Genomic DNA, 50,414 nt, shown 5'->3' with positions numbered 1-50,414 from the left:
GATGCAGCGGTTCTTGCCATTGCCCGCGAGCGGCTGAAAGATACTGCCGCCCGCAAGGTTATCATCCGCGGAAACTTTCGGGACATGACGCGGTTGTTGAAGGATTATCCGGACACACGATTCGACGGAATCCTGATGGATCTGGGTTTTTCTTCAGAGCAACTCACGGGCACAGGCAGGGGGTTTTCATTCAGCTATGACCAACCACTGGACATGCGACTGGACGATGATCTCAAGGTCACTGCCAGGAATATCGTGAACTCGTTTCCAGAGGAAGATATTGCTGACATCTTGTGGAAATATGGCGAGGAGGGAAGGTCACGTCAGGTCGCTCGCGCGATCGTGCGCCGTCGGCAACGAGCACCGATCGAGACGACGAGTGAATTGGCGGAGACAGTAGCCGCTGTCTTCCCTTCCAGGCACGCCCGCATACATCCTGCTACCAAGTCTTTTCAAGCTCTGCGCATATATGTCAACGATGAGCTCAATGCTCTCGAGAATGGTCTCAAGTCCGCAGCATCGCTCTTGAATCTGAACGGAAGACTCCTGGTCATCAGTTACCATTCGCTCGAAGATAGAATTGTGAAGAGAAGCTACCTGGCTCTCTGCGAGAATCCGGTCTCGGGGGAGCCAGGATTTCGCCTGGTCAACAAGAAAGTCATTCGGCCTATGGACTCAGAAGTCGCAACGAACAGACGTTCTCGCAGTGCCAAGCTGCGCGTACTGGAAAGGGTATAGCCATGAGTATTGCAGTCAGAGGCAACTATACAACGGTCCGTCGCCCTGCAGCGACAGTTTGCGTCTCGGCCGTGGCGAGAAAAGCAGCACGTCGGTATGTTGTTCTGGGCGTGACGATCGTCGGTCTGCTGTGCGCCTATGGCTATGTGTACAGCACGACTCTGTTCTTGGAGCGTCAGGTGGAGTTGAACAGGACGGCCATTCAGGCACAGCTTCAGCAGCAGGAATCGCTGCTCGAGCGCGACACAAAGCTCATGTCACCCGATCGGGTGCGGGCTGCCGCAGGCGCTATGGGTATGGCAGCCAACAACACGGCGGTGATCGGCACACTGGACAGTCTTCATTAGCGGGAATACCTGCGTCAAGACCATACGGAATTGATGAAGAGAGGCGTCGTGTCTTTCAATGATATGTTCAGACGACGTCTTGTTGTCGTCTTTACGGTATTCCTGGTTGCAGTGCTAGGAATTGAGTCACGGTTCGTCTATCTGCAAGTAGTGGCCCGCACTACGCTTGTGAATAAGGCTAACCAGCAGCTTGAGACCGAGTCTATTCCTATCAAGGCAAAGCGAGGAATGATCCAGGATTCGACAGGGCGCGTGCTGGCGCAGGATGTGGCGACGTGGTCCCTGGGCCTGTACATGAAGGAAGTCAAAGACCCTCAGCTGACCGCGGCCCGCATCGCCCCTGTCATCAAGGCATCCGTGTCACAGCTGGAGAAGCAGATACGCAGCACGTCATCAAGCTTCATCTACCTAAAGAAGCAGGTTGGCGTCGAGGAATATGACGCACTGCGCCAACTCGATGTACCAGGAATCGTGCTGGACAAGGGCTATCGCCGGGTCTATCCGCTGGGAGCTCTCATGTCTTCCGTGGTCGGTATTACCGGCTCGGACAACCAGGGTCTGTCGGGAATCGAGTTCCAATACGACAAGGAACTCGGAGGTACGGACGGGCGACATACCTACAAGGTCTCTGGCTCGAATCCCGGTGAGCCCGCCGTCACAGAGGATGTTCTCGAAGCTGTACCAGGCAAGAACATCGTGCTGACGATCGACTCGAACATCCAGTATTTCGCACAGCAGGCTCTCATGGAGACCCTCAAGACATATGATGGTAAGCGGGCTACGTGCACGATCCTGGATCCAAAGACTGATGCAGTCCTTGCGATGGTCGATGTGCCAAGCGTAGATCCCGAACACTGGCAGGACGCTCCGATGAGCTCTCTCTCGGAGAAGGCAATCAGTGCTAATTACGAGCCTGGTTCTGTGTTCAAGGCAGCGACATCGGTTGCCGGTCTCGAGACGGGTACGATTACGCTGCAGAGTACGTTCTACAGCGGCGGTAGTCTCAAAGTCTTCGACACGGTCGTTCACGATCTCTATCCATATGGGACGATGAACCTCTACGCAATGTTGCAGCACTCCTCCAACGTGGCGTTTTGCCAGTTGAGCATGAAGATAGGAACTACACGCTTCTACGACTGTCTGAGCCGGTACGGTTTTGGCAAACCGACGGGCATCGATCTGCCTGGAGAGGAGTCCGGCATTCTGCTTCCAACGTCTCTCTGGTCAAAGACAACGCTTCCTACCATGGGATTTGGCCAGGGCGTAGCGGTGACGGCGATCCAGATGGCGAACTTCTATGCCACGATAGCCAACGGAGGCCTCATGCAGCGACCCTACGTGGTCGATCACATCGTCGACGCCTCAGGAACGAGCCAGCGCACAGACACGCCTGGAGTCGTCGGTCAGTTGTTCAAGCCGGAGACTGCCAAGGCTGTTCTCGAGGGCCTCCACGGAGTCGTGCAGAAAGATGTCGGCGTTTTCAGCGCCTACATTCCCGGCTACGAAGTTGCCGGAAAGACTGGCACTGCTCAGATAGCCGCTCCCGGAGGAGGCTATCTGACTGACGGATCGTACGTATTCAGCTTCGCAGGAATCCTCACGGCGAACGACCCCAGGGTGGTCGTGTTCCTCAGCGTCCATGAGACTCGAAAAGGAGCACGCACATCGTTTCTTGTGGCAGGGCCGACATTCAAGAAGATTGCGCTGCAGTTGATACAGTATCTGAGGTTGAAACCATGAAATTCGTCGTTGAAGAACGGGAGCTTGCTGAGCTCCTTCATACGCTGCCTCCTGGGTCTTGGGATTCCACGCGTTCCTCGCTTGGCCAGAGGGCAATGATCAACCTGATCACGCCTGATTCGCGTGAATGCGGGCCGGGGGCCATGTTCATCGCCATCTCTGGAACCAGATTGGACGGAGCGTCCTACATCACCAGCGCTCTTTGCGCCGGGGCGGCCTGCGTTGTCGCTGAAACTGAGCATCCTGAGGTTCAGGATGTGCCAGTTGTCATCGTCTCGAGCTGTCGTGAGTTCCTGAGTCTGGTATCGCAGGCCTTTTTCAACTTCCCTGCTCGTCGCATGAAGATGATCGGCATCACTGGAACGAGCGGCAAGACGAGCACAGCATACATGATTCGTCGTCTCTTGCAGGGACTTGATATCGCGAGCGTCATGATAGGGACCACAGGCTATGTCATGCCTGATGGCGAGTTCTTTCCTCCTGACGCTCTGCCCGCCACGACGCCGGAGGCCTTTGCGCTCAATTGGTATCTGGACCATGCAGTTCACCAGGGGGCACGGGTTGCCGTGCTCGAGGTTTCTTCGTTTGCGCTCGCTTTCGGCAGAGTTCACGGCATGCGCTTTGATTGTGGGGTTTTCACGAATTTCTCGCAGGATCACATGGGATATCATGGCACGATGGATGCATATCTGGCGGCCAAGCTGCGCCTGTTCACGTCACTTGATGAGAACTCTGTGGCCATTCTCAACGCTGACGATCCTTCGTTCGCTTCCTTCAGGGACGCAGCCGGGCGCTCGCAGGTCAGGACGTTCTCCCTGGAGCGAGCAGCTGATCTGCGTGGTGACCACGTCGTGTCCAAAATGGGAAGAACCACGTTTCAGGTCCTTGCGCGCAACGGAACCTCGTTTGACGTGGAGCTTTCCATCGGCCCGGCGTTCCAGGCATCCAACTGTCTGGCGGCAATCAGTTCGGTCGATGCCATTGAACCCACCTGCGACCTGGGCAAGGCTGTACAGTGTCTTGCTGCCACACTCTACGTCCCCGGGCGCTATGAGCGCATTGACTGTGGACAGCCGTTCGAGGTCGTCGTGGACTATGCCCATACGCCAGAGGAGTTCTCGGCACTGTTCAGCGCTGTGCGGCCCACCGTGCGGGGAGACCTGCTGGCCGTGTTTGGTTCTGTTGGCGCCGATGACCGCGAGAAGCGGCCGATCATGGCCCGCCTCGCAGAGGACGCCTGCCGCTGGTCTTTCGTGACCGTGGAGGACCCTCGTCATGAAGACGCGTCGGTTGCCGTTCACGACATCGAGGACGGGTTCACCACCGACCATTTCACAGTCATCGAAGACAGAAGGCAGGCAATTCGAAGTGCCATTGCTGTAGCCAGGCCCGGCGACATGGTTCTGGTTCTCGGTCGTGGGCATGAGACGGTCATGTACTATGAACACGAGGATGTCGTCTTCGATGACCGGGAAGAAGCGCGCCTCGCGTTGCGCGATCACGGCTATGTTTGTGACGCTGATGGTCCGCAGTCGCAGGAGGGACGCCGATGACCGCGAGGTCTGCCATGTTGATGGTTCTCGTTCTTGTCCTTGTGGACCTGGCTCTTTTCCCTCTCCTTATTGCGTGGCTGCGCAGGATACGGTTTATGCAATTGATACGGGACGAAGGGCCTGCTTCTCACAAATCCAAAGCAGGTACGCCCACGGCGGGCGGTCTGATGCTGGTTCTCAACATTGCCGGAGCCGTGGCAGCCTATTTCTTGGTGATGGGGCGAACGGGCTTGACACGGCTGGACGTCGCCGCAGTGGTCTTCGTAGGAGTCAGTTTCGTTTCCGGTTTTCTGGACGACTGGACTAAAGAGGTCAAACACAGAAATGACGGACTGCGTGGCTACCAGAAACTTCTGATCCAGACAGCAGCAGCCGGGCTCTTTTTCTATCTGGCGTACCCATCGATTGTTCCGACCCTTTATCTGGCGAGTGGTGTGGTTCTTCTTGGCGGCTGGGCCTTCTACGTTGTTGCCATGCTGTACGCGGTCGGCATGGTGAATGCATTCAATCTGACAGACGGCCTTGATGGCCTGCTCGCCAAGACGAGTCTTCCCGCATTTGTTGTGGCTGGAGTAGCCTCGCTTCTGCATCCATCAGGACTGGCCGGCATCCTCCCTTTGGCAGCTGCTGCATTTGCCATCTCATTTTTATGGTTCAACGGCACAAAAGCATCAGTGTTCATGGGAGATACGGGATCGCTTACGCTTGGCTCCATCTTCGTCGTGTGGGCGTTTGCCTCCGGGAACCAGTTGTCGTCGATCCTGCTGGGAGGACTGTTTCTGGGAGAGGCGGTAAGCGTGATGATCCAGGTGCTTGTCTTCAAAGCCTCTGGTCGCAGAACAAGGGTATTCCTTATGGCTCCGATACACCATCATTTCGAGAAGCTCGGGTGGACCGAGCCAAAGATCGTCGACCGGTTCTTTATCGTCAGTATCCTGTTTGTCATTGCCGGGGCATTGACGATGACGTGGAGATAGCCAGTGATCCCTTTCAATTCTGCATTCGTCGTCGGGGCATTGCCAAGTGGATTGTACGCAGCCCTGTACCTGCATGATCACGGAGTGGACGTTTTCGTGTCAGAATTCAAGCAGCGAAGCGCTGAAGAGGAGTTCGAGCATGCGGTCCGACTGCTGCAGCAGGTGGGAGTTCCCTTTGAATTTGGACAGAACACTGCGAGCATCATGGCTGCCTATGACGTGGTCATTGTCTCGCCCGGTGTCCCACCCGAGGCTCCGATTGTCCTGGTCGCTGCACAAATGGGCAAACTCATCGTCGGTGAGACAGAGATTGCCGCGTATGCCGGTCTGTCAGTGCTTGCAGTGACTGGTAGCAATGGCAAGAGTACGACCACGGCTCTTCTCGGAGAAATTGTTGCTGAGGCGTACCCCGATGCAGTGACAGGAGGCAACCTGGGCACTCCAGTGTCACAGCTCCTGGTGGAACACCCGTTGGCAGGACCGGCGGTTCTTGAGGTCAGCTGTTTCCAGCTCGAGACAATTCATACGTTCCATCCCAGAGTGGCCATTTTCTCGAACCTGGTTCCGAACCATCTTGACCGCTACGGTACCATGGAACGCTACTTCGCCACGAAGAAGCGTTTGTTCGAGAACATGACGGTGGATGACGCCGTTGTGCTCAACTGGGATGACCCCGCGCTGAGAGCGCTTGGCCCAATGCTGAGTCCTTCCACGTTCTATTTCGGATTGGGTGACGGCGTATTCTCCGGCGCGCATGTTGTCGATGGTGGCATCGTTTTCAAAGACACGACACGCACGGTGGAACTGTTCAGAGAGACAGACCTGCGGATCCGGGGGCGGCACAATGTAGCGAATGCCATGAGCGCAGCTCTGGCGGCCTTTCTGTACGGTATCTCGCCAGATGCCATTCGCAGGGCTGTGGAGAGCTTCAACGGGCTGCCCCACCGACTGGAGCACGTCGGAACAGCGGATGGCGTGATGTTCGTCAACGACTCCAAGGCAACAACTCCAGAATCGGTCATGACGGCCGCTGATGCCATGACTGGACCATATGTAGTCATTCTGGGCGGCAGTTCAAAGGGCGTCTCATTCGACAAAATGGCGTGGCACCTGACCGAAGACAGGAATCTGGTATCAGCAATCGTGATGGGCGCGACCGCCCCGGCTATTGAGGATTCGCTGCGCAAGGCCGGCATGGAGGAGATTGTCCGCGTCGAATCGCTTGAGGAAGCTGTCAGCAAGGGAATACACCTTCTTTCTGCTGGTGGTACGCTGCTTCTGTCTCCTGCTTGTGCTAGTTTCGACATGTTCAGGGACTTTGAGCAGCGTGGCAACCGGTTCAGGGAGATCGTGCAGGGTCGTCGGGGCGTTGTCACGCGGTGAGGCGTATACTGGTTCTGGTCGCCATACTGCTCTGCCTGGGGGTACTACAGAACTATAGCATCGCCGTCAGTCTCAGTGCTGCGCAAGGTCAATTGGTGGCTGTTACCCCGAGTGTTGTCAAGCAGACGATCATCGTCGGTGTTGGAGTCTTCGCCTACTGGTTCTGCTCGCGGTTCAAGTACATGCGCTGGGCAGACATTTCGGAATTCCTGACGTATGGCCTAGGAGCGTTGCTGGTCGCTGTTCTCATTCCCAGCATTGGCAGGAGCGTCAATGGTTCCAGCCGATGGATCGGAACCAATTTGATTGGCTTGCAGCCATCTCAGGCAGTCGTCCTGGTGGTGCCTCTTCTCGCCGCCAAGCTCTTCAGTGGCAAGTACCTCAACGAGTATGACCATCGATACTACCGCACGTTTCTGCTATTCGTGCTGGGGTTTACCGCTCTCGTCGCACTGGAACCCGACTTCGGGACGGCCTTCGTCATTGCTGGGTCCTCAATTGCTATCCTGCTGGCCGTCGGTGCTCCGCTAGGCTACTGGATCAGCCGAACGGCTGCCCTGGGCGCGCTGGCTCTGATTGCGGTGAACGTGAAAGCTTCCTGGAAAGTCAGGATGACCTCATTCATCAACCCGCTGGCGGCCGACAAGGCGAAAGGCGTCGCATATCAGCTGGTGAACTCCATGTTTGCTGTCGCGAGGGGTGGAGTGCTGGGGCGGGGTTTCATGCGGAGCGTCCAGAAATTCGTCCACTTCCCGGCCCAGGAAAATGACTTTGTTTTCGCCATATTCTCGGAAGAGTTCGGGCTTATCGGCGTGACCATCGTGCTGGGCATCTATCTGTGGATCGTCTTTGACCTGTTCAGGCTTGCCTCGAGGTCTTCTGAGCCGTTTGCCCGAGTGTATGTCATGGGGCTGGGCGTATTCCTCGCCGTGCAGGCGTTTGTCAACATTGGCGTTGTTGTTGGACTGCTTCCTACGACAGGAGTACCGCTGCCTTTCTTCAGTCAGGGAGGCAATCACATCGTCTTCGAGATGGCCGCGCTTGGCATCGCGGCAGCTATTTCCCGGAGTCCAGAGGCCGCCTGATGCACTACGTTGTCGCTGGAGGAGGGACAGGGGGGCATGTCTACCCCGCAGTCGCAATTGCGGAACGCTTGTTGGACAGGGGAACCGTCACCATGCTGGCACGATCCGGCAGCATGGAGGAACGCGTTTTCCTTGCTCAGGGGCTTGATGTGAGAACTGTCTGTTCTGCCCCGCTTCTGTATACGCCCAGATCGTTGTGGCGTCTTGCACGTGCAACTCGAAGTGGAGTAAGAGCTGCCCGCCGTGTCATGACGGACGCCCATGTGGATGCTTTCATTGGTACTGGCGGATACGTCTCGGTGCCAGGAATCGTGGCTGCGCAGATGAGCGGAGTTCCCATATACCTTCTGGAACAAAATACCGTCATGGGGAGGGCGAATCGACTGTTCTCCCGCCGTGCGCGGCACGTGTTCCTGGGGTTTCCTGTTGAAGGGGTCTCCGGTTCACGGTTCACCGTCACTGGAAACCCCCTGCGACGTAAGGTTTACACGGCACTGACGGAGTGCCAGCTCAGCAGACCTCTTCGCCGAGGACTGCTGTTTATCGGGGGTAGTGGTGGGGCCAGCTTCGTCAACGAACTGTTCCTGCGGACAATCCGGGAGCTGGACAGCAGAGGCCGCGAAGTTCTAGTCACCGTGGTAACTGGAACTGATGACTATGCGAGGATTCGTGATGCAGTGGACGGGCTGTCTCTACGGCATGTCAATCCTGTCGTCGTCTCCTATGAGGAGCATATGGAGCGACTCTATGAGCAGGCGCGCATAGCGGTGACGAGAGGCGGTGCACTTGCACTTACGGAGCTTGCTGTCGGAGGCATCTATGCTGTCGTCATCCCCTATCCCTTCGCCGTTGGCCGGCATCAGTCCAAGAACGCGGCATATCTCGAGAGCCTTGGTCTCGGTATACGCATTGAGCAGCAGTCACTGCTGTTCGACAGGTACCTGTCTATCGTAGAGAAGGCGCTGGATGATGAAGCAGGCCCGGCCCTTCCTGCTTCCAGTATCTTTGGAAGTGATGCGGGGGACGCCATAATGCGCACCATTGAAGAGGAGTGCTCACATGACTGAACTCCTGCAGCCTGGAAGGCCTTTTTTTCTTGTTGGCATCTGTGGCGCCGGAATGAGTTCGCTGGCTATGTTGCTGCACAGCATCGGAATGGATGTGCGGGGTTCAGACATCGCGAATGGCGGTCCCGAGGCTGAACGGTTGACTTCGCTGGGTATCCGGGTGATGTCCGAAGCCGAGGCAGTCGGGGCACTTCGTCATGACGAAGTTCTGGTACGGTCGTCGGCAATTCGCTCGGACAATGTGGTGCTCATGGCTGCAGCGGAAATCAGAGCGGGCGTTCTCCACCGAACAGACATCCTGTCTGCCGTCGCATCAGACTATTTCCTGATAGCCGTTGCTGGCACGCACGGCAAGACTACGACGTCTGGAATGATTGGATATGTGCTGGCAAGACAGGGCTTTGCTCCAACCATCTGCGTTGGAGGCAATATCGCCGGATTTGATGGAGCCTTCCCCTCTGAAGGGACACAGCGAAGGCAGATTCAGGGACGCCCGATCATGGTCCTGGAGACTGATGAATCGGACGGCTCATTCCTGAAGTTCCATCCAGACGTAGCTGTAGTAACGAACATCGATAACGACCACTTGGGGGCTTACGGAGACAAGTTCTCCAACCTTGTCGGCGCATTCGCCCGGTTTTCCCAGCAATGCGCTAAGCGAGGCGGTCTGATCGTTGGTTGTGGCGACGACGGGGAAGTGGCCAGGATCGTGCAGGCTCTGCCGCGGCACGTTCTGTACGGTCAGGAGGCGTCAAATCAGGTGCAGATGCGCTACCATGTCCGCAGCAACACGGCAACGGTTGCCAGAGAACGTATGGAGCAACCATTCGTCATGGAACGAGGAGACGAGAAGAGCTATCTCAACGCTGTTGCCGCTTGTCTGGCGTGCGAGGCAGTCGGGGTCTTCCTTGCAGACACACTTCATGTTCTGGAAGGTTTCCCCGGAATGGAGCGGCGGATGCAGCTCCTGGCAGACCATGACGAAACGGTCGTCCTCACAGACCATGCGGACCACCCCACGGAAATCAGAGCGACCTTGCAGGCTGTTTCGGTGCGGTATCCCGGAAGACTAGTTACCCTCGTGCTCCAGCCGCACCGTTTCTCCCGCGTGAGCATGTGTCTCGAGGAGTATGGACCGGCGCTGGCTGGAGTCTCGCGGATCGTGCTGCTCGACATCTTCCCGGCTGGAGAGACAGCGGAGCATCCAGAAGAGCTGAACGAGAGGCTTCGAGAAAGCGTGAAGACAGCAGTCGGTGGCTCACTAGCACCCCAGATGCCCGTAGACCAGATGCTCGACGTCTTGCGGGTATCGGCCACCCCGGGCGACGTGGTATTGTTTATGGGCCCCGGAGATGTGAATAAGCTTGGTCTGCGATTTTCTGGCTTGCTGACGAGCGGCAATGCGGTACAATGTCAAACTGCTAGGTCCCTCGAGGAACGCATAAAGCAGGAGAACGACTGATGGTGAATTCGGTCATAGACAAGTTCAGACGTCGCGTCGAGCAACGGGTCCTGACGAAGGAGCCGCTCTCGTCCTATACGTCGTTTCGTATCGGGGGTCCGGCCGAGTGCCTCTACACGCCATATGGTGAGGAGGACCTGGTTTGCGCACTGCGTGCTGCCAGAGCTCTCAAGGTGCCGACGACGGTTCTCGGCAACGGAACGAATGTTCTTGTGTCCGACCGTGGTGTCGAAGGCCTGGTCGTGAGGCTTACGGAGACCTCGCTTCAACCATTGATGGAGAAAGGACTGGTGCTTGCTCGTGCCCCGATGCCACTGTCCTCCCTGCTGGACTTCGCCATGCATCAGAATCTGTCTGGACTGGAGTATCTTGTCAGCATACCCGGTACTGTTGGAGGGGCTGTCTACATGAACGCAGGTTCGTTCTCTCAGGCCATAAGCACTCACCTGGCGTATGTAGAAGTTCTCGATCGTAACCTCGAGTATGTCGTGAAGAAGCATGAAGATGTCGATTTTGACTACCGTTACAGCGAGTTTCAGGAGAGCGGGGCCATCATTTTGGGCGCTGCATTTGATCTTGAGGCTGGCGACGGAGCGACGATCCGGTCGACAGCTGCACGTATCCGATCTGAGAAGCATGCCAAACAATCGTGGGAACACCCGAATGCGGGAAGTATCTTCACGAATCCTCCAACGACCTATGCCGGCAAGTTGATAGAGGAGGCGGGGTGCAAGGGTCTCCAGGTGGGGCAGGCGCAGGTGTCGGTCAAGCATGCGAATTTCATCGTCAATCTGGGAGGGGCGACTGCACTTGATGTCGTGCGCCTTATGGACATTGTCGTACAGAGAGTCTATGCACGCTTCAACGTGCGCCTTTCGCCCGAGATCAGACTGCTCGGTGACTTCTCCTAGGAGGTAGCGCGTGGGTATCAATGGTGAGTTCCTGCGTTTATGAAGCTACTGTGGCGCATGGGTCTGGTGGCTTTGGCGGTATTGATGGTCTACTGGTTCACCGTACCAGCCGCTCGTGTAAGCGTACATGCAGACTCCTGGGAAGCTCCTGTCGTGGACCAGGTCTGGCATAGTCGGCCTCAGGGTCTTCTGATGCTCCTCAACAGGGCTTCGGTTGTTGACAGGCTGGAGGGACTCCCCGTTTCTGACGTGACTATCAAGCGGGAGCGACCTTGGAATGCCACTGTCGGTGTGGACATAGCTGATCCTGACGTGGTGATCAGGCAAGGGAGCAAGCTAGCTGCTGTGTTCCTGCAGACGGGGACAGCCTACGCCGTGGCAGGGACATCGAAGTCTTGGAACGTGGTTGACGTAAGCGGGTTTCCATCTACATCCCCGGCTTTTTTGTCCACCTCGCTCGAGTATGCGCTGCTGTGCTGCCAGTTGATGCAACATCAGGACCAGCTAGCTATCATGGGCATATCACTGTCCTCGTCGATGGGACTTGCCGTACGGTTGAAAGACGGGAAGACGCTTATCCTTGGTGACAGCACGAACGGTGCTTCAAAGATCGAACGAGGAATTGCGGTCCTTGGTATGCCTGCATTCAAGGGGAAGAAAGTAACCATCGACCTGCGGTTTGACGGCCAGGCCGTCATCCCGGAGGCCCCATGATCACGCGCGGAAGAACCGGGGGCGTTTTCCTCGCTGCGCTGTTTGTCATGGTTGCCGGATTTGGATACCTTCTGGCTGTCCAGTTCGAGCCCACAGTGAACAACGCCTACGTCGTTCCTGCCCAGAATGTCGAGTTGGTCGAAATCATGAAGGGACTCGAAAAAGAGAATGGCAGTGCCGCTCAGCGGATTGTCGATCTTCGGACACAGCTGGGAGAGCTTGAAAGCAAGGGCGCTGCCACCAGCGACGAAGTGCGCGTTCTCACGCAGGAGCTGGGAGAGTTGAGGGCAAAAGCAGGGCTCGCCGAGGCGACGGGTCCCGGTGTCATTGTAACACTGAGTGACAGTTCCCGCACCCCGACACTATCCGATGATCCGAACTACTTCGTCATCCACGACGGTTACCTCCGCAGCATCGTGAATCTCATGCGGAGATACGGCGCCACGGCGATTGCCATCAACGACCAGCGCGTTCTTGGAAACAGTGCTATCATCTGTGCTGGACCCATCATTCTCGTGAATTCGAGCAGGATGTCGCCACCCTATGTTATCACTGCGCTGGGGAACCCCGAGATGCTCGCCGACAGCATTTCTCAAGACGTCTTTTTCCAGGTGCTGGAGATGTACCGTGATCAGTTCAAGATCACGTGCTCAGTTGAGAAGAAAACGTCTGTGACTGTCCCGGCGTCGCTGGACAATGCTGCATTCAAGTACGCAGTGGGTGCGCAATGAAGAGGATCGGGCGATCGCCCTGGCAGTCGACAATACTGATTTTCTTCCTCATCAGTTTCTTCGTCGGGTTCTTCCTCCCCGGGCAGGCACGCGTCGTCCGCGAGATGAAACAGACCTATCAGAGCCAGGACCCGAAGGATCTCATTCGTGTCATCAGAGACCTCCAGCAGCGCAAACAGGACCTCCTCGTCGAGGAGACTGACGTGTCGCAGAAAGTCATGCAGTATCTTCGTTCTTCTGATGACACGGCTGCGCAAGTGCGCCAGTTACAGCACGAAGCCACTGTGTTGAGGCAGAGAACCGGGGCCGTCCCGCTCGCGGGTCCTGGGATCCGGATCACGATACGAGAGCAATCATCAGGGGCCTCGCCATCCATGCTGGCTGATGAGGACCTGCTCCTCCTTCTGAATGATCTCTGGGCATCGGGAGCCGAAGTCATATCGTTGAACGGCATACGCCTGACCGACTCGAGTTCCGTATACAGGGCGGGTCTCAACGTTCGCGTGGACGGAAGGGTGACGCAGATGCCGCTGGTCGTAGACGCGATCGGCGATACAGAGAACATGTCCAAGGGGCTGCAGATTCCCGGAGGTGTGCTCGACTTGTTGAACCTGAGGCGCATTGGTGCTATAGTTCAAAAAGTCAACCTGCTTAGAATCAGCGACTAGGGGAGGAAAACGGATATCTATGGTTGGCTTCGTAACAGTGTGTGGACTCGTACTTGGTATCATCGTCGGGATTCTTCGCCCCGTGCACATCCCCGCTGTCTATTCCAAGTACGTGGGGTTGGCCCTTCTGGCTGGTATGGATTCTATCCTCGGCGGCATCAAAGGTTATCTGAAGGATACCTTCGACGCGACAGTATTCTTTTCGGGTTTCCTGATCAACAGTCTTGTTGCAGCACTGCTGGGGTATCTCGGTGATCAGCTGGGCATCGATCTTTACCTTGCGGCAGTCGTTGTATTTGGTAGCAGAATGTACCAGAATATCGCAATCATCCGGCGGGTTCTCTTGAAGAAGGAGGCATGATGGCTGGCCAGGAAAGAATCGTCAGCGTGCTCGATATTGGAAGCACCCGTGTCAAGATGTTGATAGCTTCTGCGACAGGAGATAGGCTCGACTCCATTCTCGGGGTCGGTACGGCTCCGTGCAGCAGCCTGAAGCGTGGCGTGGTCGTCGACATGGAAGGCGTGACGCAGGCCATCCAGACGGCACGCGACGAGGCAGAACGGATGAGTAGCTACTCCGTCTCGTCGGTAATCGTGAATGTCGGCGGTACTCATATCACTGGATTGGTGAACCGCGGTCTTGTTGCAATATCCCGGCCGGGACGCGAGATACAGAAAGATGATGTGGATCGCGTGTGGGAATCTGCCAAAGCTGTCCTGCTGGGACCAAATCAGGAGATTATCCATGTAATCCCGCGCCAGTACCTCGTGGATGGTCAGGAAGGCATCAAGGACCCGTTGAGAATGTCGGGCATCCGTCTTGAGTTCGAGGCGTTTATCGTCACCGGACAGTCGACGATTCTGGACAATCTTCGTCGTTGTGTGACAGAATCCGGTCTCAAGGTGGACAGGCTTGTGCTCGAAGGTCTGGCGTCAGCTAATGCTGTCCTCTCATCAGAAGAGAAGGAAATCGGCGTCGCCTGTGTCGACATCGGAGGAGACACGACGGATCTGGCCGTCTTCACAGGGGGCAGTCTCAGCTATGTCGCCGTTCTTCCCATAGGTGGTCGCCATGTGACGATGGATCTAGCCATGATGCTGAAGACAAGCCTGAATGTTGCTGAAGAGCTCAAGGTGGCCTACGGTTCGGTGGATGCGAGCAGGAGAAAGGACTTCCAGGACAGCCAGGTGAGTTACTCGACAGCATCGGGGGATGGTGTTCTTGCAACAACGAAGTCGTATATCAGCGATGTCGTGACGTCTCGCATTGAAGAAATAGCTGAGGCAGTGAAGCTGGAACTGGTGCACTCCAGCTACAACAATATGCTTCCGGCCGGCCTCGTCTTGACTGGAGGGACGGCCATGGTGTCTCACATCACGGACAAGTTCTCTGAGATCAGCGGACTGCGAGCTCGAATGGGACAGCCGACAGTTGATGACGTTGTTTTCAGCTCGTTCAAGAATCCCAGCTTCTCGACATCAGTCGGGTTGCTCGAACTCGGCATCCACAGCGATGGTGCCGCAGTCCAGAAGAAGAAGCGCGCATTCAAAGGCCTGAGCGGTCTGTTCAAGGGCCTTGACCTGTTTGACTAAGACATACTGACGGGGAGGGAAATCCACTATGGATGATCGACTGGATCCCTGGGGAAGCTCGAATGTAAGCATTAGGGTCATCGGTGTAGGCGGTGGGGGTGGCAATGCCATCAATCGAATGGTGGGGGATTTTCCTTCCGGCGTCGATTTCGTAAGCGTCAACACCGACACGCAGGTTCTGCGATACAGTCGAGCAGAAAGCAAGATTCAGATTGGGGCAAAGGTTGCTCGAGGGATGGGCGCAGGCGCTGACCCTGAGGTCGGGAGAAAAGCAGCAGAAGAGAGCAGAGAGATGCTCAAAGAAGCAATTACCGGCTCCTCTCTCCTGTTCATAACTGCCGGTATGGGCGGAGGGACGGGGACGGGCGGTTCTCCCGTCCTGGCGAAAGTGGCTCGTGAACTAGGCATTCTCACCATTGCAATTGTCACCAAGCCGTTCAACTTTGAGGGCCCTCAGCGATCCAAGGTTGCACTGGATGGCATCAAAGAGCTTCGTGACAGTGTTGATGGATTGGTCGTTATCCCAAACCAGCGACTGTTCAAACTGGAGGAAGGGAAGATTACCATCAACAACGCGTTCCGCAAAGCGGACGAGGTCCTGAAGAAGGCGGTTCAGGGTATTACCGAGCTCATCCGGACACCCGGCATCATCAACCTCGATTTTGCCGATCTCAAGAACGTCCTGGCATCGACTTCTCCTGGAGAGCTCCCCAGCGGAGGAGACGGCAGCATCTGGATAGGCATGGGAACCGGCAAGGGCGACGAACGTGCGGCAAAGGCCATCAGAGCCGCCACCAACTACGAGCTTCTCGAGTATTCGATGCAGGGCGCCACGGGACTTATTTACAACGTCATTGGCCACGAGATTTCTATGGAAGAGATGGATATCATCTCGACGGCCATCCAGTCGAGCGCGTCAAAGGATGCCAAGATCATCTTTGGTCTGGCCGATCCTTTCGACGAAGTACTGGGCGAGTCTGGCGAGGCCAACGATGAGATTCGTATCACGGTGGTAGCGTCTGGGATGCAGCCTCAGAAGGCCGAAGTGGAACAGGAGAAGAAGATTCTCAAGGAGTTCAAGGTCGAGGAAGTCGAGCTCCCCGCCATACTGCGCAAGGGGCCGCCTCGCGGCTTCTAGCGCCGAATGTGGGCTCGATAGCTGAGCGTCTCGCGGAAGTCCGCGAGCGAGCCTGCTTGTTGTATCGCCGGGCGGCTGGTCAGCCCGGCGAACCGCATATTGTCTGCGTGACGAAGACACAGCCTCTTCCCCGGATCCTGGAAGCCATTGATGCAGGGGCGACCGAAATCGGTGAGAACTACCTCCAGGAAGCCATTCGCAAGAACGTCTTCGCCCTGCGTGAGAGTCACGGGCTGACTGTCCGGTACATCGGCCGACTCCAGTCGAACAAGTACAACGCCATCCTGCAGGTATTCGACGCGGTCGATTCGGCAGACTCAGGACTCCTCGAGCGTCTGTATGGTATCCAGGATCGCGGGGCACAGAAGGCGTGCACGTTCCTGCTGGAGGTGAATGCCGGTGAAGAATCGCAGAAGGGCGGATTGACCATGCCCCAGATTCGTGAGCTTGCCGCCGCCGGTACTCCTTGGCTGCGCGAGATCTCCGGACTGATGACAGTAGTCCCTCTTCAAGCAACAATGCAAATGCGGGCGAGAATATATCAATCTGTCAGCGTGCTGTTCCACGAACTCGCCAGCGACTTGGGTTCGTCACGTGTCACGTTGTTGTCCATGGGAACTTCTGACGATTTTGAACTGGCGATCGAACATGGCTCGAACATGATACGTATTGGTACGGGCATTTTTGGACCCCGTTCACTTTCTCAGGTGTAACCAATTGTTCGTAGTCACGATTGTACGAGTGAGGAGGCGTGGCAATCGATGCTGGCTCCTTCCCAGCCTAAAGCTCCTATGCAAGACGAGGACCTGGAATCACATCAACATGGCGCATGACAGAACGCAGACACCTTACGCACAGTCGCTGGAATGGAAGGATGTCCCAGAAAAGACGAAAGGAGGTCTTCAGACAACACGTGCAGAAGTGGACATGCCTGTCATGCTCCACGAGGTCTTTCTTTGCCGCGATCGAGCAGATGAGATTACCACGATTGGAGAACTTCTGGTCCCAAGAAAACATGGCAGCTTCGCACACACTTCTGATGACTCGATGACCCTGGCCTCAGACACTTTTGCTCATTAGTTGGCCCGGCATGGACGGCCCAGTTGTGTTGAAGAGGAGACATTATGCGGATCAATGTACGCGTAATTCCAGGTAGCAGCAGGTCGGACGTGGAACCAGGAGACCCCTGGCGCGTCCACGTGCATGCCAGGCCTGCAGAGGGCAAGGCAAATGAGGAGCTCCTGCAGATTCTCAGTCGTCACTTTGGCGTAGCTCGCTCTGCAGTTCGCATCCTAAGTGGACACGCTTCGAGGAGCAAGACCGTGGAAATCGGTCTGGAAGGCACTGCGATGGCTGAAGGAACATGATGAACAGGCCGAGTGCTCTTTTCCGCTGGTCAGTTCTTGTTGCCCTGATGATCCTGGCAGATCAGGGTACCAAATGGTTGGCAGGGCGGTTTCTCTTCCAGCGTGCCGTTACGGCAGGTCCGGTAGGGCTTGTCCTGACGATGAACAAAGGAGTCGCGTTCGGACTCTTTGGAGGGTGGCAGTGGGTCGTGCCCGTGAATGCAGTGCTCGGCATTGGCGTCTGCGTTGCGGCTATCATAGCATTGCACCGTGGAGACCGAGGGCTGGCTCATGGTTTCTTTCTCGTCTTTGCCGGATTTGCAGGCAATTTCATCGACCGTGTCGTGGCCGGGCAGGTAACCGATTTTTTGTGGGTGCGTGGCTGGTCCGTATTCAACGTGGCCGACTGCCTTGTGACCGCTGGTGCAATACTGTGTGGCCTTGCACTTCTCTTTCCCAACAAGTGGGGCTTTCATGCATGAGTTGAGGCTGGGGCCGGTCGTGGTGCCGGTTCTGTATATCGATAACGATATCATTGCGGTGAACAAACCGGCCGGACTGCCTGTTTTCACTGCGCCGGGGAAGGCGGCCGGGACGCTGACCGAAGTGGCCTTGGCAAGTGGAGTCACACTATACGATGGAGAGGATGTCGAGTTGCCGGGGGTCGTACATCGACTCGACAAGGACACGAGCGGCGTGATGGTCCTGGCCCGTTCTCAAGCCGGGTGGAGCTGCTTCAAGCGACAGCTGGCCAACCATGACGCGCAGAAACAGTATCTTGCGTTGGTTTGGGGGACATTTGCCGAGAAGAGTGGCCGAATCGACGTGCCTATTGGGGCAGTTCATTCCCGAGGACTCCTCCTTCGGCAGGCCGATAGTTCGGGTCGACCTTCTACAACTGACTTCGAGGTCATCCAGCATTTTGGCAACCAGGCATCTCTCCTGCGGATACGCATTGAGACGGGGAGGACGCACCAAATCCGCGTTCACTGCTCCTACATTGGACATCCGGTACTCGGAGACTATACTTATGGATACAGGGCGCAGCGCAGCGTCGTCATAGAGCGGCAGATGCTTCACGCATTTGCGCTCTCGTTTGTTGCGCCGCGTTCGGGGGTCCAGGTGCGGGTCATGGCGCCACTTCCTCAGGACTTCATCTCTGTACTTCGAGTGCTTGCGCGGTAGACATGGGCAACAAACCCGGAGTAATCGTCGCCAATAAACGGATCCAGCACAACTTCAAGACGTTTGAGCGCCTGGAGGCCGGCATAGAACTGCGCGGTTGGGAAGTGAAGGCCGTGCGTTCGCGGACGTTCGCTTTTGGAGATTCGTACTGCCGATTCTACGGTCGCGAGCTCTACCTCGTGCAGATGTCCGTGGGGCCCTATGCGTTTGCGCACACAACCGACGAGGAGCTCAAACGTCGCAGAAAACTCCTTGTCCACAAGCGTGAGCTTATCAGGATTGCGTCTCTCATTAGTCAGCAGGGCCTGACGGTAGTGCCCGCATCACTTTCTTTTTCGGAGGGTGGGTTCGTCAAGGTCGATCTGGCTGTCGGCAAATTCCTGGCAACCAAGGGGTCTCGTGAGACTTCTGAGAGACGACGAGTGGAGCGTGAGATAAGGGGGTACGTGCGTTGAGCAAGAAGATGATCGTTGTGTTCCTCGTTCTGGTCCTTTTCCTCGGTGCCATTGTCGGGACGGTGTGGAGTGACACGACGGCGACCGTGACGATCCCGGACGAGGCCAACATCCGGTCGGGAGCCGGTACGACGTTCACCGTGATTCGGATCGCACGCAAGGGAGAAAAATTCGAGGCTGTCGGCTCTTCCAAAGATACGTCGGGACGGACGTGGTACAAGATACGGGTGGGTGCCTCGTTCGGGTTCGCGGCGGGCTGGCTCGTGACCTATGCTCCGGCGACTACAACGCCGGCCAGCCCAGCTGTCTCGAAACCGGTGCCTGCAACAGTGGAACCAGCTGTCTCCGTCCAGTCCTCCTCCACTCGCTACGCTGTCGTCGTGGAAGATGGCACATCACTGCGAAGTGGTGCGGGGACAGCTTTCGTGCGCCTGACGACCATGAAGTCACGTACATCCCTGAGGATTCTGTCAGAATCCAAAGATGCCAACGGGAAAGTCTGGTACAAGGTAGACTGTTCGTCTCTCAAGATCAAGCAAACCATCGGCTACGTCGCGTCGTGGGTCGTGAAAGTCCAGACAGTTCAGGCTCCTCCGTCCACTCCGGCGACGTTCACGTCATCGTCTCTTCTGGCCCTCTGGAAGCCGAAGCTTCCGCTCTCGACGAAGACGGTGGACGCATCGAACCTTCGCAGTGGACCCTCAGTCATGTACGACCGCCTTGGCGTCCTGCCCTCCGGGACGAGCCTCTTGATCATCGGCTATTCCATGAACGAACAGAAGGAGACCTGGTGCCGCGTGACTGCCGGCGAGAAAACAGGATGGGTCTACGCACCCCTGGTTAACTCTTGGGAGAAACTGTCAAGCAGTCTTGTTGCCGCAACGGTAGGGAAGAGCCTTACTTCCGTGGGTCCATCAGCACGACTGGTGACGTCGCCATTCGTTGAAGGGACTGACGGGGCGCTTGCTGCAAAGGGCAATGTCATTGTTGGTATTGCCACAGACGGCAGGCAGGTGTTCCTCGAACTTTCCTCCGACGCTTTGCCCGAAGACTGGATAGCAATGTCTGACGGCACCGTGGTTGGTGGAACTGGGCCTGGAGGTGCCGTCTGCAGTCTGACCGGCGTCGAGCTGGTATCGTCGAACGGCTGGACTAGCGTCACGATGCACATCGACGGGGATAAGAGTGGGCTGTCGATTGTTCGGGAGCACGATCCTGAGCGCATCGAGGTCTCACTACCAAGGCTGGTGCAGTCTGCACAGGCGGGTATTGCCGGTGTGCCGACGAAACAGGTGTCAGCGGTGAAGGTATGGGCGAGTTCGGCCGGTTTCGTAACCAGCATTGTCATCTATCTTGTCGGGCCCGACATTGGCTTGAAGCAATCGACCGACACGTCGACCGTACAGCTAGTGGTGAGTGCGCCCGGTTCGACAGCGCCATCGAAGGCCGTGTTTCTGCGTGACGAGCTTCTGTCCAGCAGCGAAGAGACGTTTTTCGCAGAGGGAACCACGTTCGTACCACTCGTCGACGTGGCCAATGCCTATGGCATGTTGCTGTCCTGGGACGCGGCCAACCAGCAGACGAGTCTAACACTTGGAGATCGACAGTACGTCCTGAAGGACGGGCTGCGCACTCTGAAGATTGCACAGGACAGCAACCACTGGAGCGAAGAGATGGTTGTTGCGCCGAGGATCCTGAGTGGCCTGCTCTACGTTCCGGTGGCGACAGTGGCATACGTATTTGGGCTGGAGGCAACTGGGGACGCCCTGAGGGTGTATCTTGACCCGATCATCTCGTCAATTACCCTTGCAGGTACCTCTGCGAGTACGCCAGGAAGCATCACGATCACATCTGCCTCTGACCTAAAAGTGACGAAGACGGCGGACGGTGATTACTGTGTCTTCCAATTTGAGGGGGTTTCGGCCGCATCTATTGTTGGCAAGCAGGCGCTGTCGGCCTGGGCCACCGTACAGGCGAAGCAGCGCCTGAACGATACCCCTCCCGTTGTGGAGATACGCCTGCATGCCCTAGCTTCCGCAGTCGATGTGCAGAGCCCTGGAACGGGTACCTATGTCATCGCGCTTGCCAGCGTCGTCAAGGGAAAGCTTGAAGGGAAGAAAGTCGTTCTTGATCCTGGCCACGGCTATATGCCATCGACGGGCTACTTCGACGTCGGGGCCGTAGGCCCTTCCGGGACGAAGGAATCGTCAGTCAACCTGTCAATTTCGCTTAAGGTAAAGGCGTTACTCGAGGCCGATGGCGCCCGTGTCGTTATGACGCGGGCGGATGATACGTCAAGAGACAACCCTGACCTCACCGGGAGGGCACAGATAGCCAACAGCTCAGGGGCGGATCTTTTTCTCTCAATTCACCAGAACGCCACGGATGGGGGACCATCAATTGGAGGTACCGAAACTTACTACTGGTTTGACCGGTCGAAGGTCTTTGCCGCGCTTGTCCAGAAGCATCTCGTTTCGGCCCTAGGAAGAACGGATCGAGGGACGCAGAAGACGTCGCTGTACCTACTGTCCCACATCGATACCATGCCAGCTGTCCTGGTGGAGTGCGCGTTTATCAGCAACAGTGAAGAGGAGCGTCTTCTGCGCGATGACTCCTTCCAGCAGAAGGCAGCCAAGGGCATCGTGGACGCCATTGTCGAGTACTTCGGCAAGTAGAGGGGTCCGGTGCAATCCTATATAGGGGTATTCGACTCGGGAGTCGGAGGGCTGACGGTTGTCCGGGAGCTGAAGAACCGATTGCCGCGAGAGGCTATCATGTACATCGCCGACTCCCTCTTTTTTCCGTATGGAACGAAGCCAAAGGAGCGGGTGATCAGCAGGGCCACGACCATCGTCGAGTTCCTCGAGTCCCACGGGGCTCGGATCGTTGTTGTGGCTTGCAACACGGCCTCCAGCGCCATTTTCCCAGAAATTCAGCGTTGCGTGGACGTCCCGGTTCTGGGAATGATTTCGGCTGGCGTTAAGAGCGCACAGCTGGCGACCCGTAACCGCAGAGTCGCAGTACTGTCGACGCCCGGGACAGCACGGAGCCACGCCTATCTCAGGGCCATGGGCCTGCTGGATCCGACAGTGGAAATGATCGAACTCCAGTCGCAGGAACTCGTGAATCTTGTGGAAGCCGGGAGCATCGAGGGTCAGAACGTGACCGACTACGCCACACACGTTTTGAAGCCGGTACGGGAGTTCGGAGCAGACACCCTTGTTCTGGGTTGCACCCACTTTCCTTTCCTTACCAGCCTCATGGAAGGCATTCTTGGGCCGGCCGTCAAGATTGTCGATCCAAGCAAGGAATTGGCATACGAGGTGGGGCTGGTGCTCGAAAAGTGTCGGTTGACCACCGGGGCTGGACAACAGGACAGGTTCTTCACAACAGGCGACCCTGGTGACTTCCTCGACAAGGCTCGCCTCTTCCTTGGTGACTATGTCAGCACAGTGGAAGTGGCAGACGTTTGAGACTGCGACTTGTCACCGGCAACGCTCATAAGCTGCAGGAATTTGGTAGTATTCTCAGAGGTCTGGACTGCTGGCTCCCCTTGGATAAGCTGGATGTGGAAGGCGTCGTCGAGTGTGGCGCCACTTATTACCAGAACGCATACAGGAAAGCCCGGTCGGGCCTGCTAAGCGTCCTGACCACGGGACCCGATGACTGTATTGTCCTCGCGGACGACTCTGGCCTTGAGCTACCCCTTTTTGACAACATGCCTGGATCCCATTCTGCGCGCTTTCGATATGCGAGTCTCTCCGAAAGGGCTGCGCTCGCAGCGTTTCTCTCAGAGTACCGTGTGTCGTCAACGCCTGCACGGTTCGTGTGCTGGATCGTCGCGTTTCTTCCTGGATCATGCCGGTGTCTCGCCTGCTCAGGCGCTGTCGCCGGGACCGTGACTCCGGAATCGCGTGGGTCTCAGGGCTTTGGATATGATCCACTGTTCACCCCGGACGGCTACTCTCTCACCTTCGGCGAGATGCATGCTGGTCTCAAAGACCGTATTAGCCACCGTGCACAGGCTGTTGAGGCTCTGTGGTGTTCTCTTCAAGGGGCCGCACCGCTGAGACCTTGATTTTTGGCTGATGGCGTGTATTCTCTTTTTACTCGGGGTGTGGCGTAGCTTGGTAACGCGCATGGTTTGGGACCATGAGATCGGTGGTTCAAATCCACTCGCCCCGACCATGGGCCCATAGCTCAGCTGGATAGAGCAACGGATTTCTAATCCGTCGGTCGCAGGTTCAAGTCCTGCTGGGCTCGCCAGCTTGGTATGGTGGGTATAGCTCAATTGGTTAGAGTACTGGACTGTGGATCCAGATGTTGGGAGTTCGAGTCTCCTTACCCACCCCATTTTTCGTGAGCACGGCTCTTGAAATATGCGCTTTGCAATACTGCGCTTATAGCTCAGGCGGATAGAGCGATGGATTCCTAATCCGTAGGCCGCAGGTTCGAGTCCTGCTAAGCGCACCAGGATCGTGAGGCTAGCGCCCATAGCTCAACTGGATAGAGCTGCGGACTTCGGATCCGCAGGTTGCGGGTTCGACTCCTGCTGGGCGCGCCAACTGTATTGTGAGCTACGAGGACCGACGATGGTGGGGCATGTGATGCGGGTGTGGCCGGGGGATCGCTTGACAGCCTCATGAAAAGACCTATAATCGTTCTGCTCAAGCTGTGGGTCGTTAGCTCAATTGGTAGAGCATCTGACTCTTAATCAGGCGGTTACAGGTTCAAGTCCTGCACGACCCACCACCACTTGCCCAAAGATTCAGTTCCCTGCGATATTAATAAGTATTCAGCGAGGGTGGCGGAACTGGCAGACGCGCTGGACCTAGGATCCAGTGGGTAATTCCATGCGGGTTCGACTCCCGCCCTTCGCACCAACTTGGAGGAGACTGTGGAATACACCACCACGAACAAGATTGGCAATTCGACCGTGCTCTCTGCAACATTCAGTGCCGACGAAGTCTCAGCAATGCGCCGCGAGGCGACGCTGGCGATGGCCGGCAAACTCCGTATCCCCGGGTTCCGTCCAGGCAAGGCCCCCCTTTCCATCGTCGCCAAATATGTCAGCGATGAGGAGTTGAAGGATGATGTCCTTCAGAAGGCAGCCTCTCAAACCTATGTTGCGTTCCTTAAGGAACACAAGGAGACCGATGCCCTCATTTTTGAGCCCGAACTCGTCGATTCTGTACTGGAAGATGATGCAGCCAAGGGGCTCAAGGTCGACGTACGTGTCTTCGAGATGCCCAAGGCAGATCATAATCTGTGGAGCAGTGTGGAGGTTGAAGACGTCCCGACTGACACGGCCAAAGCCGTTGAACGCCGCATCAGGGCTCTTGTCGACGCTGTGACCGAGACGTCTCCGAAGGATGGCCCGGCTGCTCACGGCGATTCCGTTACTGTCACTGTCGCGACCGAGAAATCCCAGAATCCTTACCACACGGAGTTCACGGTGGGCGAGGGCGAAGTGGGCAAGGCCTACGAGCCATTCCTTACTGGAATGAATGTGGGAGAATCGAAGCATTTCAGTGTGCAGATGCAGGAGAGTGCCCTCGAGGGAGACATCACACTCGACGGCGTTGCGGAGAAACACATCCCCGAAGTCAACGACGAATTTGCCCGCACTGTCGGCGCGTTCGATTCCCTCGTGGAGCTTCGGAAGACCCTTGAAGAAGACGAACAGCACAAGGCGGACGACGCCAGGAAGGACACGATTTTCGGCCGTGCTATCGAGACTGCTGCTGAGAAGCTGGGCATAGATTTCCCTGGGTATGTTCGGCGTGACGCGACCCAGGAACGGCTTGGCGAAATCAAGGACAGCCTTGCCCGCAATGGGCTTTCTCTCAACGAGTACCTGAAGTACAATAATATCAGCGCCGAACAGTTGACCAAGGATGTTGAAGCGGATGCTGTCAAGCTGCTCCAGCGGGACCTCCTGATGGAGGCAACTGAGAGAGCGTGCAGTATTGTGGCCGGGGACGTGGACATCGAGGCGTATGTGGAGTTGCATAAGGGAGAATTGGGCAAGGCAGGTATCGACACGACGACGGAGAATGGGCGCAAGACTATCCGGAACGTTATTGTATGGGAGAATACGCGCAGCCTTATTGCTGGCGCAGTTCAGTTGAAGGAGCTCTCAGAGACTAAGCAGGAGGCACAATGAGCGTTATTCCATACGTAGTCGAACAGACGGTTCATGGAGAGCGTGGCTACGACATCTACTCCCGGCTGCTGAAGGATCGCATTGTGTTCCTCGGCGGAGAGATCGATACCCAGGTCTCGAACCTGATCGTCGCCGAAATGCTCTATCTGACCGCCGAGAATGCCACCAAAGACATCTACCTCTATATCAATAGCGTTGGCGGCGAAGTCACTCCTGGCATGGCGATCTATGATACCATGCAATATATCAACGCTCCTGTTTCCACAATCTGTCTGGGACAGGCAGCAAGCCTTGCCGCGGTCCTGCTGGCTGCCGGACGCAAGGGAAAGAGATTTGCGCTGCCGAACTCGCGCATCATGATCCACCAGCCCTGGGGTGGAGCGCAGGGGCAGGCGACGGACATCGAAATTCAGGCCAAGGAGATCCTGCGGATCAAGGAGTCTGTCAGCAAGATCTTGGCCTCACATACGGGGAAACCTCTTGACATTGTGCGGAGAGACACCGAGCGTGACTTCTTCATGTCTGCCGAAGAGGCAGCGGAGTATGGGATCGTAGATCAGGTCATCTCCAAGATTGGCGTTGCAGGGGAAGCCGGTTCGTTGGGGAAGAATGCCCAGTCACAATAGCGAAGAACCGTCCTGTTCGTTCTGCGGCAAGAGGTCGAGTGAAGTTGGTCTGCTCATCAAGGGACTCGACGGATCGTACATCTGCGACGATTGCATCGAGCGGGGCAACCAGCTCATGCAGCAGTCCAGGCACGAGAGTCATGCCATCGATTTCAAGTCGCTCCGCCCCAAGGAAATCTATGCGCGCTTGAACGAGTACGTCATTGGCCAGAATGAGGTCAAGAAGGCACTTGCTGTTGGCGCGTACAACCACTACAAACGCCTGAGAGCCAAGAAGGACTCCGAGGTAGAGATCGAGAAGTCCAACATCCTGCTCGCAGGCCCCACGGGGGTCGGCAAGACCTATCTGGCCAAGACTCTCGCCCGCATTCTTGATGTGCCGTTCACCATCGCCGATGCAACGACACTCACTGAAGCGGGCTACGTTGGCGAGGATGTGGAGAACATCCTTCTTGGGCTCCTGCAGGCTACGAATTTCGACGTTGCCCGGGCTGAGTGCGGCATCGTCTATATCGACGAGATCGACAAGATCGGGCGGAAGTCCGAGAATCCCTCGATTACGCGTGACGTCAGTGGCGAAGGAGTCCAGCAAGCACTCCTCAAGATCGTGGAAGGGACGATTGCCAACGTTCCTCCTCAGGGTGGGCGCAAGCATCCTCTTCAGGAGTACATCAAGTTTAACACACGAGACGTTCTTTTCATTGCGGGTGGGACCTTCGATGGACTGGATAGCATCAGGAGACTCCGGGCAAACCCGAGGGAAGTTGGGTTCGTTCACGAGCCCGCCGACCGCCAAGGCAGGACGTTGCTGAGTTCCGATTTCGTCAAGTTCGGCATGTTGCCTGAGCTCGTTGGCAGATTTCCTTTGAAACTCGAGCTGGAAGAACTCTCAGTGGGTGACCTGAAGCGGATTTTGGTCGAGCCGAGGAATTCGATCGTCCAGCAGTATCAGGAGCTCTTTGCGATGGACGGAGTCGGCCTGGCATTCACCGAATCCGCGCTGGAACGCATAGCCGAAAAAGCGAAAGACATGGGCATGGGAGCCCGTGGTTTGAAGTCCGTAGTCGACCGGCCCATGGTGGACCTGATGTTCGAACTACCTTCCTTCAAGGGAGTCACGGAGGTCGCCGTGGGAGACGAGTTTTTCTCGGATTGCCATGAGGTCGTTGCGACGAGAACGGACGGGACGACCGAGCGCATTCCCTTGCAGGAATCTGCTTGATAGGAGAGAATAGCATCAATGAGTGAACGTGACTGGCAACTATCTGAAGCGCCACTGATTCCCCTGCGGAACGTAGTGGTTTTTCCATACCATGTCCTTCCCCTCTTTGTGGGCAGGCCAAAGTCGTTGAAGAGCATCGAGTCTGCGCTTGCGGCCAACCGCAAGATTGTGCTTGTGTGCCAAAAGGACGAGTCGAACGAAGACCCCGGGCTTGCCGATCTCTATGACATTGGCGTCGGTGCTGAGATATTGCAGCTGCTCAAGCTGCCCGATGGAAGCGATCGAGTCCTCGTAGAGGGCGTTCGCAGGGTCCGCGTCAAGAACGTGCGCTCGGACGACGACGAGATGCTTGTAGCTAGCATCGAGCCACTGCCGATAGACGACAAGACGTCGACGGAGCGCCAGGCTCTCATGCGCGTTGTTCTCGACCAGTTCTCCCAGTATGTCGAGTTGTCCAGGAAATTGCCATCGGAGACAGTGAACAATGTCTCGGGCGTCACGGAGCCGGACAGGTTCGCAGACCTTATTGCGAGCAGCCTTCTGCTCGGGACCGAAGACCGGCAGGCGCTGCTTGCTACACTCGATGCAGAGGAACGACTTCATCGCATCGCTGAACTTCTCGCCAAGGAAATCTATGTGCTGGAGCTCGCGCGGAAAATCGAAAGCGACGTGAAAGCGAAGGTCGACCAGTCCCAGCGTGAGTACTACCTCCGCGAGCAGGTGAGAGTAATCGAGAAAGAACTCGGTGAAGAGGGTGAGGAGGCCGGCGAGGTCGGTGAGTATCGGCAGAAGCTCGAGAAGATCCATATGCCTGCCTATGCCCGCGACAAGATCGATGAAGAGCTGGCCAGACTTGCGAAAACACCTGCCATGAGTCCGGAAAGCTCGGTCATCAGAACATATCTGGACTGGCTTATCGGCCTTCCATGGGACATCAGGACCGCCGACAAGATCGACCTGAAGCGTGCGCGCAAGGTCCTGGACAAGGACCACTATGGACTTGAAGAGATCAAGGACCGGATACTCGAGTATCTTGCAGTGCGCAAGCTTTCGGACAAGGCCAAGGGTCCGATTCTCTGTTTTGTCGGGCCGCCTGGTGTTGGCAAGACGTCGTTGGGCAAATCCATTGCGGAGACACTCGACAGGAAGTTCGTCCATGTCTCCCTCGGTGGCATTCGGGACGAGGCGGAAGTGCGCGGACATCGCAGAACCTACGTTGGAGCTATGCCTGGGCGCATCATTCAGGGGATCAAGCAGGCAGGCACCAAGAATCCAGTATTCCTTCTGGATGAGATCGACAAGGTTGGAGCGGACTTCCGGGGCGACCCGACAGCTGCTCTGCTCGAGGCGCTCGATCCAGAACAGAATACGCAGTTCAGTGACCACTATATCGAAATCCCGTTTGACCTTTCTGAGGTCCTGTTCCTGACGACGGCGAATGTGTCAGAGACGATTCCATCTGCCCTCCTCGACCGTATGGAGGTCATTTCCCTGCCTGGATACACGGACGAGGAGAAACAGCAGATAGCCCGCCATTTCCTCCTTCCTAAGGCAATGCAGCAGCATGGACTGAAGGAGGAAGACCTTGCGATCGATGACCGTGCCGTGCTGGCGATTATCCAGCAGTACACGCGGGAAGCCGGAGTACGGGGACTCGAGCGCTCGCTTGTCAGGATATGCCGCAAGGTAGCCAGAGCGAAGGTCGAGGAAAAGAAGTCGTTTGCGGGCGTCACCGTTCACCCAGATAACCTTGCGGCCTACCTGGACCTGGCTCCTTATTCGTACACGAGTCTCATCAAGGAAGCGCGTGTAGGAGTCGCGTGCGGTCTTGTTGTGACTCAGTACGGCGGTGACACTGTCTATGTCGAGTCCACGCGCATGGACGGCAAAGGCAATCTTCAACTCACGGGCCAACTCGGCGACGTGATGAAGGAATCGGCCCAAGCTGCACTCAGCTATATCCGTACGCATGCTGTTGAGATTGGACTGGACCCCCATTTCATTGAGAAGACGGATCTGCACGTGCATGTTCCGGAAGGCGCGGTCCCGAAGGAGGGGCCGTCTGCCGGCGTCACGATGGCAACAGCCATGGTTTCGGCTCTCACGGGCCGAAAAGTGCGTTCAGACATAGCGATGACTGGTGAGATTACACTTCGCGGGCAGGTACTGCCTGTTGGCGGCATCAAGGCAAAGGTGCTCGGCGCGTACCGCGCGGGGATCAGGAAGCTGATCCTTCCCGAAGAGAACCGTCGTGACACGAGCAAGATCTCGCCCGATATCAGCAGGAAGCTTGAGTTCACCTTTGTCAACGATATTGCGCAGGTGCTTGAAAAGGCTCTCTTGCCGGCCGGCACGGCAAGCGGTTTCAAGCGTCGGCGCCAGTAGAGAGCAGGATGGATCGCCAACAGGCCGGTACAACTCTTCGGGACAAGCGAACGTCACTTGAATTGTCGCTTGAGGATGTTGCCCGGGCAACTCTCCTGCGCAAGTCCGTGCTTGAATCCCTGGAAGCGGGCGGTCCACCGGAACCGAACGGATTCTTCAAGTCATACGCTCGTAGCTACGCTGAGTATCTTGGGCTAAATGGTGACGAGATTGTTGCGGCGTTTGTGGGTTCGTCTGCCACCGTGGCTGTGGATTCTGAGGCGGCGGCTGCGCAACCTGCGAAGTTTGGTCGTTCTGTGACAGCCGTTCCATCATACAGGAAGAAGCGCAGCCTTGTTTCGACTGTTCTGATCGTAGTAGTGGCTCTGGTAACTGCCGTCGTTCTGCTTTCGAGGCCGTGGGCGGCAACGCCCGTTGTGCCAGGAGGGCAGCCTGGGCCCTCGAGTACGCCGTCCGTGCCTTCGGACACGACGGCCCCCTCGCTTCCTGCAACGCCTTCCATACCAGATACCACGCCGCAGGGGGCGATGACGCTAAGATTCGCCTCGACGACGCAACGTGCATGGCTGGAGATCACCGTGGACGGGAGCGTCGTCTTTTCCGGAGTCCTGAGTCCGGGAGACAGCACGCAGGCTACAGGGAATCATGTTGTCGTCAACTTTGGCAATGCCATGCATACACAGGTGACGGCAAATGGTGTTGATCAGGGAGTGGCCTCTCCTGACAAGACGGTCATGACCCTTGAGTATGGTTCGCCGGCGCATACACCGTAGGCCTCGAGTCTGTGTGGTCAGCCTCGGGTGTGCAAAGAACCTGGCTGACAGCGAGGCAATGCTTGGGCAGGTCATTGCGGCAGAACCAACGGCTCTGGTTTGTGCCGAGCCTCAGGATGCTGATGTTGTCGTCATTAACACGTGTGGCTTCCTGGGAGCGGCTCGTGATGAGGCTGACGAGACACTCGATGCCGTGGAGCGCCTGCAGGCAGAAGGGCACGTTGTACGAATTGTGGCGGTAGGGTGCTATCCACAGTTGTGGGGGGAGCAAGTCCTGAAGCGACATCCAGGATTGTACGCCGTCATGGGAGTGGACGCGATGTACCAGAAAGCGTTCTGGGAGGGCCTGCTGAAGCAGGTCCCACCTCCAGGAGTCGAGCGACCTGTCGATCTGGATGCCATGCGGGCGTTCGAGGCGCCACGCCTTTTGAGTGGGAGCGCCTCCTATGCCTACCTCAAGATAGCGGATGGGTGCTCGCAGCGGTGTACCTACTGCACAATACCCCGGATCAAGGGGCCTCGCATCAGTCGCTCCGCCGAAGTGATTCTCCGTGAGGCGGAACAGCTGGTACAGGCCGGTGCGACCGAGCTCATCCTTGTTTCGCAAAACACGAGTGCCTATGGCATGGACCTGACTCCTGAACATCGTCCGCAGCTTGCAGCTCTCCTTCGTGAGCTCGATCAACTGCCGGGTGTCAGAATTCTGCGTGTGTTGTACCTCTACCCCACTCTAGTGACTCAGGAACTCCTTGAGGTGATTGGTGGTTCGCGTCACATTGCCCACTACGTCGACATTCCCTTCCAGCATACAGATCCAGTTGTTCTGAGGGCCATGGGACGCCCTTGGGTGGCCGGGTCGGCAGTGCGTCTGGTCAACCGCGTTCGACGAATCATCCCGGATGCAGGGATCCGGAGCACCTTTATCGTTGGGTTTCCTGGGGAGACCGAAGAGCAGTTCCAATGCCTGCTTGCCGATCTCCGTGTGCTTCGACTGGATCACGCGTCGGCATTTGCCTACTCGAGGGAAGCCTTGGCGGTATCGTCACGGTTCCCGGATCAGGTGCATGGATCAACAAAGGGCCGCCGGCTGCGTGAGTTCATGGAGGTTCAGCAGGAAATCTCCTCTTCCATCAATGAGGTTCGATATCTGAACAGAGATGTCGAAATCATTGTCGATGGAGCGACTCGCTCGGGGATCTATGGTAGAACTCTGCTCGATGCGCCCGACGTCGACAACGCCCTCATGGTACGAACCGGTCACAAGATGCACCCTGCACCGGGCGATATCTGCAGGGCACGGATAACGGCGGTGGGCCCCTACGACCTTGACGGTATCCTCCTGTGAGAGCGTTTGTCGCCATTCCTCTGCCAAGCAGCTTCTCTGACTGGCTAGGCCCCTACAGGACGACCTTCGCTTCAACTGTTCCAAGGCTTGGACTGGTTCCCGTTGTCTCCTGCCACATCACGCTGCGGTTCCTGGGGGAGCTTCCGGATGAGCAAATCGATGACGCCGCAGGGCGTCTGTCGCTCGCGACGACGCCAGAAACCAGTGTCGTGCTGGACAGGTTCGGCGTTTTTCGGCGGGACGGGCATCCGACCGTTCTGTGGACCGGGCCCAGCTTCATCCCTCCGACTCTCACTGATCTGGCCGCGAAGATCGATCTCTCCTTGTCTGGGCTGGGTTCCAACGGTCGGACGGAGCGTTTCGCGCCGCACGTAACGCTGGGCCGGTTTGCACCCGGCACGCGTGATGACGAGGTTGCGGCCATTGAGGCAGGGGCCGTAGAGCCATTTGTGGTTCCCGTCACAGACGTTGTTCTCTACGAGAGTATCATGGGACAGGGTCATCCGGTGTACATTGCCCGCGCTTCGGTGCGGCTTGTGCCATTTGCCGAATAGGGAGACCGAATTATACTGAACTATGAAGCTCACACCAAACGTGGAGGCTGTATGGAAAACGGAAAGATGACCGACAAGGTGCAGAAGAACGAGGCCGCCGACAGAGTCACCGATCGTGACAAAGCTCTGGCAGCTGCCATGGTTCAGATAGAGAAGCAGTTTGGGAAGGGTTCAGTCATGAAGCTTGGCGATCACCCGGACAGGGCGTCGGTTCCTGCCATTTCGACCGGGAGCCTTTCCCTTGATGCCGCGCTTGGCATCGGCGGGCTTCCGCGTGGCAGGATCGTCGAGATTTATGGTCCGGAGGGAGGAGGTAAGACCACTCTTGCTCTCCAGGCAATTGCCGAGGCACAGAAGGCGGGGGGCAGGGCGGCGTTCATCGACGCTGAGCACGCTCTTGACCCCGTGTATGCCCGCAACATCGGAGTCGACGTAGACGAGCTGATCATTTCACAGCCTGACTATGCCGAGCAAGCTCTGGAGATAGCCGACATGCTTGTTCAATCAGGTGGTTTGGACGTGTTTGCCCTTGATTCTGTGGCTGCGCTTGTGCCGAGAGTTGAACTCGAAGGCATGATGGGCGATCAGTTCGTGGGACTTCAGGCGCGTCTCATGTCCCAGGCTCTGCGCAAACTTGCAGGTGTCCTGAGCAAGTCACAGACGTGTGCTATCTTCATTAACCAGTTGCGCGAGAAGATTGGCGTCACGTATGGGAATCCGGAGGTCACCCCAGGTGGGCGGGCTCTGAAATTCTACTCATCCGTGAGGCTGGAAGTGCGTCGCGTCGAGAGTATCACCGAGGGCGACGCGGTCATTGGCAACAAGATAAAGGTAAAGGTTGTCAAGAACAAGATGGCACCGCCCTATCGGGTGGCGCAGTTTGACATCATTTTCGGCAAGGGTATCCAGACGTTCGGCGAGGTCGTAGACTTGGCCGTGCAGTTCGACATCATCGAGAAGAGCGGGTCGTGGTATGCCTACGGCGGCACACGGCTTGCCCAGGGACGCGACAATGCTGCGGCCTACCTCAAGGAGCACCCAGACATCATGGCCGAGATCAAGGGCAAGGTCCGCGACAAGCTTTCACCTCAAGCGGATCCCGCCCCTACAGACTAGTTCGGCAGGGTTCCTTGAAGGCACTTCGGTCGGCGTTGGTCGGACCGGAGTCAGACACACTAAGGATGGTAGATACATGCCTGGAATAAACGGGATCATCTCCTCCGCGATCTACGCGGGGATGCTGATTCTTGGCATTGTCATAGGTCTCCTCATTGAAGGATACATCGCCAGGAACCGTGTCGAGTCGGCGCGTGAGCTCGTACGCAAGATGGAACAGGAAGCGCGTTCGAGCATCGAGGCCGAGAATGCCAAGAACAGACTCAAACTCCAAGAGGAACTGGAAGAGAAGAAGAACAGTCTGGAGAACAAGTTCGTTGCCCGCCAGTCAGAGTTGCAGAAGACGGAACATCGTCTGATCCAGAAAGAGACCTTTCTTGACCATCGCGTTGAGCAGGTCGAGCAGAAAGACAGGGATCTCGACATAGCGCAGGAGAAGCTTCGCAGCAAGACGGAGACCCTCGAGGGTCAGCGAGTGGCTGCGGAAACTGAGTTGCAGCGCATCGCGCAACTGAATCCCGAGGAGGCCCGGACGATCGTTCTGGACCGAGCCGAGAAGGACACGAGGTCTCGTGTCGCCAAGATGGTAGGCGAGGTAGTGCATGATGCTCAGCTTCAGGCTGATGCCAAGGCAGCTGAGGTCATTGCTTCGTCTATCCAGAAAATTGCCACTGCCTACGTGGGTGAGTCTACGATCAGCGTGGTTCCTCTGCCCTCCGAAGACTGGAAGGGACGTATTATTGGCCGGGAAGGCCGGAATATCAGGGCTTTCGAGACCCTGACCGGCGTGGACCTCCTGATCGATGATACGCCGGAAGCCGTCACCTTGTCCGCGTTCAACCCGATTCGACGGGAAGTAGCGCGGATTGCCCTGGAACGGCTCGTTGTCGACGGCCGTATTCACCCGGCGCACATCGAGCAATTCGTCGAGGAAGCAGAACGCCAGATGGATGAGCGAGTTTTCAGCGAAGGGCAACAGGCCGCGAATCATGTCGGCATTGCTGGCCTCTCCGACGAAATCACTCGCCTGATTGGCCGTCTGAAGTACCGCACCAGCTATGGCCAGAACGTCCTCGCGCATTCAGTGGAGGCGGCTTTCATAGCAGCCAACATCGCGTCTGAACTGAAGCTGCCTGCTGGACCAGCAAAGCGCGCCGGGTTCCTTCACGACATCGGCAAGGCTGTCGACTACGAAGTCGAAGGGCCACACGCCCTCATCGGGTCGGACATCCTGAACAAGTCTGGTGAATCCGGGGACATCGTTCATGCTGTCGCCGCACATCATGCCGACGTTCCTATGGAGACCGTTCTTGACGTCATCGTGCACGTTGCCGACGCTCTCTCTGCGTCGAGACCGGGTGCTCGTCGTGAGAGCGTTGAAAGCTATATCAAGCGCCTGGAGAAACTGGAGTCTATTGCGAACTCGATACCAGGAATCAAGAAGTCTTATGCTATACAGGCGGGGCGCGAGCTCCGAATTCTGGTGGAACCCGACGAAGTTGATGAGTCCCTGGCAGCAAAGATCGCCATGGATGTTGCTCGCAAGGTGGAGCTGGAAGTCTCGTACCCGGGGCAGATCAAGGTGACCGTTGTTCGTGAGACCAGATATTCCGACTACGCCAAATAGCGCTCTCAACAGCCTGGATACTGTATATAAGCTTCCTTTCGAGAAGGATTCTCTCGGTAAACTCCCGGCTATGCCGGGGGTTTACGTCATACGGGATTCTTCCGATCGTATCATCTATGTCGGCAAAGCGAAGAATCTCCGCAAGAGAGTCGAGTCATATTTTAGAAATGACCTGAACCCGAAAACGAGATCGATGGTGGGCAATGCCCGCTTCTTCAGTTTCATTACGGCGGGACACGAGGACCAGGCCCTGGTGCTCGAGTCGAACTTCATCAAGTGCTACAAGCCCCACTACAATATCCAGCTCATCGACGGAAAGTCGTATCCTCTTATCGAGTTGACGGGAGAGGTTTTTCCGGTCCTCAGGAAGACCCGTCGCGTGACGATGGCCAGAAGCCGCTACTTTGGTCCATATCCGAAGTCGGGACTGCTGAACCTTGGCCTTGACAGCCTGAGACATGCGTTCCCAGTCAGAACGTGTCATCGAAGAATCGATCCGGCCAAACCTACCAAGCCTTGCCTCGACTTCGATCTGGGCCTCTGTCTGGCACCCTGTGGGAACAGGTGTTCCCAAGATGAGTATGCCCAGGTGGTTCAGAACCTGTCGGAGTTTCTGAACGGCAAGATGCGCGCGTTGCTGAGGCAGCTCGAGAACAGCATGGATCAGGCGTCTCGGTCGCAGCAGTACGAGCGGGCGGTACGCTACCGGGACTCCTACCTTGCGCTGAAGGGTCTGTTTGAGCGGTACGCCGTGTTTGCGCCCCGGGCGCGAGACATGGATGTCTTCGCGTTTCATCAACAGGGGAATCTTGTGGGCGTTGTCCGGCAAGCACTTCGCGAGGGACGGCTGATCGCTTCTACAGAATTCATCTATGACCTGAAAGGCAAGGAGGCTCTCGATGCAGTCATGCGGGCAGACCTCATCATCGATTTCTACGACCGGTTTCGTGTAGCTGCTCCGGCGCGGATAGCTGTCGATGCGGTGGGCGCCGAAGCCACGATTGTGCGCGAGCGGCTGCGCGAGGCTCTAGGACCCGCGATTTCGCTGGCGTCGCCACGTTCGACAGGGACCTCGCGGCTCCTGCGCTTTGCAGCTGAAAACGCGGAACAGAAACTGATTGCCTCAATGCGAGCGAGTGGTGTCCCTGCACAACTGTCAGTTCTAAAGGCGGTACTGGACCTGGAACACCTGCCGGTGCGGATCGAGGGATACGACGTATCGAATATCTCAGGAAAGGATGCTACCGTTTCCATGGTCGTTTTTGTGGCCGGCAAACCAGCCAAGGATCAGTATAGGCTGTTCAACATACGCTCCCTCGATACGCCGAACGATCCGGCAATGCTGGCAGAGGCTCTTGCGCGGCGCTTCGCAAGATGGAGTGACATTGGGTTCGGTGATCCTGCAAATCTCTTGCTGATCGACGGTGGGCTTTCGCAATTGGGAGCTGTATGTGTTGTGCGCGACGATGCTGCCGTGGATGTGCCTGTTGTGGGCATCGCCAAGAAGGAAGAACTGCTGTACCGTGAAGGGACTCCGGAACCGGTACGGCTCTCACATGATTCCGGCGCTTTGCTGTTGCTCATGGCGATTCGGGATGAAGCTCATCGGTTCGGCAAACGGGAGTTTCACAAACGCCACGAGCGTCCTCTGAAGCACCGCTGATTTCGAAAGGAGACCTTATGGATCTCATCATTCGTCTGTTGCTGAATGCTTCGGTTTTTCTGCTGGTCAGCCAGGTCGTCCCCGGCTTCAACGTTGCCTCGCTATGGACGGCGCTATGGGCGGCACTCATCTTCGGGTTCGTCAACGCTCTTATTCGCCCGATCCTGCTCGCCATAAGCCTTCCACTGAGCATTCTGAGCCTTGGACTGTTCACGCTCGTCATCGACGCAGCGGTCATGGCTCTGACAGCGTGGCTGGTCCCGGGCTTTGTCGTGAATGGATTCCTGGCGGCGCTCATCGGGTGGGTGCTCGTCTCCTGCGGGAGCATGATTGTTTCATCCCTGCTCAGAAACAACGGAGGGAAGCGGGCATGAGTCCACAGATGCTTGGGGACTTCCACGTCCATACCGTCTTCTCCGGGCATGCGTTCTCCACGCTTCAGGAAGTAGTTGTTGCAGCACAGGAGCGTGGCTTGAAGTATCTTGCCATCACGGACCATGGCCCTGCGCGCCCCGACGGACCGAAGTTGGACTACTTTAAGAATCTCAACAGGCAGGACACGTTGCGCCAGTTGCCCGGGATCCGGGTACTCATAGGGGTCGAGGCCAACATCATCAATCCCTGGGGCGAGCTAGACATGCCCGAGAAGTTGTTGCATGAGCTCGACATCGTCATTGCCGGGTTCCACAACGCTACAGGGTACGGCGGCTCGTCGGTTTCCGAGAACACGGGAGCCCTCGTCAAGGCTATCGAGAAAAACAGGATAACGGTCGTGGCTCATATCGGCGACCCCCGTTTTCCATATCCGGTAGACCTCGAAGAGTCGATTGCTGCCGCAGCAGCAAAGGGAGTGCTTGTCGAGCTGAACCAGTCGGCGCTTCATACCTGGAAGGACGCCAACGTTGCTCACTACGAGCGCGTCCTGGAGCTCCTCGGCAAGTACCATGCACCAATCCTGATGAGCTCGGATTCGCATATCTCCTACAGCGTGGGCATTGTATCGGAGTGCGAGAGGCTTCTGGTTGCACACGGTATCGATCCGGCTTCTACGGTGAACTACTCGGAAGAACTGATCCAGCAGTACCTGGTCCCGCAGTACCTGGTCCCGCAGTCATGAGCGGCGAGGGCATCGCACGGACGGCCGTCATTGTAAGCGTTCGCAGGATCGGCGAGATCGTCGATCCCGACCGCCCGGAAGAAACGCGACAGCTGGCCGAAGGCCTCGGAGTGGAAGTACTCGAGTCCAAGACCTTTGTGCAGCGGATCCCTCAGCGTTTCCTGCTTGGCAAGGGGCAGGTCGAAGAGCTGCATGAGCTACTGCAGGCCCTGCGGGCCGATCTCGTCATTTTCGACTCCGAGCTTACGCCTCCTCAGTATCGCCATATGATCGACCATCTCGAGAGCTCCGTGATGGATCGAGCCAGACTCATCCTGGAGACATTCGCTTCTCACGCTCACACGGCCGAAGCAAAGAAGCGCGTCCAGATTGCCGAGCGTCTCTTTGAACTGACGCAGCTGCGGGCAATGAACGCAGGGTATGACCAGCAGGCAGGCTATATTGGCATGCGCGGGCCAGGCGAGACCCTGTTTCAAAAGCGCCGCAGAGCAAAGAGATCGGAGATCCACGATCTCCGTGAAGAGGTGAAGGAAGTCGATACGCGGTATGCCATCAAGGCGCACACTCGGCAGGAATCGGCGATTGTGAAGATAGCTGTGGTAGGGTACACGAATGCCGGCAAGAGCACGATGATCAATCTGCTGGCGGGGTCCGAGCTGCTGGCTGAGGACAGGCTCTTTGCCACACTGGACACGGCGGCAAGACCGGCTCACTTCGGACGCCAATCCACTGTCCTCATCGATACGGTCGGCTTCATCCGGGACCTGCCGGAATCACTGATGGATTCGTTTCGTTCGACTCTCGAGGAAGCCCGTGATGCGGACCTCCTCCTGCACATTGTCGATGCTGGCGTGCGAGACCTGCATGAGCGTATTCACGTCGTCGACACAGTTCTGGCACGCATCGGCTGTGCCGACATTCCCCGGGTGCTGATCTTCAACAAGATCGATACGGTCGGTCAGGCCAAGCGGGAAGAGGTTCTCCATATCGGAGCAGGGTTCTTGGTTTCTGCCACGACTCTTGAGGGTATCGATCGACTCAAGGACCACATTGCTGAAGTCCTGCTCCGCCGCGTTGTCCACGGGCGATACGTCATCCCGTTCACTGAGCCGGCAGCGCGAGCTGAACTCTATGCCGGCGCAGTTGTCCTGAATGAGAGACTCACTGCGCGGAGCTGGATCATCGAAGCAGCCAGCGCAGCCCCGGGCGCCCGCCTCCCTCAGCGTTTCCTGCGAAAGGATTGAGGGCAGTAACCCAGCGTTCCGGGATCCACCATGTGAATGCCTGCGAGCCCCGACTCTATTGGCAACGAGGGCTGCATTCATATAATACACTCTGCCGAACTGGAAACCGATGCATTGACGTCGGTGTACAGCGACGTGGAGACAAGGAGCGGGACAAAGTGTGAATATACGGGACTTCGACTACGAGCTGCCGCAGGGGCTGATCGCGCAGACGCCTCTTGAACAGCGTGACCTTGCGCGTCTCATGGTTGTTGACCGGGCTGCCGGGACGATTGAGCACAAAGGGTTTCGTGACCTGCCCTCATATTTGCACCCTCGGGACGTGATCGTCGTTAATGATACGCGCGTCAATGAGGCGAGCTTTGCCTGCCATAAGGACGCGACCGGCGCTGCCATCGACGTGCTGTTGACGGCTCGGAAGTCGCCGACCCGCTTCATGGCGCTGGTGCGCCCTCTCAAGCGCCTGCACGTTGGGGAGACGTGCACCGTTACATCCGACGTGAGCCTGCGGCTGCTGGAGCGCAACGACGATGGTGATGCGACGGTCGAATTCTCCCGCGATCCGTATGCCAGCGACGAGTTTCGAGCGAAGGCGCGGGTACAGATTCCCCCGTATATCAAGCAGTTCCCTGACGATCCTGGGGCGTATCAGACAGTCTATGCGCGCGAGCCGGGCTCCGTCGCCGCCCCGACGGCCGGACTGCATTTCACCCCTGAGTTGCTGGCAAGGATACGGGACCTGGGCACTGACATCCAGCACGTCACGCTCGATGTCGGATTGGGAACGTTCCAACCGGTGCGTGTCGAGCGTGTCGAGGATCATCACATGCATACTGAGCGGTTCACACTGCCTGAGGAAACGGCAAGGGCCGTCAACGCAGCTCGCGCAAACCGCGCGGCCGTGACTGCCATCGGCACGACGGTCGCCAGGACGCTCGAGTCATGCATCAACCCCGACGGGACCGTCAGAGCCGGCAGCGGAGAGACCAGCATCTTCATCTATCCTCCTCATGAGTTCCACGGATTCGACCATCTGGTCACGAACTTTCATCTCCCGAAATCGACCCTGCTGATGCTCGTGGGGGCGTATATGGGCATGGAGCTCATGTGGAGAGCATATCATGAGGCGATCAGTGAGCGATACCGTTTCTTCAGCTTTGGCGATGCCATGCTGATTCTCTAGGCAGCTGACATGGCCATATTCGAAACGACCTGCCAGAGCTCCACGGGACGTGAACGCACGGGGATCCTGACGACTGTGCATGGCACCGTGAGAACGCCTGTTTTCATGCCTGTCGGCACACAGGCGACCATCAAGGGGCTTACCCCAGAACAGGTGGCGGAGATCGGGTTCGAGATCATTCTCTCGAACACCTACCACCTGTATCTCCAGCCAGGAGACGACGTCGTGCGCGAAGCGGGCGGCCTCCATCGGTTCATGCACTGGGACCGGAGTATCCTCACGGACAGCGGTGGTTTCCAGGCGATGAGTCTCTCCCGAATCAGCAAGAAGAGCGATGAAGGCATCGAGTTCCAGTCATTCATTGATGGTTCGAGGCACATGTTCACACCAGAACGCGTGATTGCCATCGAGAAGAACCTGGATGCTGACGTGGTCATGCCTCTGGACATCTGCACGCAATATCTCTCAGAGCGCGTCATGGCAGAGAAAGACCTTGCGCGGACTGTCTCCTGGTTCGGGCGGGCAAAGAAGGCAATGGGTGAGTCGCATCAACTGCTGTTTGGGATCACGCAGGGTGGCTTCTATGGCGACCTCAGGGAGGAGTCGACTGAGCGCATCATGGAGCTGGAACCGCAGGGATTTGCCATAGGAGGTCTCAGTGTAGGCGAAGAGCGTCAGTTGACTATGGACATGCTGGATCATAGCTTGCTTCATGCCCCCGACGATTGCCCAAGGTACTTCATGGGACTGGGCGATCCGATCGGGATTCTGGAGATCATCAGCCGCGGTGTCGACATGTTCGACTGTGTTCTGCCCACGAGGGTAGCTCGCAATCAGATGGTCTTCACCCGGGAGGGCGTGGTCAAGATCTCCAAGAAGATCTACCAACGAGACTTCCGCCCTATCGACGAAGACTGTTCGTGCTACATGTGTCGCAACTACACCCGCGCATATCTGCGGCATTTGTTCAAGGCGAACGAGATGCTCGCGGGAACGCTCGCGACCATTCACAACCTCCAGTTCCTTCAGACGATGATTGGCGAAATCCGAAATGCGATTGCGGCCGGCACCTTTGCCGAGTACAAACGCGCGTTCATCGAGCGGTACACTGCATCGTCCGACAGGGTATGGTGAGCGTCCCGCAGCGCCCATTGCCGCATTGACACTGAGTCTCATTTGATGTACATTTGATGTGTTGTCGAAACCAGGAGGAATCATAATGCGGTCGAAAGTAACAGCAAGCCTTATTCTTGTGATTGTCGTGGCAATCGCCGCTGGTGTGATTAATTATGAGGGGCTGATTGCCAAGAACACAAAGCTGATCCCTAAGCTCGGGCTTGATCTCAGAGGTGGCGTGCGTATTGTTCTCGAAGCGCAGGACACGGAGAGCGCCAAGGCCACGAACGATGCTATCGATGCGGCTGTTGTAGTCATTGACAAGCGTGTCAATGCTCTGGGTGTCAGTGAAGCTACTGTCGTACGCGAAGGTGTGAACTCCAAGCGTATCATGGTCGAACTCCCGGGCTGGACGGATCCAGAGGCCGCCAAAGGAATTATCGGCAAGACTGCACTTCTCGAGTTCAAGACGGAGGATGGCAAGGTTGTCGTGAACGGTTCGAATCTCAAGTCCGTTCAGGCTGCCCTCAGCCAAGTACAGGGGAGTCTAGGAGAACCCGAGATCTCGTTTGAGCTGGACGCAGCAGGCACTACTGCGTTCGCTGCCGCAACTCAGGCGAACGTCGGGAAGAAGATTACGATCTATCTGGACAGCCAAGTTCTGATGAGCCCGACGGTCGATAGCGCGATCACGGACGGCAAGGGCGTCATCAGCGGAGGGTTCACGACGGCGGAGGTCAGCAAAGATGTGCTCCTGCTCAAGAGTGGATCGCTTCCTGTCAAGCTGGTTACGCTCTCCGAAGAAGTAGTTGGACCTTCACTCGGCAGTACTTTTGTCCGCCGCAGCGCATTGGCGGCAGTGATTGCCTTTCTTCTCGTCGTCATCTGGATGTTTGTCATGTACCGATATCTGGGTCTCGTCTCGGGCATTGCTCTTATCATCTATGCCGACATTCTCATGGCTGCGTATCTCGTCCTGCATGCAACACTCTCGCTGCCCGCCATCGGTGGTGCGATCCTGTCCATCGGTATGGCAGTGGATGCCAACTGTATCATCTTCGAGCGCATTCGTGAAGAACTTGGGATGAAGAAGACCGTCAAGAGCGCAATTGGAGCTGGCTTCTCCCGAGCATTCCGTGCCGTGTTTGACTCCAACCTGACCGTGCTTGTAGGCACCGCGTTCCTGTTCTACTTCGGTAGTGGGACCGTGCGCGGATTTTCCGTGACGCTTGCTCTCGGCGTTCTCGCCAGCATGTTCACGGCCGTGTTTGCCAGCCATACGCTGGTCGACCTCCTGCTTACTCCTGCCATTGCCAGGAACAGCAGGAAATTCCTCGGTTAGGCGGTGCAGCCATGACATTCAGAGAGAGAATCCTGAAGTGGGACATCATTGGTAAAACACGTACGTGGTTCACTATGTCGTCTATCATCATTGTGATTGGTATTGCGGCCATGGTTGTCAATACGATCAGCTTCGGGTCGCCGCTCAAGTTTGGCATTGACTTCATAGGCGGAACACTCATTAACGCCTCCTTTGAGAAAGCTCCTGATGAAGCAGTTGTCAGCAGCATACTTTCAGCCAACGGCTATAGCAACGTTACAGTCCAGCGGGCCGGAGAAAAGGGCATTACGATGAAGGTGGAGGCAAGTGAAATCGACCCGGCCGTCAGCGGGAAGATCATCAGCGACATTGTGGCGAAGTATGGTGCCGTTGATGTGGGAACCTATGAAATCACCTCCATCGCACCCGTCATTGGACGCGACCTCCTACGTCGATCGAGCTTGGCATTGGGCCTTTCGCTGCTGTTTACGTTGCTCTATATTACGATTCGTTTCAAATTTTCATTCGGTCTTGCAACGATCCTGGGCATGGTGCACGATATCTTCGTTGCCCTCGGCATCCTGGCCGTTTTCCGGGTTCCTCTCAACGCACCCTTTGTTGGCGCCTTTCTTGCGATCATTACCTACTCGGTGCAGGATGGTGTGGTGGTCATGGACCGCATCCGCGAGAAATTACGCTATCGGGCGAAAGAGCCTTTTGATAAACTGGCGAATGCTGCGGTCACAGAGACATGGATGCGGTCGTTCAACACGTCCTTTACGACGTTTCTCGCCGTGCTGGTTCTGTTCATAATGGGCGGAGCTCCAATTCGTGACTTCTCGACAACGCTGTTGGTGGGCATCATCTCTGGAACCTACTCCTCTATCTACATTTCTACACCTCTGCTGGTGCTGTGGGTGCAGGGCAGAGAGAAGGCTGCTGCTCTGCAGAAGGCATAATGCTTCTTCCAGGGCTCTCAGTCGACAAGGGACAATGCAGGGAGGCAACATGAATCTGAGAGACTTCATACGCGACATACCGGATTTTCCTCAGAAGGGGATTATGTTTAGGGACCTGACGCCACTCATGGGCGATGCCGACGCGTTCGCATTTGCGGTCGACGAGCTGGCGAAGCAGTTCAGAACGGACCGCATTGACAAGATAGTCGGGGTGGAAGCGAGGGGTTTCATCATCGGTGCTGCACTGGCCTACGCCCTGCATGTCGGTTTTGTGCCGGCTCGCAAGCCAGGAAAGCTTCCCTACAAATCGGTTCGCAAGGAATATGAGCTCGAGTATGGTGTATCGATCCTTGAGATGCATGAAGACGCCATCAAGCCTGGGGAACGCGTGCTCATCGTCGACGACCTGCTGGCGACGGGTGGCACTATCAGCGCTACTGCCGACCTCGTCCAGTCATTGGGCGGCGACATCGTCGCGTATGCGTTCTTGGTGACTCTGAAGGACCTCGCCGGAGCCAGCAAGCTGAGTGGTGGAAGGGTTGTCTCGCTGCTTGACCTTTGAAGCTTGACGCTGAGTTTGACGTTGATAAGGAGTTTGAGACTCTCATAGCGACGCTTCGAGGCTGGCTCTCCCCAGAGGAGATCGGCCTCGTTGAGCGAGCGTTCGTGTTTGCGCGCCAGAGGCACGGGGATCAGAAACGTGCTTCTGGCGCTCCGTATATGCTCCACCCGGTCAAAGCGGCTCTTGTGCTGGCCAATTATCGTCTGGATGCTGAGACCTACGCCGCCTGTCTGCTGCATGATGTCCTGGAGGACACTAAGACGACGGCGAAGGAGCTTGAAGAGAGTTTCGGGGCTAAGGTGGCATCACTTGTCGAGGGAGTGACGAAGCTGCGCGGCCTGAACTACCTTTCCCGCGAGGAGACCAACCTCGAGAACGTCCGCAAGATTCTCCTCGCCATGGCTGCAGACCTGCGGGTGGTCCTGATCAAGCTTGCCGACCGACTGCACAACATGCGGACGCTGCAGTACCTGAGCGAGGACAAGCAACAGCGTATTGCCCAGGAGACCATGGAGATCTACGTTCCTCTCGCCCATCGACTTGGGATATACGAGCTCAAGTGGGAGATGGAGGACCTCGCATTCCGCTACCTGAACCCCGATGAGTACCGGAGACTGGCTGGACTTGTGGCTGCCAAGCGGGCTGAACGGGAAGCGTTCGTAAAGGAAACGATCGACCAGATCGACCATTTCCTGGAAGAAAAGGATATCCGGGCTCAGGTCTCGGGCCGGCCAAAAAATCTATATAGTATCTACCGCAAGATGGTTCAGCAGGGCAAGACATTCGACGAGATCTACGATCTCACCGCGGTCCGGATTCTTGTCAACACGATCCCTGAGTGCTACCTCGTTCTGGGGTATGTGCACGAGGCATTCACTGTCGTTCCCGGGCGGGTGAAGGACTACATCGCTCTTCCGAAGCCGAATGGCTACCAATCGCTGCACACGACCGTGATGGGCTCCAACGGAGAACCGCTGGAGATTCAGATCCGGACCAAGCGAATGCACGAAGTCGATGAGATGGGCGTGGCTGCCCACTGGAAGTACAAGGAAGGTAAGGCGGCCGATCTGGTCGATTCGGAGCGGTTCGCCTGGCTGCGCCAGATGGTAGACTGGCAGAAAGATGTCCCCAGTAGTGGAGAGTTCGTGGACCGAGTCAAGGTCGACGTGTTTACGGACGAGGTCCTCGTATTCACACCGAAAGGGGACGTCATCAATCTGCCGATTGGCTCCACTCCCGTGGATTTTGCGTATCACATCCATACGGACATAGGTAACAACTTGGTTGGAGCCAAGGTCAACGATCGTATCGTGCCGATTGATACGGAGCTGGTGACTGGAGACCGCGTGCAGGTCATTACCTCGCGGAATTCCGGAGGGCCGAAGTCAGACTGGCTGAAGTTTGTCAAGGCAGCCTCGACAAAGGGGCATATCCGGGCATATCTGCGGAAGAAGGAACTGGAGCATTCAACCCCTGAGAGGCCCAATGTGGAGGAGCGCCCGCGGACGGTCGTGACGCGTCCGTCGCTGTCGGACCGGCGGGCTGTGGCAGACAGTGGATTCCGCATCGTCGTTCGAGGTGATGCGACACTCCCGATTGTCATTGCCACGTGTTGCAGTCCTACATATCCTGATGAGATTCTCGGTTATGTGACGCGTGGTAGAGGTGTCACGATCCACAGGGTCGATTGCGCCAATATTCCATCGCTAGCCATGGAGCCGGAGCGTCTTGTCGACGCTCACTGGGAGATGATCCCTCGGAAAGCGCGTGAACGGACTATTGTCATCGAGACCTTGAATGTCCCCGGCGTGCTCTACCAGGTGTCTGAGGAGTTCGCCAAAAGAGACATCAACATCAAGTACATGAAGAATGCCGAGCGTCTCTCCATGTTCAGGAAGAAAGGCGAGGCGCCGCGCACACAGATCAAGATCGTCGCAGAATTCGCTGACGAAGCCACCTATCGACAGACGATGGAAGCGCTCAGGGAGCTTACGTCTGTGATCTCCGTCAAGCAGCGGTAGGAGCTGGTCGTCCGTCGAGCCTTACGTTGAGACGGTTTTCTCCGGTTGTACTCGGGACTGCAGTGGATGGAGGGAATGCGTCACGATATAGGGGTAGTGTAGCGCGCCAGGGTGGACCCGGCTGTCGCCCTTGCAGATATGTGAATTCCCAAGGAAGTAGATTCTGTCTACTATGTAGTAACAGTCAGACCGTCGGTGACGACCATTAGAAAGAACGATGAATGACGTGGTCTGACAAGGAGGTACTCGGTGTTGTGTCCAAGTTGTGGAAAGACAATTCCCGACGGCTCTACCTTCTGTCCGGGGTGTGGGACGAAGCTGGCAAGCGCGAAGAAGGTTGCAGCCCTCATCCCCTACCGACAGAGGGACAAATGGGGATTCTGCGACCGAGACAGGAAGATGGAAGTACCGGCACTCTACCATAGCGTAGACCCCTTCAGCAACGGTCTTGCGCGCGTCCACCTGGACGGCAAAGTTGGCTTCGTCGACGCTAGAGGGAACATGACAATACCCGCTGTCTACGACAACGCAGATGACTTCTGCGAGGGTCTTGCGCGCGTCAAACTCAACGGTGAATACGGGTACATCGACACCAAAGGGAACATGGCAATCCCGGCGGTCTATGATGGCGCAGATTCTTTCGCCGAGGGTCTTGCACGCGTCATGGGACTCAACGACAAATGGGGCTTCGTCGACGCCAGAGGGAACATGACAATACCCGCTGTGTACGATGGTGCACTTCCCTTCAGGGATGGTCTTGCGCGCGTCAATCTCAACGGCAAATGGGGCTTCGTTGACACCAAAGGGAACATGATAATACCGGCCATCTACGATAACGCAGATGACTTCTGCGAGGATCTTGCGCGCGTCAATCTCAACGGCAAATGGGGTTTCGTCGACGCCAAAGGGAACATGGCAATCCCGGCCGTCTACGATGGGGCAGATTCTTTCGCCGAGGGCCTTGCACGGGTCATAGGACTCAACGACGAATGGGGCTTCATTGACACCAAAGGGAATATGGCAATCCCGGCGGTCTATGATGGCGCAGATTCTTTCGCCGAGGGTCTTGCACGTGTCGAACTGAACGGTGAGTACGGTTACATCGACACCAAAGGGAACATAGCGATACCGGCCGTCTACCATGGCGCAGATTCTTTCGCCGAGGGTCTTGCACGTGTCGTCCGACGCAACGACAAATGGGGTTTCGTCGACACTAAAGGGAACATGGCAATCCCGGCGGTCTACGATTGGGCACATGCTTTCGCCGAGGGGCTGGCGCTTGTCAAACTCAACGAGAGATACGGTTTCATCGACGCCAAAGGGAACATCGCGATACTGGCCGTCTATGATAGAGCCGATGACTTCAGCGAGGGTCTTGCACCTGCCAGACTCAACGGCAAATGCGGCTACATCGACACCACGGGCACACAGTACTGGGAAGATTGACAGAACGAGGGGAGGATCCCTGCTTCGCGAACAGTCACTATTGGTGGGCCTATAGAAGGCGAATGTGGTCAGGTCGTGGCGTTCGTTTGAAAGAGTCAGGACCCATTTTGCAGAAAATCCTGAAAGCTAATGCGGACTCGGCAGGGCGAAACAATTGTCTGGGGGGGGGGTATGGATTCGCCCTGCCTCGGCTTCTGTCCCGCCCGCATTCCTCTCCAGACCCCTCGTGCGGGCCGTCGCCAGGCCGAGATGTGCCCCTAAACCTATGTGGACTATCTGTGCTAGCTTGCATCGCGGTCGGCACCGATGGCCTGTTCCTCGACGTCAGAGCGCCCGAGACTCGGTAGAGAGCCAGAAATGCTCGTCAGCTCTGTCAGAGATGCTGATGCTGTGGTTCTGTGACTTTCCCAGTGCCTTGTGCTGCTTCGGAACTGCCACAGAGGGAAGGTTGTTGACAGTACGGCTCCGAGAACGCTTTTGGCGGGGCTACCGCTTTCCCGCGTACAATCGCGTGGGTGACCACACATTATGACCTGCACTATGCAACGCATGACACTTGTGGGGAGCGTGTTGTATTATCGCGATCCCCGGAGGCGGTTGCTGAATATTGACTCGAGTCTTGTGCACAGGTAGAGTGTTTTCGGGAGGAGGTGCCCCGATGAAGACTTCCGTGAGGATCTGTGCGATGTTCTTGGCGCTGATGCAAGTACTATCGGTCGTTGCAGACTGCACGGCACAAAGTGCAGGGCAACCGTCTCATGGAGCATTCAGTGAGACTGCTCAGGCACCGGCTGGACCGCACATCATGACGGTTCTACTGTGGATTGATAGCCCAACGATGACCGTGGACGGTGTACGACAGAAAATCGACCCCGGCAGAGACGCAAGACCAATTATCAGAGACAGCAGGACCCTTGTCCCCGTGGGAGCCATTGTCGAAGTACTGGGGGGAGAGGTTTCTTGGTATGACGCAGACAAGAGAGTCTCCATAACAGTCGCTGACATCACTATCGAGCTCTGGATCGGAAGGAACACGGCCAGCGTGAACGGTGTCTCCAAGCCAATCGACCCGGTAAGTCCTCGGGTTGTTCCCGAAGTCGCCAATGGGAGAACGATGGTTCCGCTGCGGTTTGTCGCCGAGAGCCTTGGTGTCACGGTAACATGGAACCAGACCAGAAGAGAGATCAACCTGACCTTTGAGCAGAACCTCATTCAGAACAGCGACAAGACTATCGCATTGGCTGTCAGGCGAGATGACGTGGCCGTTTGTAGAATCTATGTGCGCAATCCGCTGGCCACGGACATCATCGTCCAGGCCACCCTGCTCGCGGCGCAGTTGCCACAAAACTGGACGGCCGAATTCTGCTATGGGGATATCTGCTGTTTCAAGAGCACGGAAATCACGCTACATGGCCACGAACAGAAGATCATCGAACTATCGGTTCGCACACGAGGAACCGGCGAAGGCGACGCCTCGCTGCTTGTCAGTTCAAGGGAGTTTGACGATGATAGCCTCAACGTGCATGTCACATCAAGTGGGGATTAGCGATGGTTAAGAGAATCCTGGCAATCCTCATCGTATGCATGCTGGTTGTTTCTGCTGCAAGTCCGGTGATTGCAGTCGATACGACGTCCGCTGGGACGGTGGCGAGAAAGACACTCATGGAGCTCTTCACCGCGACGTGGTGTGGATTCTGCGCGACGTATGGGCCGAACGCAGACAGGGCCTACGACGAACTGGGTCCGCAGCAGGTCATATTGCTGAGAAACCAGGCAGGGCGGGACGGACTAGACACTGAAGAAACGAATGCCCGAGCCAATTTCTATGGTGTGACTGGAGTGCCTACGCTCTACGTCAACGGCACATACGCCTATCTTGCTGACTACTCGGCCTTCGTACAAAAAATAAGGGACATGAACAGCGTTGTGGCATTGTTCCAAGTAAGTATCTCTGCTCAGGTGCAGGACACTACATCTCAGGGCGCTGCAACCATAGAAGTCAAGTCACTGACGAGTAAGGTCTACGGGAATCTGCATCTCATCGTTGCTCTCTTCGAGAAGGTCGTGGCCTATGAAGGTGGCAACGGGGTGAAGACTCACCGCTTTGTTGTCCGGGATTACCTCTTCGGCGAGGTGGGCGAGCAGGTCGGTCTGGCCGGGTTTCAGACACGACAGTTCAGCTATCCTTGTGTGTTGCCGAATGGCTCCAATCCAGGAGATTTTGGCATTGCGGCATGGATCCAGGACTTCTCCACAAAGGAGGTTCTGCAGGCAGAGTCAGCCGAGATCGCCGTTGCAGGACAAGGGCAGTACACCGTAGCAGCCTCGGCAGGTGAAGGGGGCACGATATCACCTGTAGGCGCGACAACTGTAGATGGTGGAAAGGACCAGGTGTATGTCGTCGTCCCTGCTGCGGGGCACCACATCCAGGACGTCGTCATCGACGGTGTCCCCGCAGGGGCTGTCACGCTCTACACCTTCACGAAGGTCCAGGCCAGCCACACCATCCATGCCTCCTTTGCCCCGGATGCCTACACCCTGACAGTGACCCCTCCCGTGTATGGCACGGTCACAAAGAGCCCTGACCAAGCGACCTACACTTTCAACGCATCCGTCACCCTCACGGCCACCCCTGCTGTTGGTTACACCTTCACCGGCTGGTCCGGGGACCTCACGGGCACTACGAACCCGATAACTATCACCATGGATGCAGATAAGACCGTCACGGCGACCTTCACTGCAATCCCGACGTACACGCTGACGCCCTCTGCCGGGACTGGGGGCACCATCACCCCGAACACCGTGCAGACCGTTGCTCAAGGTGGGAGCACGACATTCACCATTACTCCGAATGCCGGCTACCACATCGCCGATG

Annotated in this window: 46 protein-coding genes and 7 tRNA genes; all 53 read left to right on the top strand. The window is 56.7% G+C overall.

The window, feature by feature from the left end; translation table 11 throughout:
- A partial coding sequence (gene rsmH, locus SMC7_RS04250; RefSeq protein ID WP_119089110.1) for a 16S rRNA (cytosine(1402)-N(4))-methyltransferase RsmH occupies window positions 1-738 on the top strand: 738 nt, incomplete at its 5' end.
- Between the two features lie 2 nt (window positions 739-740).
- Complete coding sequence (locus SMC7_RS04245; RefSeq protein ID WP_119089109.1) at window positions 741-1,085, top strand: hypothetical protein; 345 nt, start codon at window positions 741-743, stop codon at window positions 1,083-1,085.
- Between the two features lie 48 nt (window positions 1,086-1,133).
- Complete coding sequence (locus SMC7_RS04240) at window positions 1,134-2,825, top strand: peptidoglycan D,D-transpeptidase FtsI family protein (protein WP_165845133.1); 1,692 nt, start codon at window positions 1,134-1,136, stop codon at window positions 2,823-2,825.
- The gene (locus tag SMC7_RS04235) at window positions 2,822-4,378 is read left to right on the top strand and encodes a UDP-N-acetylmuramoyl-L-alanyl-D-glutamate--2,6-diaminopimelate ligase (RefSeq protein ID WP_119089107.1); all 1,557 of its coding nucleotides are present in this window, start codon (window positions 2,822-2,824) and stop codon (window positions 4,376-4,378) included. Before SMC7_RS04240 ends, SMC7_RS04235 begins: the two co-directional genes overlap by 4 nt.
- Window positions 4,375-5,355: a phospho-N-acetylmuramoyl-pentapeptide-transferase gene (mraY, locus tag SMC7_RS04230; RefSeq protein ID WP_119089106.1), complete on the top strand. Its 981-nt coding sequence runs from the start codon at window positions 4,375-4,377 to the stop codon at window positions 5,353-5,355. Before SMC7_RS04235 ends, mraY begins: the two co-directional genes overlap by 4 nt.
- Window positions 5,356-5,358: 3 nt before the next feature.
- Window positions 5,359-6,738 carry a UDP-N-acetylmuramoyl-L-alanine--D-glutamate ligase gene (murD, locus tag SMC7_RS04225; protein ID WP_119089105.1) on the top strand — a complete coding sequence of 460 codons (1,380 nt, stop codon included), beginning with the start codon at window positions 5,359-5,361 and terminating at the stop codon, window positions 6,736-6,738.
- Window positions 6,735-7,823: an FtsW/RodA/SpoVE family cell cycle protein gene (locus tag SMC7_RS04220; protein WP_119089104.1), complete on the top strand. Its 1,089-nt coding sequence runs from the start codon at window positions 6,735-6,737 to the stop codon at window positions 7,821-7,823. The genes murD and SMC7_RS04220 overlap by 4 nt, the downstream gene beginning before the upstream one ends.
- On the top strand, window positions 7,823-8,890 hold the full coding sequence (locus tag SMC7_RS04215) for a UDP-N-acetylglucosamine--N-acetylmuramyl-(pentapeptide) pyrophosphoryl-undecaprenol N-acetylglucosamine transferase (protein ID WP_119089103.1): 1,068 nt from the start codon (window positions 7,823-7,825) through the stop codon (window positions 8,888-8,890). The genes SMC7_RS04220 and SMC7_RS04215 overlap by 1 nt, the downstream gene beginning before the upstream one ends.
- Window positions 8,883-10,352 carry a UDP-N-acetylmuramate--L-alanine ligase gene (locus tag SMC7_RS04210; protein WP_119089102.1) on the top strand — a complete coding sequence of 490 codons (1,470 nt, stop codon included), beginning with the start codon at window positions 8,883-8,885 and terminating at the stop codon, window positions 10,350-10,352. The genes SMC7_RS04215 and SMC7_RS04210 overlap by 8 nt, the downstream gene beginning before the upstream one ends.
- On the top strand, window positions 10,352-11,263 hold the full coding sequence (murB, locus tag SMC7_RS04205) for a UDP-N-acetylmuramate dehydrogenase (RefSeq protein ID WP_119089101.1): 912 nt from the start codon (window positions 10,352-10,354) through the stop codon (window positions 11,261-11,263). The genes SMC7_RS04210 and murB overlap by 1 nt, the downstream gene beginning before the upstream one ends.
- A 39-nt stretch (window positions 11,264-11,302) precedes the next feature.
- The gene (locus SMC7_RS04200) at window positions 11,303-11,977 is read left to right on the top strand and encodes a cell division protein FtsQ/DivIB (protein WP_126850722.1); all 675 of its coding nucleotides are present in this window, start codon (window positions 11,303-11,305) and stop codon (window positions 11,975-11,977) included.
- Window positions 11,974-12,708 carry a DUF881 domain-containing protein gene (locus tag SMC7_RS04195; protein WP_119089099.1) on the top strand — a complete coding sequence of 245 codons (735 nt, stop codon included), beginning with the start codon at window positions 11,974-11,976 and terminating at the stop codon, window positions 12,706-12,708. The genes SMC7_RS04200 and SMC7_RS04195 overlap by 4 nt, the downstream gene beginning before the upstream one ends.
- Window positions 12,705-13,376: a DUF881 domain-containing protein gene (locus tag SMC7_RS04190; RefSeq protein WP_119089098.1), complete on the top strand. Its 672-nt coding sequence runs from the start codon at window positions 12,705-12,707 to the stop codon at window positions 13,374-13,376. The genes SMC7_RS04195 and SMC7_RS04190 overlap by 4 nt, the downstream gene beginning before the upstream one ends.
- 19 nt (window positions 13,377-13,395) lie before the next feature.
- Window positions 13,396-13,737, top strand: coding sequence for a small basic family protein (locus SMC7_RS04185; protein ID WP_119089097.1), 342 nt, complete (start codon window positions 13,396-13,398; stop codon window positions 13,735-13,737).
- A complete protein-coding gene (ftsA, locus tag SMC7_RS04180) occupies window positions 13,737-14,969 on the top strand; it encodes a cell division protein FtsA (protein WP_165845132.1) in 1,233 nt (410 codons plus the stop codon). The genes SMC7_RS04185 and ftsA overlap by 1 nt, the downstream gene beginning before the upstream one ends.
- A gap of 28 nt (window positions 14,970-14,997) precedes the next feature.
- Window positions 14,998-16,107, top strand: coding sequence for a cell division protein FtsZ (gene ftsZ / locus SMC7_RS04175; protein WP_119089095.1), 1,110 nt, complete (start codon window positions 14,998-15,000; stop codon window positions 16,105-16,107).
- 8 nt (window positions 16,108-16,115) lie between these two features.
- Entirely contained in the window at window positions 16,116-16,820 is a 705-nt protein-coding gene (locus tag SMC7_RS04170) for a YggS family pyridoxal phosphate-dependent enzyme (protein ID WP_119089094.1), read from the top strand.
- A gap of 411 nt (window positions 16,821-17,231) precedes the next feature.
- Window positions 17,232-17,474 (top strand): DUF167 domain-containing protein, encoded by a 243-nt coding sequence (locus tag SMC7_RS04160; RefSeq protein WP_119089092.1) that lies wholly within the window; start codon window positions 17,232-17,234, stop codon window positions 17,472-17,474.
- Window positions 17,474-17,935, top strand: coding sequence for a signal peptidase II (locus SMC7_RS04155; RefSeq protein WP_165845131.1), 462 nt, complete (start codon window positions 17,474-17,476; stop codon window positions 17,933-17,935). Before SMC7_RS04160 ends, SMC7_RS04155 begins: the two co-directional genes overlap by 1 nt.
- On the top strand, window positions 17,928-18,638 hold the full coding sequence (locus tag SMC7_RS04150) for an RluA family pseudouridine synthase (RefSeq protein WP_119089090.1): 711 nt from the start codon (window positions 17,928-17,930) through the stop codon (window positions 18,636-18,638). Before SMC7_RS04155 ends, SMC7_RS04150 begins: the two co-directional genes overlap by 8 nt.
- A gap of 2 nt (window positions 18,639-18,640) precedes the next feature.
- Entirely contained in the window at window positions 18,641-19,093 is a 453-nt protein-coding gene (gene smpB, locus SMC7_RS04145; protein WP_119089089.1) for an SsrA-binding protein, read from the top strand.
- Window positions 19,090-21,768, top strand: coding sequence for an N-acetylmuramoyl-L-alanine amidase (locus tag SMC7_RS04140; protein ID WP_119089088.1), 2,679 nt, complete (start codon window positions 19,090-19,092; stop codon window positions 21,766-21,768). The genes smpB and SMC7_RS04140 overlap by 4 nt, the downstream gene beginning before the upstream one ends.
- A gap of 9 nt (window positions 21,769-21,777) precedes the next feature.
- Window positions 21,778-22,566, top strand: coding sequence for a glutamate racemase (gene murI, locus SMC7_RS04135; protein ID WP_119089087.1), 789 nt, complete (start codon window positions 21,778-21,780; stop codon window positions 22,564-22,566).
- A complete protein-coding gene (locus tag SMC7_RS04130; protein WP_119089086.1) occupies window positions 22,563-23,171 on the top strand; it encodes a non-canonical purine NTP pyrophosphatase in 609 nt (202 codons plus the stop codon). Before murI ends, SMC7_RS04130 begins: the two co-directional genes overlap by 4 nt.
- A gap of 33 nt (window positions 23,172-23,204) precedes the next feature.
- Window positions 23,205-23,281 (top strand) — tRNA-Pro (locus SMC7_RS04125).
- A 1-nt stretch (window position 23,282) separates the two neighbouring features.
- A tRNA-Arg gene (locus tag SMC7_RS04120) sits at window positions 23,283-23,359 on the top strand.
- A gap of 10 nt (window positions 23,360-23,369) precedes the next feature.
- Window positions 23,370-23,446: transfer RNA gene (locus tag SMC7_RS04115), tRNA-His, on the top strand.
- Window positions 23,447-23,489: 43 nt separating this feature from the next.
- Window positions 23,490-23,566 (top strand) — tRNA-Arg (locus SMC7_RS04110).
- A 14-nt stretch (window positions 23,567-23,580) separates the two neighbouring features.
- Window positions 23,581-23,657, top strand: a tRNA-Arg gene (locus SMC7_RS04105).
- 112 nt (window positions 23,658-23,769) lie between these two features.
- Window positions 23,770-23,845, top strand: a tRNA-Lys gene (locus SMC7_RS04100).
- A gap of 46 nt (window positions 23,846-23,891) precedes the next feature.
- Window positions 23,892-23,976, top strand: a tRNA-Leu gene (locus tag SMC7_RS04095).
- A gap of 14 nt (window positions 23,977-23,990) precedes the next feature.
- Window positions 23,991-25,259 (top strand): trigger factor, encoded by a 1,269-nt coding sequence (locus SMC7_RS04090; protein ID WP_165845130.1) that lies wholly within the window; start codon window positions 23,991-23,993, stop codon window positions 25,257-25,259.
- A complete protein-coding gene (clpP, locus tag SMC7_RS04085; RefSeq protein ID WP_119089084.1) occupies window positions 25,256-25,885 on the top strand; it encodes an ATP-dependent Clp endopeptidase proteolytic subunit ClpP in 630 nt (209 codons plus the stop codon). Before SMC7_RS04090 ends, clpP begins: the two co-directional genes overlap by 4 nt.
- Complete coding sequence (gene clpX / locus SMC7_RS04080) at window positions 25,869-27,107, top strand: ATP-dependent Clp protease ATP-binding subunit ClpX (protein ID WP_119089083.1); 1,239 nt, start codon at window positions 25,869-25,871, stop codon at window positions 27,105-27,107. Before clpP ends, clpX begins: the two co-directional genes overlap by 17 nt.
- Window positions 27,108-27,125: 18 nt before the next feature.
- Window positions 27,126-29,492: an endopeptidase La gene (lon, locus tag SMC7_RS04075; protein WP_119089082.1), complete on the top strand. Its 2,367-nt coding sequence runs from the start codon at window positions 27,126-27,128 to the stop codon at window positions 29,490-29,492.
- An 8-nt stretch (window positions 29,493-29,500) separates the two neighbouring features.
- Entirely contained in the window at window positions 29,501-30,265 is a 765-nt protein-coding gene (locus tag SMC7_RS04070) for a helix-turn-helix domain-containing protein (RefSeq protein ID WP_119089081.1), read from the top strand.
- Window positions 30,266-30,278: 13 nt separating this feature from the next.
- Window positions 30,279-31,610, top strand: a complete 1,332-nt coding sequence (rimO, locus tag SMC7_RS04065; protein WP_165845129.1) for a 30S ribosomal protein S12 methylthiotransferase RimO — start codon at window positions 30,279-30,281, stop codon at window positions 31,608-31,610.
- On the top strand, window positions 31,607-32,164 hold the full coding sequence (gene thpR / locus SMC7_RS04060; protein ID WP_119089079.1) for an RNA 2',3'-cyclic phosphodiesterase: 558 nt from the start codon (window positions 31,607-31,609) through the stop codon (window positions 32,162-32,164). The genes rimO and thpR overlap by 4 nt, the downstream gene beginning before the upstream one ends.
- 51 nt (window positions 32,165-32,215) lie before the next feature.
- On the top strand, window positions 32,216-33,280 hold the full coding sequence (gene recA / locus SMC7_RS04055) for a recombinase RecA (protein WP_165845128.1): 1,065 nt from the start codon (window positions 32,216-32,218) through the stop codon (window positions 33,278-33,280).
- A gap of 76 nt (window positions 33,281-33,356) precedes the next feature.
- The gene (gene rny / locus SMC7_RS04050) at window positions 33,357-34,907 is read left to right on the top strand and encodes a ribonuclease Y (RefSeq protein WP_119089078.1); all 1,551 of its coding nucleotides are present in this window, start codon (window positions 33,357-33,359) and stop codon (window positions 34,905-34,907) included.
- Entirely contained in the window at window positions 34,876-36,570 is a 1,695-nt protein-coding gene (uvrC, locus tag SMC7_RS04045) for an excinuclease ABC subunit UvrC (RefSeq protein ID WP_126850720.1), read from the top strand. Before rny ends, uvrC begins: the two co-directional genes overlap by 32 nt.
- 17 nt (window positions 36,571-36,587) lie before the next feature.
- Window positions 36,588-36,944, top strand: a complete 357-nt coding sequence (locus tag SMC7_RS04040; protein ID WP_119089076.1) for a phage holin family protein — start codon at window positions 36,588-36,590, stop codon at window positions 36,942-36,944.
- Entirely contained in the window at window positions 36,941-37,687 is a 747-nt protein-coding gene (locus tag SMC7_RS04035) for a PHP domain-containing protein (protein ID WP_119089075.1), read from the top strand. Before SMC7_RS04040 ends, SMC7_RS04035 begins: the two co-directional genes overlap by 4 nt.
- A complete protein-coding gene (hflX, locus tag SMC7_RS04030; RefSeq protein WP_119089074.1) occupies window positions 37,684-38,931 on the top strand; it encodes a GTPase HflX in 1,248 nt (415 codons plus the stop codon). The genes SMC7_RS04035 and hflX overlap by 4 nt, the downstream gene beginning before the upstream one ends.
- 160 nt (window positions 38,932-39,091) lie before the next feature.
- Entirely contained in the window at window positions 39,092-40,114 is a 1,023-nt protein-coding gene (gene queA, locus SMC7_RS04025) for a tRNA preQ1(34) S-adenosylmethionine ribosyltransferase-isomerase QueA (RefSeq protein WP_119089073.1), read from the top strand.
- 9 nt (window positions 40,115-40,123) lie between these two features.
- Entirely contained in the window at window positions 40,124-41,248 is a 1,125-nt protein-coding gene (gene tgt, locus SMC7_RS04020; protein WP_119089072.1) for a tRNA guanosine(34) transglycosylase Tgt, read from the top strand.
- Window positions 41,249-41,333: 85 nt separating this feature from the next.
- Complete coding sequence (gene secD, locus SMC7_RS04015) at window positions 41,334-42,572, top strand: protein translocase subunit SecD (protein WP_119089071.1); 1,239 nt, start codon at window positions 41,334-41,336, stop codon at window positions 42,570-42,572.
- Window positions 42,573-42,583: 11 nt separating this feature from the next.
- On the top strand, window positions 42,584-43,510 hold the full coding sequence (gene secF, locus SMC7_RS04010) for a protein translocase subunit SecF (RefSeq protein ID WP_119089070.1): 927 nt from the start codon (window positions 42,584-42,586) through the stop codon (window positions 43,508-43,510).
- Between the two features lie 49 nt (window positions 43,511-43,559).
- On the top strand, window positions 43,560-44,072 hold the full coding sequence (locus tag SMC7_RS04005) for an adenine phosphoribosyltransferase (protein WP_119089069.1): 513 nt from the start codon (window positions 43,560-43,562) through the stop codon (window positions 44,070-44,072).
- The gene (locus SMC7_RS04000; RefSeq protein WP_119089068.1) at window positions 44,069-46,093 is read left to right on the top strand and encodes a RelA/SpoT family protein; all 2,025 of its coding nucleotides are present in this window, start codon (window positions 44,069-44,071) and stop codon (window positions 46,091-46,093) included. Before SMC7_RS04005 ends, SMC7_RS04000 begins: the two co-directional genes overlap by 4 nt.
- A 249-nt stretch (window positions 46,094-46,342) precedes the next feature.
- Window positions 46,343-47,539, top strand: coding sequence for a WG repeat-containing protein (locus SMC7_RS03995; protein ID WP_119089067.1), 1,197 nt, complete (start codon window positions 46,343-46,345; stop codon window positions 47,537-47,539).
- 658 nt (window positions 47,540-48,197) lie between these two features.
- Window positions 48,198-49,085, top strand: a complete 888-nt coding sequence (locus tag SMC7_RS03990; RefSeq protein ID WP_119089066.1) for a stalk domain-containing protein — start codon at window positions 48,198-48,200, stop codon at window positions 49,083-49,085.
- A gap of 2 nt (window positions 49,086-49,087) precedes the next feature.
- On the top strand, window positions 49,088-50,414 hold a 1,327-nt coding region (locus SMC7_RS03985), incomplete at its 3' end, for an InlB B-repeat-containing protein (RefSeq protein WP_133298280.1).

Source organism: Candidatus Cryosericum terrychapinii, from assembly GCF_003570925.1.
Taxonomy (GTDB): domain Bacteria; phylum Caldisericota; class Caldisericia; order Cryosericales; family Cryosericaceae; genus Cryosericum; species Cryosericum terrychapinii.
The sequence above is the reverse complement of the archived record's forward strand: the minus strand, read 5'-3'. Positions and strand labels throughout refer to the sequence as shown.

Coding starts and splice junctions, on each gene's coding strand:
- SMC7_RS04245 (WP_119089109.1), top strand. CDS start 741: ATGAGTATTGCAGTCAGAGGCAACTATACAACGGTCCGTCGCCCTGCA.
- SMC7_RS04235 (WP_119089107.1), top strand. CDS start 2,822: ATGAAATTCGTCGTTGAAGAACGGGAGCTTGCTGAGCTCCTTCATACG.
- mraY (WP_119089106.1), top strand. CDS start 4,375: ATGACCGCGAGGTCTGCCATGTTGATGGTTCTCGTTCTTGTCCTTGTG.
- SMC7_RS04215 (WP_119089103.1), top strand. CDS start 7,823: ATGCACTACGTTGTCGCTGGAGGAGGGACAGGGGGGCATGTCTACCCC.
- SMC7_RS04210 (WP_119089102.1), top strand. CDS start 8,883: ATGACTGAACTCCTGCAGCCTGGAAGGCCTTTTTTTCTTGTTGGCATC.
- murB (WP_119089101.1), top strand. CDS start 10,352: ATGGTGAATTCGGTCATAGACAAGTTCAGACGTCGCGTCGAGCAACGG.
- SMC7_RS04200 (WP_126850722.1), top strand. CDS start 11,303: ATGAAGCTACTGTGGCGCATGGGTCTGGTGGCTTTGGCGGTATTGATG.
- SMC7_RS04195 (WP_119089099.1), top strand. CDS start 11,974: ATGATCACGCGCGGAAGAACCGGGGGCGTTTTCCTCGCTGCGCTGTTT.
- SMC7_RS04190 (WP_119089098.1), top strand. CDS start 12,705: ATGAAGAGGATCGGGCGATCGCCCTGGCAGTCGACAATACTGATTTTC.
- SMC7_RS04185 (WP_119089097.1), top strand. CDS start 13,396: ATGGTTGGCTTCGTAACAGTGTGTGGACTCGTACTTGGTATCATCGTC.
- ftsA (WP_165845132.1), top strand. CDS start 13,737: ATGGCTGGCCAGGAAAGAATCGTCAGCGTGCTCGATATTGGAAGCACC.
- ftsZ (WP_119089095.1), top strand. CDS start 14,998: ATGGATGATCGACTGGATCCCTGGGGAAGCTCGAATGTAAGCATTAGG.
- SMC7_RS04160 (WP_119089092.1), top strand. CDS start 17,232: ATGCGGATCAATGTACGCGTAATTCCAGGTAGCAGCAGGTCGGACGTG.
- SMC7_RS04155 (WP_165845131.1), top strand. CDS start 17,474: ATGAACAGGCCGAGTGCTCTTTTCCGCTGGTCAGTTCTTGTTGCCCTG.
- SMC7_RS04150 (WP_119089090.1), top strand. CDS start 17,928: ATGCATGAGTTGAGGCTGGGGCCGGTCGTGGTGCCGGTTCTGTATATC.
- smpB (WP_119089089.1), top strand. CDS start 18,641: ATGGGCAACAAACCCGGAGTAATCGTCGCCAATAAACGGATCCAGCAC.
- clpP (WP_119089084.1), top strand. CDS start 25,256: ATGAGCGTTATTCCATACGTAGTCGAACAGACGGTTCATGGAGAGCGT.
- clpX (WP_119089083.1), top strand. CDS start 25,869: ATGCCCAGTCACAATAGCGAAGAACCGTCCTGTTCGTTCTGCGGCAAG.
- lon (WP_119089082.1), top strand. CDS start 27,126: ATGAGTGAACGTGACTGGCAACTATCTGAAGCGCCACTGATTCCCCTG.
- SMC7_RS04070 (WP_119089081.1), top strand. CDS start 29,501: ATGGATCGCCAACAGGCCGGTACAACTCTTCGGGACAAGCGAACGTCA.
- recA (WP_165845128.1), top strand. CDS start 32,216: ATGGAAAACGGAAAGATGACCGACAAGGTGCAGAAGAACGAGGCCGCC.
- rny (WP_119089078.1), top strand. CDS start 33,357: ATGCCTGGAATAAACGGGATCATCTCCTCCGCGATCTACGCGGGGATG.
- SMC7_RS04040 (WP_119089076.1), top strand. CDS start 36,588: ATGGATCTCATCATTCGTCTGTTGCTGAATGCTTCGGTTTTTCTGCTG.
- SMC7_RS04035 (WP_119089075.1), top strand. CDS start 36,941: ATGAGTCCACAGATGCTTGGGGACTTCCACGTCCATACCGTCTTCTCC.
- hflX (WP_119089074.1), top strand. CDS start 37,684: ATGAGCGGCGAGGGCATCGCACGGACGGCCGTCATTGTAAGCGTTCGC.
- tgt (WP_119089072.1), top strand. CDS start 40,124: ATGGCCATATTCGAAACGACCTGCCAGAGCTCCACGGGACGTGAACGC.
- secD (WP_119089071.1), top strand. CDS start 41,334: ATGCGGTCGAAAGTAACAGCAAGCCTTATTCTTGTGATTGTCGTGGCA.
- secF (WP_119089070.1), top strand. CDS start 42,584: ATGACATTCAGAGAGAGAATCCTGAAGTGGGACATCATTGGTAAAACA.
- SMC7_RS04005 (WP_119089069.1), top strand. CDS start 43,560: ATGAATCTGAGAGACTTCATACGCGACATACCGGATTTTCCTCAGAAG.
- SMC7_RS03990 (WP_119089066.1), top strand. CDS start 48,198: ATGAAGACTTCCGTGAGGATCTGTGCGATGTTCTTGGCGCTGATGCAA.